We start from the raw sequence: 54,830 nt of genomic DNA, 5'->3' as shown, positions 1-54,830 counted from the left end.
AGCGGATCACGGCCGATCTGGCGCGGGTGGCGGGGGCGTGAGGCCCTAGCGCACCTTGTCGAACAGGTCGGCGGAGGCGCGTTCCAGGAGGGCGCCGGCGGATTCGCCGGGGCGCATTTCGGCGGCGCCGACGTCGAATTCGGCGACGAAGGGCGAGCGGTCGGGGCCGGCGTCGAAGGCGGTGCAGCCGATGACGGCGGCGATCCGTTCGGCGGCCAGGCGGGCGGCCTCGCCGCGCGTGGCGGGCAGCGCCAGGGCGAAGACCTCCTTGGCCAGACGGGCGGGCGTATCCTCGACCCGAACCAGGCGCGAGACCATGGCGCCGATCTGGGGCATGGCCCGGTCCAGCCAGCCGCCCTGGCGCGCCCAGGTGACGGGCTCGGTCTCGCGCACCCTGAGGACGCAGACGGACAGGGGACGTTTGCGAACGCGAGACGCCTCGGCGACCCGACCCAGGTGGGCGGCGAAGAGTTCGGGCGTGAACAGGCCGGTGGAGGCGTCCATCAGGTCCAGACTGCGGACCGAATCCAACGCCCTTCTGATGGTCAGGTGGCGGCGGTGGGCGCCGGCCATGGCCAGGACCCGCTCCGCCGTCTCCTGCTCCGGCGTTTCGGTCGAGGCCACGTCGGCGAAGCCCCGATTGAACAGTTCGTTCAGGCTGATTTCATCGGCGCCGCGCAGATAGAGCATCAGCGGAATATGATACAGGCGCGTGTTGCGCTTCATGCCTGCGGCGATCGACAGGGCGGGGGTGTGGTCCTTGGCGCCCCACAGTATGGCGGCGTCGAACAGGGTCTCATGCAGATAGTCGAAGGCGGTGTAGGGGGTGGGCGCCGCCACCACCTCGGCGCCCGCAGAGGTCAAGGCGTTGGACAGGGCCAGGAAGCGACGGTCCGCAACCCCCGCCGCCAGGATCCGCAGAGGCGCCGCCGCGGCGGGATCGGCGGCCAGGCTGATGCCGCGCAGGCCGAAGGTGGCGACCCGCAGGTGAAACTCTTCCTCGGCGATGGCGGCGCGGCCGAGCTGTTCGAGACGAAGGGCGGCCTGGGCCGGGTGCGGCGGAATCGACATGGCGACATCGGCGCCCTCGACCGAGTCGGGGGCTGCGCCGACCACCATGATGGGCAGGCGGCGCGGTTGGGCCGCCGCGCGCAGTCGGACCGCTGCGTCCGGCGTCAGGGAATCAAAGTCGATCACGGCGGCTTCGAGCGGCAGGTCCTGAAGCGTCGCCTCGGCCGAGCCGACGTCGCGGGCGGTGACGGTGGTCCAGCCAAGCGCGTCCAGGCCGGCGGCGAGCGGCCCGATACGGGCGTCATGAGCCGCCAGGATCAAAACGCGCGCGTCGAAAGCCAAGCCAGTCCCTCCCCATTGGTCGCTGGGGCCATAGCCGCATGCGAGGCGGACCACCATAGCGCGACGCATTTTATAAAGGACTATCGCCTTCGCAGGCCGCCCTCAAAGGCAGGTGCGTCGACAGGGCTTTTCCCCGTTCCAGAATCCTTTAAGTTTAGGGGTTTGTTGTAACGGTTGTGGGGACCGGATTGAGCGATCAGCTGACCCGATCGGTTCTGAAGGCGCCCGGATTCTGGGGCGGTCTGGCCGTGCGCGCCTTCACCCGCAGCTGGGGCCGGGACGTCATGCTCTACACGGGGGGCGTTTCCTTCTTCGCCCTTCTGGCCGTCTTCCCGGCCATCGCCATCCTGATCGGCGTCTATAAGCTGGGCCTGTCGATCAATGAGGTCAGCGCCCAGGCCGCCGCCCTGTCCGACCTGTTGCCGCGCGCGGCCCAGACCATATTTCACGACGAAATCGCCCGGCTGGCCAAGGCTTCCGCCCGGACCGTCTCGGCCCAGAGCGCCTTCGCCCTGTTCGTCGGCGCCTACGCGGCCCATCGAGGATTCAAGGCGTTGCTGGCGGGACTTAATCTCATTCACGATGAGACTGAGCCTCACGGCTTCTTCAAATTCAATCTGCTGGCCTTCTTTGTCGCCATATTCGCCTTCGCCCTGTTCACCGTCGTGTCCGGCGCCGTGGTGACGGCGCGGATTCTGGCCCATGCCGCCTCGCCGGGGGCGAGGGGGGACAATGCGGGTCTGATGCCGCTCGACGCCCTGCTGCCCGCCCTTGGCCTGGTGGTGGGGCTGACGTTGCTCTATCGCTACGCCATGAGTCACCGGACGCCGGTGGCCTGGCTGCCGTCGATCACCGGAGGGCTGGTGGCCACCCTGATGTCGGTGGTCTCATCCTGGCTCTGCGCCATCTATGTCGAACAGATCGCGCCTCTGGGAGCGACCTATGGCTCGGTCGGGGCCGTGGTGGTTTTGCTGATCTGGCTGTCCTGGAACGTCAACGCCATCTTCTACGGCGGCGCCTTCGCGACCGAGATGGAGATCGCCGCCGGGGCCGAGAGGGCGGAACAGGCGCGCAGGGCCTCCGCCGCGGCGGATGTGGTCGATCTGTCGGAACGGCGGGCCAGCCGCCGCACGCGGTCGCGGACCTAGGGTCGAAAACTCAGCCCGCTTCGACCAGAAGGCGCAGGACGCCGTCGACCTCTTCGATCGAAATCACGCGGCCCTGCTTCTGAGCCATTAGAAACGGCGCGTCGATGCGCGCCATAGGGTCGGTCGCCAGAAGGACGAAACGGGCGCCGGCCGCCGCCCCGGCCATGGCCTTTTGCAGCCTGAGGCTGGGCGCCGGGCAGCGGTGGCCTCGGGCGTCGACGACGACGGGTTCGGTCACGATGCGGCTCGCTCCGCCAACATCTCCAAGGCGACCCTGAGCGCCGCCATCCGGACCGCGTCGCGCCCCAGGTCGCCGAACCGCTCCATCCTGTGGACCAGCCCGCCCGGACCCACGGCCGCGAAATGGACCAGGCCGACCGGCTTGTCCGGGCCGCCGCCGCCCGGCCCCGCAATTCCGGTGACGGAGACGCTGACGCTCGCGTTCGACTGGGCTGCGGCGCCTTCGGCCATGGCGCGGGCCGTCGGCTCGGAGACGGCACCGTGGGCGATCAGGGTCGCCTCCGGCACGCCCAACATCTGTTGCTTGGCGGCGTTGCTGTAGGTGACGAAGCCGCGATCCAGAACCGCGGAGGAGCCGGGGACGGCCGTCAGGGCGGCGGAGACCAGGCCGCCGGTGCAGCTTTCCGCCGTGGCGATCATCAGTCCCCGCTCGGCCGCGGTTGCGACGATCTGTTGCGCCAGTCGCAGGATGTCTTGTGAGAACATGCGCTTTCCATAGGCCGCGAGTCCCGCTCTAACCAGCACCATGACCGATGTGGTTCAAGCCAAAAGCGCGGCGCGCCCGAACCCTGGGCGGCTCACGCCTCTCCTGTTCGCGCTGGCCGTCTTCACCTCGGCTTGTCTGGTCTTCGTGGTTCAGCCGATGGCGACCAAGCTGATCCTGCCCAGCCTGGGCGGATCGCCGTCGGTGTGGAACGCCGCCATGGTCTTCTTCCAGACCGCGCTGCTGGGCGGATACGGCTACGCCCACGCCCTGCAGCGCATCGGGTCGATGCGGCTTCAGGTGCTGGTTCATCTGGCGCTTCTGTTGGCCGCAGGCCTGTCTTTGCCCCTGCGGATCAGCGGCGTCCTGGGCGATCCCGATCCAAACGCGCCCACGGCCTGGCTTCTGGCGACCCTAACCTTCTCGATCGGGGCCCCCTTCGCCATTCTTTCGGCCACCGCGCCCCTGCTTCAAGCCTGGTATGCGCGGGCGCGGGCGGGCCAGGCGGACGCGAAGAACCCCTATGTCCTCTATGCCGCTTCGAACCTGGGCAGTTTTCTGGCCCTGCTGGCCTATCCGGTCCTGATCGAACCCCTGGCCAGTCTGTCGCTCCAGCGCCTGGGCTGGAGCCTGGGCTATGGTCTGTTCCTGGTGATGGTCGCCGGCCTGGGCGCCCTGGCCTGGTTCGGTCGCGGGGTCCGAACGGGGGCGGCGGCAGAGCCCGCGCCCCTGGAAGCGGGGGCGCCGATCGCCTGGCGCGAGAAGGGGCTGCTGGTCCTGCTCGCGGCGGCCCCGTCCAGTCTGATGCTGGGCGTGACGGCGCATCTGTCGACAGACGTGGCCTCGGCGCCTTTCCTGTGGGTCATCCCCCTGGCGCTTTATCTGCTGACCTTCGTCATCGCCTTTCAGAACCGACCGGTCCTGCCGCTCCCCCTGACGCTGGCGATCCAGGCGGGGGTGCTGGCGGCCGGCTGCGCCCTGGTCGCCTTTCGGACCACGGAGTGGCTGTTCGTCTTCGTCGTCAATCTGACAGCCTTCTTCTTCTGCGCCCTGATGTGCCATCAGCGGATGGCCGAGCGGCGGCCGGCGCCGGGCCGGCTGACGGAATTCTATCTGCTGCTGTCGCTGGGCGGCGTCCTGGGCGGCGTCTTCAACGCCCTGATCGCGCCCCTGATCTTCGACATGGTTTGGGAATATCCGCTGGCGCTGGTCGCCGTCGGCCTTTTGCGGCCATGGGGGGGAGGCGAGCTGCGGCGATGGGAGATCATCGCCTGTGTGATCGGTGTCCTGGCCGCCCTTGCCGGACCGCTGGGTCTGGCCCTGGTGCGCTACGCCCCCGACATTCGCGCGGTCGTCCCGGACGCCGAACTGGTGCGGATCGCCCAGGCGGTGATCGGCGTCGCCGCCCTGTTCGCCTTCCTGCTGAGGGACCGGGCGATCATGTTCACCGTCGTTCTGGGAGCCATGGTCTGGTCCGGCTACCATGTCGCTCGGGGCTATGACTGGGCCCTGACGGAGCGCAGCTTCTTCGGGGTCATGCGTGTGGCCAATACCGACGTCGTGGGTCTGGGCGGACCGGTTCATGTGCTGATGCACGGCACCACCCTGCACGGCGCCCAGGCGCAGTCGGAGCCGCGCCGTTGCTCGCCAACCCTCTATTACGCCACGGCCACGCCTCTGGGGCAGGCGGCCCTCATGGCCCAGGCGCGGCGGCCGGACGGCGCCCGGATCGGGATCGTGGGCCAGGGATCGGGGGCCATGGCGGCCTATAAGCGCCGTCAGGACCAGATGAGCTTTTTCGAGATCGACCCGATGGTGGATCGTCTGTCGCGCGATCCGCGCTGGTTCAGCTTCATCAATGGTTGCGCCGAAGGACCGATCCGGACGGTGCTGGGTGACGCCCGACTGACCATGGCGCGGGAGGCCGCCGGTTCCTATGATTTGCTGATCATCGACGCCTTCAGCTCCGACGCCGTGCCGACCCATCTGCTGACCCAGGAGGCCATCGCCGGCTATCTGCGGCTTTTGAAGCCGGACGGGGTGGTGGTGCTGCACCTGTCCAACCGCAATCTGGACATCACCCTGCCGGCCGAGGCGGCGGCTGCGGCCCTGGGGGCGCCAGCTCTGCACCAGATTTATCGGGAACGGCCGGATGCGCCGCTGATGGCGGAATCCTCGACCGAGGCCCTGGTGATCGGCAAGAGCGAAGCGGCCCTGGCGCCCTATCGCGAAGATCCGCGCTGGCGCAGGCTGTCGTCCACGGAGGTGCGGCCGTGGACGGACGACTACGTGAACCTGTTCGGAGCCCTGGTGCGGCAGATGCGGCTGGCCGCGCGCTGAAGGCGCCGGTTAGGCCGAGACCGGCATCTCCACCGTCGCTGCGGCCTGGGCGGCCAAGCCCTCGCCTCGGCCGGTGAAGCCCAACCCTTCGGATGTGGTGGCCTTCACGCTGACGCAGTCCAGCGGCAAGGCCAGCAGATCGGAGATCCGTTCGCGCATGGCCTGACGGTGCGGCTTCACCTTCGGACGTTCGCAGATCAGGGTCACGTCAACATTGACGATGCGGCCGCCGCGCGCCGCCACCAGTTCGGCGGCGTGGATCAGAAACTGGTCGGAGGCGGCGCCCTTCCACTTCGGGTCGGTGGGGGGGAAATGATCGCCGATGTCGCCGGCGGCGATGGCTCCCAGCAGGGCGTCGGTCAAGGCGTGCAGCCCCGCGTCGGCGTCCGAATGACCGATCAGGGTCTGGTCATGGGGAATCTCGATCCCGCACAGCCAGACTGATTCTCCGGGGCCCCAACGATGGACGTCGAAACCCGTCCCCATGCGGGACTGGTAACGGGTCTCTTGCGACAGCAGGGCCTCGGCCATGGTGAAATCCTCGGGATAGGTGAGTTTCATCAGCCGGGCGTCGCCGGCGACCAGGGCGATCCGACCGCCGTGACGGCGCACCACCACGGCCTCGTCGGTCGGGGTTTCGGCCGGGTTCCAGGCGGCATAGGCCGATTCCAGGAGTCCACGGCGGAACGCCTGGGGGGTCTGAGCCCGCCAGAGGTCCTCGCGGTCCACCGCCTCGGCCATCAGCCCGTCCGATCCCCGACGCAGGCTGTCGGCGACGGGCAGGACGGGCAGGGCGCCGTCGGCCTGATCCAGGGCGGCGACCACGCGGGCGATGACGGCGGCGTCCAACAGCGGCCGGGCGGCGTCGTGGACCAGCACGGGCTGGTCGTCGGGACAGGTGAGGGCCGCCAACCCCGCGCGAACGGACTCCGCCCGCGTCGTCCCGCCGACCACGGCGCGCCACCCCGTCAGCCCGTCCAGCACCTCGGCGGCGCGATCCTGAGCGTCCGACGCTACGACCACGACCAACTCCTGGGCGCCGGCGTCCACAAGCGCTTGGGCGGACCAGCGCAGAACCGGCTTTCCGCCCAGGGTCCGCCACTGTTTTTCGCCGCCGGCCCGCGTTCCGGAACCGGCCGCGACAATGATGGCTGAGAAGATCATGCCGTCTTCTAGAGCGCGACGTTGAGCCGGGAAACCGTCAATCCGCGCTGTCGCGCTTGACGAAAGGGCGCGCAATGCGGCGAAAGGCGGGAATGTCCAAATCCTTGACCATCGGCGACGTCACCGTGCCCGGCCGCGTGCTGATGGCGCCGATGACCGGCGTCACCGATCTGCCGTTCCGCATCCTGGCCTCCAAACTGGGCGCGGCCTATGTGGCGACCGAGATGGTGGCGGCCAAGGAGCTGGCGCGGGCTCGGCCCGACGTGGTGCGGCGCGCCGCCGTCGGCGCGGGCCTGCCGCTGACCGTGATCCAGCTGGTGGGGCGCGATCCGGGGCAGATGGCCGAGGGGGCGCGCATGGCCGAACAGGCCGGGGCGGACATCGTGGATCTGAACTTCGGCTGTCCGGCCAAGGAGGTGACGGGCTCGGCCGCCGGATCGGCCCTTATGCGGACGCCTGACCTGGCCTGTCGCATCATGGAGGCCGTGGTGGGGGCCACCGGTCGTCCGGTCACGGTCAAGATGCGGCTGGGCTGGGACGACGACAGCCGAAACGCTGCGGATTTGGCGACGCGGGCCGAGGCGCTCGGGGTCAAGGCGGTGACGGTCCATGGACGAACCCGCCAGCAGTTCTATACCGGAAGGGCGGATTGGGACGCCGTGGGCGCCGTAAAGGCGGCCGTTCGCATTCCCGTCATCGTCAACGGCGACATCGTTACGCCTGAAGACGCGCGCACGGCCCTTGAGCGGTCCGGCGCCGACGGTCTGATGCTGGGACGAGGCGTCTACGGCCGGCCCTGGCTGGCGGCCCATTTGGAACAGGCTCTGAGCGGCGCGACGGCGCCCCAGGAGCCGGGGCCGGAGGCGCGGCTGGCGATCGTGAGCGACCATCTGAGGGCCTCGATCGACTTCTACGGCCTGCCGCTGGGGCTGAAGATGTTCCGCAAACATCTGGGCTGGTACATCGAACAGGCGCCTTGGCCGGCTGATCCGCAACACCGTCGCGAGGCCAAGGCAAGAATTTGCCGCCTGGACGATCCGGCGGCCGTCGAGCAGGAGATGACGACTCTATGGCGGCGAAATTTACCAGGCGATCTCAATTCGGCTGTTGAAACGCCGCCACAGTTCGCGGACACTGCTGTGGCATGACGGATACGCCCTCAGCCGTGACCTCTCGCACCGACTCGGCGTCGGGCGACGAGTCGTTCTGGGGGCGTTTCGAAACCGAGCGGGCGCGGGCGGGCTTTGGTCTGGCCTACGCCTTGGCCGTCATCATCACGGCGGCGGCGGTATGGCTGGTCGCGGTGGCGCCCGGCGCCAGCGCCGGCGCGGCGCGAGGATCGGCCAGCCAGATCGTGCTGTTCGTCCTGATCGCCAATCTGATCCTAATTTCGGGTCTGGCCTTCATCGTCGGACGTCGCGTCCTGGCTCTGGCCCGCAGCACCAGCGAAGCGGGTTCACGCCTGCACCTGCGGTTCGTGGCCCTGTTCTCGACGGTGGCGGTGATCCCGGCGGTTCTCATCGCCCTGGTCTTCGGCGTTCTCGTGACGCGGGGGGTCGATCAATGGTTCAGCCAGAACGTCCAGTCCTCGGTCGAGAACGGCGCCGTCGTCGGCCGCGCCTATATTCAGGATGTCGCCACAGCCGTCGATGCGGATCTCGTCACGATCGCGGATCAACTGACCAGCGCCCGCAGCCTGTTCGACGACCGGATCCAGTTCAACGACGCCTTGGCCCAGATCGGAGACATCTTCGGCTATCCTGCGATCTATATTCTTGACGGTGATCGGGAGGTGCTGGCGCGAGCGGAAGGACCGGGGGCGCCGCCCTATCTGGCTCCCCCGCGCTCCTATCTGGAAGACGCCGTCCAGGGCGGCAAGCCGCCGACGGACGTGACCCAGCACCCCGACACCGTGCGGTCTCTGATCGCCCTGCCGGCCTATGGCGACGCCTATCTTTATCTGGTGCGGCCGCTGCAGGACGGTCTGGTGGCGCGAATGAACGCCTCGAGCCAGTCGATTCAGGCCTATCGCGAAGCCCAGGAGAGCCGCGCCCGGATCCAATCGGCCTTCATTCTCAGCTATCTGGAGACCGCCCTGCTGGTCCTGGTTGGAGCGGTCTGGCTGGGCATGTCGGCGGCCAGCAGCATTTCGGCACCGATCGGGCGGCTGGTGAAGGCGGCCGGTCAGGTGGCGGCGGGCGACTTCAGCGCCCGGGTGGACAGCGACGGGGCGCCAGGTGAAATCGCCACCCTGTCGGAGGCCTTCAACCGCATGACGGGCGATCTTCAGGCCCAGCAGTCGGCGCTGAAGGCGGCCAGCGAAGACGCCCAGGATCGCAGCCGTTTCATCGAGACGGTGCTGTCCGGCGTCAGCGCCGGGGTGATCGGTCTGGATCGGCGCGGACGAATCTCGGCCATCAACGACAGCGCCCTGCAACTGCTGCACATCGAAGAGGCCGAGGTTCTCGGCCGTGAACTGGCGACCCTGTCGCCCGAGCTCAGCGATCTGGTCGGACGGGTCGAGGCCCATATAGAAGAGGACATAGATCTGAGCCGCGAAGGCGAGACCCTGCGTCTGCGCGTGCGCATCGAGGGCGGTCAGGGCGGCGAGATGGTGCTGACCTTCGACGACATCACCCGGCTGGTCACGGCCCAGCGCAACGCCGCCTGGCGCGACGTGGCGCGGCGTATCGCCCATGAGATCAAGAATCCCCTGACCCCGATCCAACTGTCGGCCGAAAGGCTGAGGCGGAAATACAGGGACAAGGTGGACGAGGTGGAGATCTTCGACCGCTGCACCGACACCATCATCCGCCAGGTGGGGGACATCGGCCGGATGGTGGACGAATTCTCGTCCTTCGCCCGCATGCCCGCGCCGCGTTTCGGGGCGGCCAACCCCGCCGAAATGCTGCGAGAGGCGGTGTTCGCCCAGCGGGTGGCGGCGGCCGACATCGGCGTGGACCTGATCGAACCCCTGCCCAAGGCGAGCCTGCGGTGCGACGCCCGGATGGTGGGACAGGCGCTGGTCAACATCCTGAAGAACGCGGGCGAATCCGTGGCGGCGCGGCGTGCCGCCGAAGGCGCAGCGCCCGGACCCGATGCGGCGGCCATCATCGCCTCCCTGATCATCGAGAACGAGACGGCCGTCTTTGTGGTGGAGGACGACGGCGTCGGCCTTCCCGCCAAGGACCGCGATCGCCTGATCGAACCCTATGTGACCACGCGCGAAAAGGGCACGGGCCTGGGCCTGGCCATCGTCAAACGCATCTGCGAGGACCACGGCGGCGAGCTTAAGCTGGCGGACGCCGAGACCCTGCGCGGCGCGCGCGTGTGCCTGATCTTCCCCCTGAAACCCCACGGCAAGACCGGCGATGCGACGGAGCGCAAGCTCCAGAGCGTCGTCGCCGAATAAGCGAGGCAAGATGCGACCTACCGGTTCCGACATTCTGGTCGTCGACGACGAGGCGGACATCCGCGATCTGGTTTCGGGCCTGCTCGAGGATGAGGGCCACGCCGTGCGCGTGGCCGCCAACTCCGACGAGGCCCTGGCGGCGATTCGCGCACGGAAGCCGTCGCTGGCGATCCTCGACATCTGGATGCAGGGCGGCGGTCTGGACGGGCTGGAACTGCTGGAGGTGGTCAAGGAGATCGACCCCGACCTGCCGGTGGTGATGATCTCGGGCCACGGCAATATCGAGACGGCGGTGACCGCGCTGAAGCGCGGCGCCTATGACTTCATCGAAAAGCCGTTCAAGTCGGATCGGCTGGTGGTGGTGGTCGAGCGGGCGATCGAAGCAGCGACGCTGAGACGCGAGAATCGCCGTCTGCGCGCGCAGACGATGACGCCGTCCGGCCTGATCGGCCGCTCCCAGGCGGCCCAGGCCCTGCGCAGCACCATCGCCAAGGTGGCCCAGGCCAACAGCCGGGTGCTGATTTCCGGCCCGGCCGGGTCGGGCAAGGAGCTTGTGGCGCGTCAGATCCACGAAGCCAGTCCGCGCGCGCGCGCCGAGTTCGTCGCCATCTCGGCCGCCGGAATGACGCCCGAGCGATTGGATGTCGAACTGTTCGGGGAAGAGGGACAGGACGGCCGGCCGCGCAAGATCGGGGTGTTCGAGCGGGCGCACAACGGCACCCTCTATCTGGACGAGATCAGCGACATGCCGCGTGAGAGCCAGAGCCGCATCCTGCGGGTTCTGGTGGATCAGCGCTTTCGTCGGGTCGGCGGCGAACAGGACGTGCAGGTCGATGTGCGCGTCGTCACATCCACTTCGCGAGACCTGAAGACGGAGATTGCCGAAGGCCGGTTCCGTGAAGACCTGTTCCACCGCCTGAACGTCGTGCCGATCCGGGTGCCGGCCCTGTCGGAGCGGCGCGAAGACATCGCCGAACTGGTCGATTATTTCGTCGAAACCATCAGCGCTTCGCAGGGCCTGCCTCGGCGTGTGGTCGGGGAGGACGCGGTGGCGGTGCTGCAGGTCCATCCCTGGCCGGGCAACATCCGCCAGCTGCGCAACAATATCGAACGGCTGCTGATCCTGGCGACAGGCGATCCGAACGAGCCGATCACCGCCGACATGCTGCCGCAGGAGGTCGCCACCTCGAACAGCCCGTCTTCCAGCCTGGGGGCGGAGCGCACCATCGCCCTGCCGCTGCGCGAGGCGCGCGAGGTGTTCGAGCGCGAGTATCTGGCCGCCCAGATCATGCGCTTCGGCGGCAACATCTCCCGCACCGCCGCCTTCATCGGCATGGAGCGGTCGGCTCTGCATAGAAAGCTGAAGTCGCTGGGTGTCTCTCCCGCGCGAGGCGGAGATGAGGACGAGGCCGACTGATGTCCCGCGTCGCCTATGTGAATGGAACCTATCAGCCGCACGGCGAAGCCGTGGTCCATGTGGAGGATCGGGGCTTTCAGTTCGCCGACGGGGTCTATGAGGTCTGGTCCGTGTTCGACGGTCGGCTGGCGGATTTCGACGGCCATATGACGCGGCTGCATCGCAGCCTCAATGAACTGCGCATCGACATTCCCATGTCGGTCGCCGCCCTGACGCGGGTGCTGCGCGAGACGATCCGGCGCAACCGGGTGAAGAACGGAATCGTCTATCTGCAGGTCACGCGCGGCACGGCGCGGCGCGACCATCCCTTCCCCGCGCCGGGGACGCCGCCCAGCGTCATCGTCACCGCCAAGTCCATCTCGCCCGCACGGGGAGAAGCTCAGGCGAAAAAGGGCGTCGCCGTGTTGACCCAGCCCGACATCCGCTGGGGACGCTGCGACATCAAAACGGTGGGGCTCTTGCCGAACATCCTGGCCAAACAGGCGGCGCGGGAGGCCGGCGCCTATGAGGCCTGGTTCGTCGATGACATGGGCCTGGTGACCGAAGGCTCCTCGACCAACGCCTGGATCGTGGATGAGAACGGAAAGCTGCGGACCCGCGACACCCAGGCCAACATCCTGAAGGGCTGCACGCGCACCACCCTGATGACCCTGATCGAGGAACAGGGCCTCGAACTGGACGAGCGCCCCTTCAGCGTCGAGGACGTCAAGCGCGCGCGCGAAGCCTTCTTCACGGCCGCCGGCGCTTTCGTGACCCCCGCGATTTCGATCGACGGAACCAAGATCGGGGACGGCAAGCCGGGGCCGATTACGTTGAAGCTGCGGCGGCTCTATCTTGAACGCGCGCGTCGAGAGGCCATTTAGGGCGTTGCCGGAGCGGGGAGGCGCCGTCTAAGGTCGCTGCCGGCCCGTTCGGCCCCGACGCCGCTCCCATGGCGACGAACAACCAAGAACAGGAAAAACCTGCCATGTCGCAAGACAAACGCCAGAACCTTCAGGACACCTTCCTCAACTCGGTCCGCAAGACCAAGACGCCGCTGACCATCTTCCTGGTCAATGGGGTCAAGTTGCAGGGCATCGTGACCTGGTTCGACAACTTCTGTGTGCTGCTGCGCCGCGACGGCCAGTCCCAACTGGTGTACAAGCACGCCATCTCCACCATCATGCCGTCCGCGCCCGTGCAGCTGTACGAGCCCGACGCCGAAGACGATTGATTGACCCAAAAACTGATTGATCACGCCGCCCCGGTTCAGCGGGCGGTCGTCATCCACCCCGACGGACGGTCGGAGTCGCCGCGCCTGGCCGAAGAACGCCTCGAAGAAGCGTCCGGCCTGGCCCGCGCCCTGGACCTCGACATCCGGGGCGAAGAGATCGTGCGCGTGCGCAAGGTCGCGCCGGCGACCCTGTTCGGATCGGGCAAGGTGGACGAACTGGCCGCCCTGATGCGCGCGGCCGAGGCCGATGTGGCCGTCATCGACGACGCTCTGACGCCCGTTCAGCAGCGCAATCTGGAGAAGGCCTGGGAGGTGAAGGTCATCGACCGCACCGGCCTGATCCTGGAAATCTTCGGACGCCGCGCGCGGACTAAGGAAGGTCGGCTGCAAGTCGAACTGGCGCGGCTCGACTATGAACGGTCGCGTCTGGTGCGGACCTGGACCCACCTGGAGCGCCAGCGCGGCGGCACCGGCTCGACCGGCGGCCCCGGCGAAACCCAGATCGAGCTGGACCGGCGTCTGATCGCTGACCGGATCGTGCGGCTGAAGGCCGAGCTGGAGGAGGTGCGCCGCACGCGCGGTCTGCACCGCAAACAGCGCCAGAAGGTCCCGTTCCCGACCGTCGCCCTGGTCGGCTACACCAATGCGGGCAAGTCGACGCTTTTCAACCGATTGACGGGATCGGAGGTCTTCGCCAAGGATCTGTTGTTCGCCACCCTGGACACGACCCAGCGCACCATCCGCCTGCCGCAGGGCCGGCCGGCCATTGTAGCGGATACGGTCGGCTTCATCTCCGACCTGCCGCACGAACTGGTCGAAAGCTTCCGCGCCACCCTGGAAGAGGTGGGCGAGGCCGATCTGATCCTGCACGTCCGCGATATCGCCTCGGCCGACAGCGACGCCCAGGCCAAGGATGTGGAAGCCGTGCTGAAACAGATCGAGACTCCCGAGGGCAAGACCCGTCGGGTGCTGGAGGTCTGGAACAAGATCGACATGCTGGACGAGGAGGCGTGCGAGGCTGTGCTGGGCCAGGCCGAACGTCTGGCGAAGACGGGCGAGGCGGTCGCCGTCTCGGCCTGGACGGGCGAGGGAATCGAACGCCTGCGCCAGACCATCGCCGGCCTGATCGACGACGATCCGGAGACGCGCCTGACCCTGTCGCCCGAACAGGGCGAGGCGTTGGCCTGGCTTTATGAACATGGCCGGGTGACGAGGCGGGACGCGGATGAGGATGGCCGCACCCATGTCACAGTGAGGCTTCACCCTGCCGCCCTGGGGCGGTTCGAGCGCCTGTATCCCGACCTGACCGACTGAACCATGCATCTGATCGAGACCGTCCTGCTGCTGCTTCTGGCCGTCGTGGTGTCGGGATCGGTCGCGCGGATCACCCGCATCGCCCTGCCGCTGGTGCAGATCGGTCTGGGGGCCGTCATCGTCCTGGCGACCGGGACGACGGTCGATCTGAAGCCGGACATCTTCTTTCTGCTGTTCCTGCCGCCCCTGCTGTTTCTGGACGGTTGGCGCATCCCCAAGGAGGCCCTGTTTCGCGACCGGGCCGTGATCTTGGAGCTGGCGCTGGGGCTGGTGCTGTTCACCGTCATCGGCCTGGGCTTCATGATCTGGTTTATGATCCCCGAGATGCCCTTGCCGGTGGCCTTCGCCCTGGCGGCCATCCTGTCTCCGACCGATCCCATCGCCGTCCAGGCCATCGCCGCGCGGGCCCCGATACCCAAGCGGCTGATGCATATTCTGGAAGGCGAATCGCTGCTGAACGACGCCACGGGCCTGACCTGCATGCGGATCGCGGTCGTGGCGGCGACCACCGGCGCCTTTTCCTTGGGCGGGGCGGTGGCGACCTTCGCCTGGCTGTCTGTGGTCGGTGTGGCGACGGGCGTGCTGGTCACCATCGCCATCAGCTACGTCAAGGGGGTCGTCAGCCGGCGCTGGGGCGAGGATGTGGGGGCTCAGATTCTGGTCAGTCTGCTGATCCCCTTCGCCGCCTATCTGGTCGCCGAAGAGCTGAGGGCATCGGGCATATTGGCCGCCGTGGCGGCGGGCGTGACCATGAGCTTCACCGAGCGGGGCGGCGGCATAGGCGGCCAATCCCTGGCCATGACCCGCATCCGGCGCGGCGTGGTGTGGGACACGGTCCAGTTCGTCGCCAACGGCATCATCTTCGTGATCCTGGGCCAACAGATGCCGTCCATCATGGCGCGCGCGGCCGAGGTGGTGCGGGGCACCAGCCGGCCCGAGGTCTGGTGGCTGGCGGTCTATGTCTTCGCCATTGTCGCGGCCCTGGCGGCCTTGCGTTTCGTCTGGGTGTGGACGTCGCTGAGGCTGACCCTGTTCCGACGCCGCCATCGCGGGCCGCCGCCCAAGGTCGGACTGCGGCTGACCCTGGTCATGTCTCTGGCGGGGGTGCGGGGCGCCATCACCCTGGCGGGCATTCTGACCGTGCCCTTCTTCCTGGCGGACGGCTCGCCGATGCCGTCGCGCAATCTGGCGATCTTCCTGGCGGCGGGGGTGATCATCGTCTCCCTGCTGCTCGCCACCTTCGCCCTGCCGCGTCTGATGAAGGGGGTGGAGCTGCCGCCCGAACCGTCACAGGAGCGGGAAGAGGACAGGGGGCGCGTCGCCGCCGCCTCGGCCGCCCTGCGCGCCCTGGAGGATGCGTCCCACGCCATGGCCGAGGGCAAGGCCAATCCCGACCTCTATTCCGACGTCGCCAGTCGGATCATGGAAATCTATCGCCAGCGCATCGAGACCCATACCCGCACGGAAGAGGATGATGCGGCCGTGGCGCGCAAGATCGATCAGGTGGAGCGCAAGCTCTGGCTGGCGGCGCTCGCGGCGGAGCGGGAAGAGCTCGGCCGGATGGCGCGCTCACGCCGGCTGGATGAGGTGACGGCGCGCAAGATGATCCGCGAGGTCGATCTGCAGGAACTGCGCTACCTCTGACCTTCAGCGGTCCATGAAGGCCGCGACCGCCGCATAGCTGTCGGCGATGTGGTGTGCGCCGCGGGCGGCCAGGCGTTCGGCGTGGCCGTCGCGGACATGGCCCCCGGCGGTCAGCCCCACCACCGTCATGCCCGCGGCGACGCCTGCGGTCACGCCCGCCTCGCTGTCCTCGATGACCAGGACGCGCGCCGGATCGACCCCCATGCTTTCGGCGGCGTGCAGGAAGATGTCGGGGTGGGGCTTGCCGCGCTCGACCACCAGGCCGGTGAAGACGGCGCCGTCGAAATGATCGGTCAGGCCGAACAGGTCCAGGCCGACGCCGATCCAGTCAGGGCCGCTGGACGAGGCGATGCAGCGGGCCTCGGACCGGGCGGCGACGAAGTCGATCAGGCCGGGCACGGGCTTCAAGTGGAGCGGGGCGCGGGCCCGGCAGGCAGCGAACCAGGTGGTGTGGAAATCCTCGGGGCAGGGCCGGCCCAGGGCCGCCTCGACCACCGGCCGGTTGTCGCGCCAGCGCCGGCCCGTATAGGTCGCCAGCACCTGGTCCAGACTGGTGGGCAGGCCGATGGCGGTCAGCTGTTCGGCCATGACGGTGCTGTTCAGCACCTCGCTGTCGGCGACCACGCCGTCATAGTCGAAGATGATCAGGTCGTAGGGCATGCGGCGGCTCAGGAGGACGGGCCGGCCTTTTCGGCCGCCTTTGCGGCGTCCCAGAGGCGGTCCATCTCCTCCAGCGTCGATTGGTCGGGGGTGCGGCCGTCCCTGGCCAGTTCGGCCTCGATGAAGCCGAAGCGGCGCACGAACTTGGCGTTGGCGGCGCGGAGCGCATCCTCGGGCTCGACGTCCAGCTTGCGGGCCAGGTTGGCGACGACGAACAGCAGGTCGCCCAGCTCCTCGCGCGCCTTGGCCTGGTCGCCGGCGGCGATCTCGACGCGCAGCTCCTCGACCTCTTCCGCCAGCTTGTCGAACACCTCGTCGGTCGAGGGCCAGTCGAAGCCGACGCGGCCGGCGCGCTTGGTCAGTTTGGCGGCGCGGGTCAGGGCGGGCAGGCCGACGGGGACGTCGTCGAGGACGCCGGGCTTCTTGCGATCCTTGCGTTCAGCGGCCTTGATGACCTCCCAGGCGACGGTCTGTTCCTTCGAGGTGCGCTGGGCCTCGTCTCCGAAGACGTGGGGGTGGCGGCGTTCCAGCTTGTCGGCGATGGCGGTGACCACGTCGTCGAAGGCGAACACGCCCTGCTCCTCGGCCATGCGGGCGTGGAAGACGACCTGGAACAAGAGGTCGCCCAGTTCGCCCTTCAGTTCGACCAGATCGTTGCGCTCGATGGCGTCGGCGACCTCATAGGCCTCCTCGATCGTATAGGGGGCGATGGTGGCGAAGGTCTGCTCCACGTCCCAGGGGCAGCCGCCGTCCGGGTCGCGCAGCCGCTCCATGATGGACAGAAGCCGGTCGATGGGCCTCATGCCTGCGCCTCCGCGTCGCGCGCGTCCAGGGCCTTGCGGATCTCGTTATGGCGCGCGGCGGTCAGCGGATAGTTCTTCAGCACCCAGGCGGTCAGGGCCAGAAGCAGGCCGGGGACGGCGATGAACAGGATCTGAAGCGTCAGCAGGGAGGCGTCGCTGTTACCCTCCGGCCCAGGCACGGCGCGGAAGCCGACCCACTGGAGGATCAGATAGGGGACCAGGGCGACCACATGGCCGATCTTGGTGGTGGCCGAGAGGATGGACAGCATCAGGCCGGTGCGGTCGACGCCGGTCTCGAACCGCTCCTGATCGCCGGCGTCGGCCATCATGGCGCGGGTCAGGAACAGGCCGGCGGCGTAGGGCAGGCCGGCGATGAACATGACCACGGCGGTCAGGGCGAAATTGCCGCCGGGGACCAGGGTGGCGCCGATATAGAGGACGGCCGAGACGAGGCTGGCGATCGCCAGGCCCCGGTCCTTGCCGACACGGGTCGCCAGCCAGGCCCAGAAGGGAGCGCCGCACAGGCCGGCGACGAAATAGAACAGCATGAAGAGCCCGGCCTCGGTGTGGTCGTAGCCGCGGATCTGGCCGAAGAAGAAGAACAGCAGCGAACCGGTGATGCCCGGCGCCACGCCCAGCAGCAGATCGGCGATCAGCAGCTTGCGCACCACGGGCGTCTTCAGCAGGGCCAGATAGGCGCCGAGGCTGCCGTGCGGTTGGTCTCCGGCGGTGACGGGCTCGGGCACGGCGACCATGGCCAGGCCGATGGTGACGGGCAGGGCGATGATGATGCCCCAGCCCATGATCCGCACCCCGTCGGCATAGGTCCCGATGCCGGTCTGGACCACCACGGTCGGGAGAACCAGGATCAGCACCACCCCGATGATGTTGAACACCTGCCACCAGCCGTAGACGCGGCTGCGCTGGTCATACTGGGGCGCAAGGACGGCGGCCCAGCCCAGCTGGCCCAGGGTGCCGATGGAGAAGCCCAGGTAGAGGAACAGCAGCCAGCCGAACAGATAGACCGCCGGGGCGCCCGGCTGGACCAGGACGAACATCATCAGGGCCGCCAGCATCAGCATGGGGGTGGCCAGGGCCATCCAGGGGCGGTAGCGACCGAAACGGGTCCGGGTCTTGTCCATGCCCCAGCCGAGGAAGGGGTCGAAGACGATGTCGATCAGCCGCACGGCCATGAAGACGGTCGCGACCACCCCCAGCTCCAGCCCCACATAGGTGGCGTAGAATTCCGGCAGGGTGACGGGCAGGGCCACGCCGAAGGCCGCCAGCGGCAGGCAGGGGCCGGAGAAGGCGGCGAGCACGGCGTTGGAGCGACGGGGCGCGGCGGCGGCGGTCATGCGACGGGTCCGGGACAGCCCGGATGAGTCGGGCCGACGCAGGATTGCAGGTTTGGACGCGGGAGCGGAGTCGGATTCGGGCGGACGGCCGTCTGCGCGCTTGCTCCTGAGGGCCGCTTGAGGCTTGCTGGGGGCATGTGGCGAAGCTGTCTCGCGTTCCTGACTCTCTGGCTGGTCTTGGCCTTCGCCGGCGTAGCGCGCGCGGCGGGGCCCTGCCACACCAACGCCGACGTCTGGGGCGAGGAGGCCCTGGCCAATGCGGCCTCGGCCTATGGACTGGAGTGGGCGCCGTTCGGGGCGACAGAATTTGGGTGGATGGCCTATGCGCCCCTGATCCAGCAGGAGCTGCACACCCAGTGCGGCCCCGGTACGCCGGTCTTCGCCTCACAACTGGCGGGATTCCAGCAGACCCACGGCCTGGCGCCGACAGGCCTGTTCGACGCCGGGACCTTCCAGGTGTTGCGCGGGCTGTGGCAGGAGCGGCGGCCTTTCGTGATGGCGCGGATCCGTGGCGAATGCCCTGATCCACCGCCGATCAACCAACTGGGCTATCTGGTCGCGTCAGAAGAGCACGCCGACCGGCTGACCCGGCTGTTGCGGCGTGACGTGCTGGACGCCTATCGCCGGATGGTCGCCGCCGCACGGGCAGAGGTTCCCGAGATCGCCGCCGATCCCGAACTGCTGCAGATCTTCTCAGGCTTCCGGGACCCCGAGGCGGACGCCGCCCGCTGCGCCCAGCAGGGCAATTGCGACGGCCTGCGCCGCGCCGTCTGTTCGCCCCACCGGACGGGCGCGGCGGTCGATCTGTACGTCGGCCAGGCGCCGGGCCGGGGCGTCGACTCGACGGCGGCGGCCAGTCGCGAATATATGGCGCGCGGGGCGACCTATCGCTGGCTGGTCGCCAACGCCGGGCGGTTCGGCTTCGTTCCCTATGTCTATGAACCCTGGCACTGGGAATATGTGCGGCCCTGGGATCCTTCGTTCGCGCCCTGAGCCGATCGGACGAGCCTCCGGCTTTCATTTCAGTTTTTGACTGAAACCATCGTGAATTTTGAGAGGGGGCTTGCATGGCGTCAAGCGAAACGCCAAGTTAGCAACGGTCGTTGTTGCGAATGGCGGCCGTGATATTCAACGGAGTCCTCCCTTGCCCAAGATTCTCGTCCTCTACCACTCGACCTACGGCCATCTGGAAATCATGGCCGAAGCCGTCGCCGAAGGCGCGCGTCAGGTCGAAGGCGCCGTGGTCGACATCAAGCGCGTGCCGGAGACCGTGCCGGAAGAGCTGGCCAAGGCTTCGCACTACAAGCTGGATCAGAAGGCGCCGATCGCCAAGATCGACGATCTGAAGGACTATGACGCCATCATCATCGGCGCCGGCACCCGCTTCGGCTCGGCCGCCTCGCAGATGCGCGCCTTCCTGGACCAGGCCGGAGGCCTGTGGTTCACCGGCGCCCTGATCGGCAAGATCGGCGGCGCCTTCACCGCCACCGCGACCCAGCACGGCGGTCAGGAGACCACCTTCCAGGGTCTGCACAACTTCTTCATGCACCACGGCATGCCGGTGGTCGGTCTGCCGTATTCGTTCCAGGCCCAGATGACCCTGGACGCGGTGCACGGCGGCTCGCCCTATGGGGCGACGACGATCACGGGCGGCGACGGCTCGCGCATGCCCAGCGAGATCGAGCTGGACGGCGCCCGGTTTCAGGGCAAGCACATCGCCGAACTGGCCAAGAAGCTGCACGGCTGATCCGATGCGCCAGCCCGCGCTCTTCTTCGGTCATGGTTCGCCGATGAACGCCCTGGGCGGTCCCTACGGGGCCGCCTGGCGCGACCTGGGCGAGGCCGTGGGCAAGCCCGAGGGGATGGTGATGATCTCCGCCCACTGGGAGACGCGCGGGCTGGGCGTCACGGCGCAGGAGAAGCCCGAGACCATCCATGATTTCGGTGGTTTCCCGCGCGAACTTCACGAGATGCAGTATCCCGCGCCCGGCTCGCCAGCCCTGGCGGCCCGAGTCGCGGACCTGACCGGGGCGGTGCAGACGACGCAGTGGGGCCTGGATCACGGGACCTGGTCGGTGCTTTGCCATGTCTGGCCAGAGGCCGATGTGCCGGTGGTCCAGTTGTCGCTGAACCGCGAGCTGACGCCGCGCCAGCATTACGAGCTGGGCAGGACCCTGAGACCGCTGCGGGACGAGGGAATCGTGATCGCCGGCTCGGGCGACTTCGTCCACAATCTGCGGACCTGGAAGCGGGAGGCGGGGGCCGAGCCCTACGCCTGGGCGACCGGGTTCAATGAGGCGGTGAAGGCGGCGTTCGAGCGCGGCGACCATGAGGCCCTGATCGACTGGGTCGGTCTGGCCGAGGACGCCCAGCTGAGCGTGCCGACCGACGAGCACTTCCTGCCCGTGCTCTATGTGGCCGCCCAGCAGGCGGTCGGGGAGGCGGTGAGCTTCTTCAACGACCGGATCGACGGCGGTTCGATCTCGATGACGGGGGTGCGGATCGGGTGAGCCCGATCACGCCGCCTTGTCGCCCTCAACCATCTTCTGGATCGTCACATAGTCGGTCTTGCCGGTGCCCAGGACCGGGACCTCGGCGACCTTGACGATCTTCTTGGGGACGATCAGCTCGGGCGCGCCGTTGGCGCGGGCCCATTCCGCCAGGGGCGCGACCTCGGCCCCGGCGTGGTCGGTGACCAGGACCAGTTTTTCGCCCTTGCGGGTGTCTGGAATGGAGACCACGGCGTGACGCTGGTCCGGCCAGACCGCACCGGCTATGCCCTCTACCGCCGTCAGGGACACCATTTCGCCGCCGATCTTGGCGAAGCGTTTGGCGCGCCCCTTGATGGTGACATAGCCCTCGGCGTCGACATCGACGATGTCGCCGGTGTCCAGCCAGTCGTCGCCCACCGCATCCCAGGCCAGCGGCTCGGCGGCCGTGACATAGCCGCTCATGATGTTGGGTCCCTTCAGGAACAGCCGGCCGCCCTCGTCGATTCCCTCAACCGGCTCCAGCTTCCAGTCCATGCCGGGCAGGATCTGGCCGACGGTGCCGGGGGCGTTGCGCTCGGGATGGTTGACCGCCACCACAGGCGAGGCCTCGGTCGCGCCGTAGCCTTCCAGCAGTTCGACGCCGCCGAACTTGGTGTTGAATAGGTTGCGGGTCTCCTCGCGCACCTTTTCGGCGCCGGCGACGGCGAATTTGAGGGTGGCGAAGTCGCCGGGCTCGGCGACCCGGGCGTACTGGCTGAGGAAGGTATCGGTCGCGAAAAGAATGGACGCCTTCACCTGGGGCAGCAGGTCGGTGATCTGTTTGGCGTGAAGCGGCGAAGGGTACTGGAAGGCCTTCAGACCCTGGAGCAGGGGCAGGACGACGCCGCCGGTCAGGCCGAAACAGTGGAAGGTCGGCAGGGGATTGAACATCACCCATTCCGGCAGAAGGTCGATATGGGCCGCGACCTGTCGGGCGTTGGCGACCAGGTTCTTCTGGCTCAGAACCACGCCCTTTGGCGTGCCGAAACTGCCGGAGGTGAACAGGACCACGCCCGGCGCGTCCGGATCGGTCTTGACCCGGAACCGCTTGGGTGCGGCGCCGGCCGCGAGGCCGTACAGCTTGTCCTGAAGCCCGATGGTCTTGCGTATGTCGTCCAGCCAGACGATCTCAGCCCCCGTCTCGAGCTCCGCGATCAGATCGTCCAGCTTGGCCTGGTCGATGAAGCGTCTGGCGGTCAGGACCTTCTTGACCCCGGCGGCCTTGATGGCGGCCTTCAGATTGGCCTCGCCGGCGGTGAAGTTCAGCATGACCGGCACGCGGCCGTGGGCGTGCAGGCCGAAGAAGGTGACGACCACGCCCATGGACGAGGGCAGCAGGATGGCGACCCGCTCGCCCAGCTCGGTCATCTTCGCGATCTTGCGGCCCAGAACGAAGGCGGCGCGGATCAAGCCCGTGTAGGTGAGGGGGTGGCGATCCTGGTCTTCGAGGATCTCCTTGTCCCCAAACCGGGCGCGCGCCTCGATCAGGGCGTCGATCAGCGAGGTCTCGTACAGCGAAGGGTCCAGATCCTGGCGCAAACGCGTCTCCTGCGGAGGGCGCGACAGGCCCTCTCTGTTGTCGGGCGTCCGTCAATAATGACGCAACGGCGTCTTGAAAAGATGCGTAACGTCGCGTGAGTTCCCGAGCGGACCAACGGGCGCGCCATCATCTGTAACCGCCTGTGGCTTGCCATTGGGCGCGGGAAGGCCGAAATACCGGCCATGGTGACCCTGATCGACACCCTTCAGCGTAAGCCGTCGGAGCTGCGCCACCCGGAAAAGCAGAACCGCCCGGAGACGGTCGTTCTGAAAAAGCCCGACTGGCTGCGGGTCAAGGCGCCTGGATCGGGTCAGTACAACGCCACCAAGGACATCGTCCGCTCCAAGGGGCTGCACACGGTCTGTGAAGAGGCGGCTTGCCCAAATATCGGAGAGTGCTGGAGCCAGAAGCACGCCACCCTGATGATCATGGGCGACACCTGCACGCGGGCGTGCGCCTTCTGCAACGTCAAGACGGGCCTACCCCAGCCGCTGGACCCGGAGGAGCCGGGCAAGGTCGGGCTGGCGGTGTCGCAGATGGGGCTGAACCATGTGGTGATCACCTCGGTCGACCGCGACGACGTGGCCGACGGCGGGGCGGCTCACTTCGCCGAGGTGGTGCGCCAGATCCGCCTCCAGGCGCCGAACACCACAATCGAGATCCTGACGCCCGACTTCCTGCGCAAGGACGGGGCGGCGGCGGTGATGATCGACGCCAAGCCCGACGTCTTCAACCACAATCTCGAGACCGTTCCGCGCCTGTATCTGAAGATCCGGCCCGGCGCCCGCTACTTCCACAGCCTGCGCCTGTTGCAGATGGTCAAGGAGCGCGACCCGAACCAGTTCACCAAGTCCGGCATCATGGTCGGCCTGGGCGAGACCAAGGAAGAGGTCATGCAGGTGATGGACGACATGCGGTCCGCCGGCGTCGACTTCATCACCATCGGCCAGTACCTGCAGCCGACGCGCAAACACGCCGCCATCGACCGGTTCGTGACCCCTGAAGAGTTCAAGGCCTATGAGGCGATCGCCCGGGCCAAAGGCTTCCTGATGGTGTCGTCGTCGCCGCTGACGCGTTCGTCGCACCACGCCGGCGACGACTTCGCCCGGCTGAAGGCTGCGCGCGAGGCGCAGCTGCGCCGCTAAATTCCGTATGGCCGTCCACCGCGTAACGCGCATTCTTCCCTATGCGCCCGAACAGCTTGCCGATCTGGTCGCCGATGTGCGGACCTATCCCGACTTCGTCCCCTGGGTCACCTCGATGCGGGTCTGGAACGCGCGGGCCGAAGGCGAGGGCGTGACCGTGCTGGACGCCGAGGCGGGGGTGGGTTTCTCCTTCCTGAAGGAGCGGTTCTCCACCTGGGTCCGGCATGATCGTAATGCGCCGAAGGTGGAGGTCGGCCTGTTGCGCGGGCCGTTCAAGCATCTGAAGAACCGGTGGGAGTTCTTCCCGCATCCCGAGGGGACGCGGCTGGAGTTCGTGATCGACTTCGCCTTCAAGTCCCGCATGCTGGACCTGATGCTGTCGGCCAATTTCGACCGGGCGGTGGAAAAGCTGATCGGCTGTTTCGAGGCCGAGGCGGTGCGGAGGTACGGCAGGCGATGAGTTTCGATTTCGACGCGACCGTCGTGGGCGCCGGGGCCGTGGGCCTGGCGTGCGGTCGGGCGTTGTCGAAACGGGGCCTGACGGTGCTGGTGCTGGAGAAGGAAGGCCATGTCGGCCAGGGCGTCTCGTCGCGCAATTCCGAGGTGATCCACGGCGGCCTCTATTATCCGACCGCTTCGCTGAAGGCCCGCTTCTGCGTCGAGGGGCGGCGGGCGCTTTACGACTTCTTGGCCACTCACAAGATCGATCACTGGAAGTGCGGCAAGCTGGTCGTGGCGACCGAAGAGGCCGAGGTCGAGCGGATCGAGGCCATCTTCGAACAGGCGACGGCGAACGGGGTCGAGGGGCTGGAGCACCTGACCGGCGCCCAGGCGCGGGCGCTGGAGCCGGAACTGAACGCCCACGCCGCCATCCTGTCGCCCGAGAGCGGCCTGTTCGACAGCCACGGCTATATGCTGGCCCTGCAGGGCGAGATCGAGGATGCGGGCGGATCGGTGGTGGTCTCGGCCCCGTTCGAGGGCGCAGAGCCCCTGCCGGGCGGCGGCTTCACGATCCGCGTGGGCGGGGAGGGGGCGATGGCGGTCTCCTGCCGTCTGCTGGTGACGGCGCCCGGTCTCTCGGCCCAGGCCGTAGCGGCGGCGATCGAGGGCTATCCGGCAGAGGACATCCCCGCCGGCCATTTCGGCAAGGGCGTCTATTTCCGGCTGGTCGGCAAGGCGCCGTTCGACCGGCTGATCTATCCGCCGCCGATTCCCGGCGCCCTGGGCACCCATTATCGCAAGGACCTAGGCGGTCAGGCGGTGTTCGGCCCGGACCTGGCCTATGTCGAGAGCGAGGACTATTCGGTCGATCCGGCCAAGGCGGAAGAGTTCGCCGGCTATATCCGTCGCTTCTGGCCGGGGCTGCCTGATGGAGCTTTGACCCCGGACTACGCGGGCATTCGGCCCAAGCTGCACGGGCCTGGCGAGCCGCAGCCGGACTTCCAACTGCACGGGGTCGAGCGCCACGGCATGGAGGGGCTGATGGCTCTGTTCGGCATCGAAAGCCCAGGTCTGACCAGCTCCCTGGCCATCGGCGAGGCCGTGGCCGCCGCCCTGACGGAGGCCGCATGACAGAAAGAGAAAAGATGCTGGCCGGCCTGCCCTATGATCCGGGCGATCCGGACCTGCGCGACGGCCGCGCCCGCGCCGTGGCCCTGACCGTCGCCATCAACGCCGAACCGGATCGAGACCGGCGCCGCGCCCTGGTCAACCAACTGGTCCGGGCGTCGGACAGCGCGGCGATCATCATGCCGGGCTTCTACTGCGACTACGGGGTCAACATCCATTTCGGCTCGAACGCCTTCGTCAACGCCAACAGCGTGTTTCTGGACTGCGCGGAGATTCGAATCGGCGACAACTTCCAGGCCGGTCCCGGCGTGCAGTTGCTGACGCCGGAACATCCGCTGGACGCCGTCGAACGGCGGGGTAGGGAATCCGCCCGGCCGATCGTCATCGGCGACGATGTCTGGATCGGCGGCGGGGCGATCATCCTGGCCGGCGTCTCCATCGGCGATCGGGCGGTGATCGGCGCCGGCAGCGTCGTCACCCGAGACGTTCCGGCGGACGTCGTGGTGGTCGGCAATCCGGCCAAGATCGTCCGCCGCCTGACGCCCGCTTAAACGCCTTGAAATCGTCGCGCGGTTCATGCATAAGCCGCGCCTCGCGTGGCGGTCCGGTGGGCCGCCGCTATTGTTTTCGCGCCAGACAGGCTTCGGCTCTGGGCGGCGCCCGACTTAGAAGATTGAGACGGACATGGCCGTTCCGAAGCGCAAAGTATCCCCCTCGCGTCGCAACATGCGCCGCGCCCACGACGCCCTGACCTCGAACGTCTATGTCGAGGACAAGGACACCGGCGAGCTGAAGCGCCCGCACCACATCGACCTGAAGACCGGCACCTATCGCGGCCGTCAGGTTCTGACGCCGAAGGAAGACTAGTCTTTTCCTCCCGGCCCGGTCGCCGACCGGACAAAGAGATTTACGGCGCGCGGTGATCCGCGCGCCGTTTTCGTGCGTTCATGGCGGCGAAGCTTGTTCGGGAGACTTCGTCGATGATCCGTTTCGCCGCCGTCAGCGCTGTCGCTTTTTTGACTCTCTCCGCCTGTGAACGTCGAGAGGAACCAGCGCCGAAGCCCGCCGCGCCGGCCTCGACGCCTCAGGCCGCTCCAGCGCCCGCGGATCCTAACGCCCTGACCAGCGAGGGCCTGGGCCCCGCGCGGATCGGCATGACACGCGCCCAGCTGGTTCAGGTCTGGGGCGAGGATTCGCAGCCCAATGCGGTCGGCGGCCCCGATCCCGAGACCTGCGACGAGTTCCATCCCACGAAGGCGCCCGCGGATGTGAGGGTCATGATTCAGAACGGCGTCCTGACCCGGATCACCGCCGCCCGTGAGGCGACGGTCAAGACCGACCGCGGCTTCGGCCTCGGCGACGACGGCATGGCGATCAAACAGGCCTATGGCGGCGCCGTCTTCGCCCAGCCGCACAAATATGAGCCGGCTCCTGCGGAGGATCTGTTCGTCTGGTCGCGCGGCGGCTCCACCGCCTATGTCGTCGATCCTGCGGCGCGCGGCCTTCGCTATGAGGTCGGCGCCGACGGCAAGGTGAAAGCGATCCATGCGGGCGATCCGTCGATACAGCTGGTCGAGGGCTGTTCCTGACGGCAATGGGCGCGGCAGCCATTGGCGATTCGCAGGGAGACGGCTAAACCCCTCGGACCTGTTTTTCGCCTGAGCCAAAGAGCCGAGCCATGACCGACATCGCCGACATCGTCGCCCGCCAGATTCTCGACAGCCGGGGCAATCCGACGGTGGAAGTGGATGTGATCCTGGATGACGGCTCTTTCGGCCGCGCCGCCGTGCCCTCGGGCGCCTCGACCGGCGCCCACGAGGCCGTCGAACTGCGCGACGGCGACAAGGATATGTGGGGCGGCAAGGGCGTGCAGAAGGCGGTCGACGCCGTCAACGGCGAGATCTTTGACGCCCTGTCCGGCATGGACGCCGAGGATCAGCGTCGGATCGACGAGGCGATGATCGAGCTGGACGGCACGCCGAACAAGGGCCGTCTGGGCGCCAACGCCATCCTGGGCGTGTCACTCGCCGCCGCCAAGGCCAGCGCCATCTCGGCCGGCTTGCCGCTGCATCGCTACATCGGCGGCGTCTCTGCCCGCGTCCTGCCCACGCCGATGATGAACATCATCAACGGCGGCGCCCACGCCGACAATCCGATCGACATCCAGGAATTCATGATCCTGCCGACCGGCGCCGAGACCTTCACCGACGCCCTGCGCATGGGTACGGAGATCTTCCACGCCCTGAAGAAGCAGCTGAAGGACGCGGGTCACAACACCAATGTCGGGGACGAGGGCGGCTTCGCGCCGAACCTGGCCTCGGCCGAGGAGGCTCTGAGCTTCATCACCAAGGCGGGTCAGGCCGCCGGCTATCTGGCCGGTGAAGACTTCCACCTGGGTCTGGACGTCGCCTCGACCGAGTTCTTCAAGGACGGCAAGTACGTCATGGCCGGCGAGGGCAAGACCGTCGACGCCGAGGGCATGGCCGCCTATCTGGTCGATCTTTGCGAGCGGTTCCCGATCGTCTCGATCGAGGACGGCATGGCCGAGGACGATTTCGACGGCTGGCGCCTGCTGACCGAACGTCTCGGTGACCGGGTCCAGCTGGTCGGCGACGATCTGTTCGTGACCAATCCGGCGCGTCTGGCCGCCGGCATCGGCGAGGGTCTGGCCAACTCCATCCTGATCAAGGTCAACCAGATCGGCACCCTGTCGGAGACCCTGGACGCCGTCGATATGGCGCACCGCGCCGGCTACACCGCCGTGATGAGCCATCGCTCGGGCGAGACCGAGGATTCGACCATCGCCGACCTGGCCGTGGCCACCAACTGCGGACAGATCAAGACCGGTTCGCTGGCCCGCTCGGACCGGGTGGCCAAGTACAATCAGCTGCTGCGCCTGGAGGAGATGCTGGGCGACCAGGCCGTCTATTTCGGCGACGGCATGCTGCTGCGCTAGACCTGTGAATTGTCGGCGAAGAATCAGCGTTCTTCGCCGACCTTCTTAAGGTCAAGCTACTTTTCGTTAGGCATTTTCGGGCACAGTTAATGAACTGTGTCTCTCGCGCTCAGAAGGAGCGTCTGTCTTGCCCGAACGGATGAAGCCGTACCGCCTGTCCATCGTCCTTTTGCTCCTGCTCGCCTATCTTGGGGTGCAGGCCCTGACGGGCGAGCGCGGCCTGCTGAGCGGATCGTCGCGGGACGCCCTGCTGGGGCAGCGCGAGGCGCAGCTCGCCCATCTGACGGAACAACGGCGCGATCTGGAAACCCGCGTGCGCTATCTGCGCAGCGACAGCCTGTCCAAGGATCTGCTGGAGGAGCGGGCGCGCGCCGTTCTCGGGTTTTCGGACCCGCGCGACTATGTGATTGCTGTTCAGGCGCAATCCGTTCAGGGGTGAAAATCCTCCCCACTTGAACTATTGTTACAGCTTGGCCCGCCCCCCTTTGCGTTTCGGGAACGAAGGCTGCTAAAGCCCCCTTCCGTAACGATAAGAAGGCGTCGCTCCCCGGCGCCTAGCCGGGAGATGCCGGATGGCGAAAGCCCCAGCCAAAGCCGCTCAGACCACTGCGCCTGACAAACTGCCGAACACGCCTTCGGCCTCCAAGGAGGACCTCCTCCGCTATTACCGTGAGATGGTGCTCATCCGCCGCTTCGAGGAGCGGGCGGGCCAGCTTTACGGCATGGGTCTGATCGGGGGGTTCTGCCACCTGTACATCGGCCAGGAAGCCGTGGCCGTGGGCGTTCAGGAGAGCGTCAAACAGGGCCATGACAAGATCATCACCGGCTACCGCGATCACGGCCATATGCTGGCTGCGGGCATGGATCCGAAGGAAGTCATGGCCGAGCTGACCGGCCGCATCGGCGGTTCGTCGAAGGGCAAGGGCGGCTCGATGCACATGTTCGACGTGCCGACCGGCTTCTACGGCGGTCACGGCATCGTCGGCGCCCAGGTGGCCCTAGGCACGGGCCTGGCCTTTGCAGGCAAGTACCGCGGCGACGATTCTGTGGCCTTCGTCTATTTCGGCGACGGCGCCTCGAACCAGGGTCAGGTCTACGAAAGCTTCAACATGGCCCAGCTGTGGAAGCTGCCGGCCATCTACATCATCGAGAACAATCAGTACGCCATGGGTACGAGCATCGAACGCTCGTCATCCACGACCCAGCTCAGCCAGCGCGGCGCCAGCTTCGGCATTCCCGGCGAACAGGTCGACGGCATGGATGTGATCGCGGTGCGCGATGCGGTCAAGAAGGCGGTGGATCGCGCCCGCGCCGGCGAGGGCCCCTACATCCTTGAGGTCAAGACCTACCGCTATCGCGGCCACTCCATGTCCGATCCGGCCAAGTACCGGACCAAGGAAGAGGTGGACGAGGTCAAGAAGACCCGCGATCCCATCGATCACGTCAAGACCCTGCTGGCCGCCGCCAATGCGACCGAGGACGAGCTGAAGGCCATCGACAACGAGATCAAGGCCATCGTCGCAGAGGCCGTTCAATTCGCCCAAGAAAGCCCGGAACCCGATCCGTCCGAGCTCTATACCGACGTCTACGTGGAGGCCTGATCCGTGACCGACATCCTCATGCCGGCGCTGTCCCCCACGATGGAAGAGGGCACGCTGACCAAATGGCACATCAAGGCGGGCGACACCGTGTCGGCCGGCCAGGTGATCGCCGAGATCGAAACCGACAAGGCCACGATGGAAGTCGAGGCCGTGGATGAAGGCGAAGTGCTGGAGATCCTGGTCGCCGAAGGCTCGGAGAATGTGAAGGTCAATACGCCGATCGCGCGTCTGGCCGGCGAAGACGGCGCGGCGGCGCCCGCCCCGAAGGCGGAGTCCGACAAGGCCCAGGCCGATGCGCCCAAGGCGACCGCCGAGGGCAAGACCGGCGATCCCGAAAAGGCCCCGACCCAGACCTCGACCCCCAAGGTCGAGCTGCGCGATCCGGAAATCCCGGCCGACGCCAAGCTGGTGAAGACCACCATCCGCGACGCCCTGCGCGACGCCATGGCCGAGGAGATGCGTCGCGACGACAAGGTCTTCCTGATCGGTGAGGAAGTCGCCCAGTATCAGGGCGCCTACAAGGTCAGCCGCGAGCTGCTGCAGGAGTTCGGCGACCAGCGCGTGGTCGACACCCCGATTACCGAGCACGGCTTCGCGGGCCTAGGCGTCGGCGCCGCCATGGCGGGCCTGAAGCCGATCGTCGAGTTCATGACCTTCAACTTCGCCATGCAGGCGATCGACCACATCATCAACTCGGCCGCCAAGACGCTTTATATGTCGGGCGGTCAGATCAAGGCGCCGATCGTCTTCCGCGGCCCGAACGGCGCGGCCAGCCGCGTGGCGGCCCAGCACAGCCAGGACTATTCGGCCTGGTATGCCCAGGTGCCGGGCCTGAAGGTCATCGCCCCCTATGATGCGGCCGACGCCAAGGGCCTGCTGAAGGCGGCCATCCGCGACCCGAACCCGATCGTCTTCCTCGAACACGAGATGATGTACGGGCTGGAGTTCGACGTGCCGGAGGTCGAGGACTACGTCCTGCCGATCGGCAAGGCCAAGGTACGCCGCGAAGGCCGCGACGTCACCATCACCTGCCACAGCCGCATGGTCGGCTTCGCCCTGCAGGCCGCCGAGAAGCTGGCCGAGGAAGGCATCGAGTGCGAGGTGGTCGATCTGCGCACCCTGCGTCCGCTGGACACCGACACCATTGTCCAGAGCGTCAAGAAGACCAGCCGCCTGGTCTCGGCCGAAGAGGGCTGGGGTCCGATGGGCGTGGGCGCCGAGGTGGTGGCCCGCGTCATCCAACACGCCTTCGACTATCTGGACGCCCCGCCGTTGCGGGTGCACCAGGAGGACGTGCCTCTGCCCTACGCCGCCAATCTGGAAGCCCTGTCGCTGCCGGGCGTGGACAAGATCATCGCAGCCGTGAAGCAGGTGATGGCATGACCGATATCCTGATGCCGGCCCTGTCTCCGACCATGGAAGAGGGCGTCCTGGCCAAGTGGCATGTGAAGGTCGGCGACGTCGTCTCCGCCGGGGACGTGATCGCCGAGATCGAAACCGACAAGGCCACGATGGAAGTCGAGGCCGTGGACGAGGGCGAGATCACCGACATCCTGGTCGCTGAAGGCACGGAAGGGGTGAAGGTCAATACGCCCATCGCCCGACTGAAGGATGAGGGCGGCTCGGCGTCCCCAAAGGCCGACAAGCCCGCCGGCCCGTCGACGAGCGACAAGCCGGCTCAGGCCGGCCATGAAAGCGGACAGGCCGTGGCCACGCCCGAAGGCGTGAAGTCCGCCGAGGCCGTTCTGCCGCCTAAGAGCGCGCCGGCGCCGAAGTCCGAAAGCGGCCAGCGCATCTTCGCCTCACCCCTGGCGCGCCGGATCGCGGCTCAGAACGGCGTCGATCTGAAGTCGGTCAAGGGCACCGGTCCGCATGGGCGCATCGTTCGCCGCGATGTGGAAGCCGCCGGCAAGGGATCTGTCCAGCCCGCCGCTGCCGCTGCGACGCCCGCCGCCGCTGAGCCCCGCAAGGCCCTGTCCCTGGCCCAGATGGGTATCCCGGACGGCAGCTACGACCTGATCCCGCTGGACGGGATGAAGAAGGCCGTGGCGCGGCGGATGGTGGAGAGCGTGCAGAACGTGCCGCACTTCCCCTTGTTCATCGACTGCGAGATCGACCAGCTGATGGCCGTCCGCGCCAAGGTGAACAAGATGCTGGAGCCGCAGGGGATCAAGGTCTCGGTCAACGACTTCGTCATCAAGGCCGCCGCCCTTGCCCTGAAGATGGTGCCGGAGGCGAACGCCTCCTACACCCCCGAAGGCATCGCCATGCACCACAACGCCGACATCTCCATGGCGGTGGCGATCGACGGCGGCCTGATCACCCCGATCATCAGGAAGGCCGAGACCAAGGGTCTGGCGCAGATCGCGACCGAGTCCAAGGACCTGGCCAAGCGCGCCCGCGACCGCAAGCTGAAGCCGGAAGAGTTCCAGGGCGGCACCTTCTCGGTGTCCAACCTGGGCATGTTCGGCATCAAACAGTTCACCTCGATCGTCAACGAGCCCCAGGGCTGTATCATGAGCGTGGGCGCGGGCGAGCAGCGGGCCGTGGTCAAGAACGGCCAGGTGGTTCCGGCCACGGTCATGACCGTGACCCTGACCTGCGATCACCGCGTGGTGGACGGCGCGACCGGCGCCCGCTTCCTGCAGGCGTTCAAGCCGCTGATCGAAGATCCCGTCGCGATGCTGGCGTAGGGGGAGGAGATAGTCATGACCTCGGTCTATGACTTCTCCGCCCGCGCCATCGACGGCGCCGAGGTGTCGCTGGACCGTTTCCGTGGTCAGGCGCTGCTGATCGTCAATACCGCGTCCAAGTGCGGCTTCACCGGCCAATACGAGGGTCTGGAGACGCTGCACCGGGATTTCGCCGACGCGCCGTTCGAGGTTCTGGGCTTTCCCTGCAACCAGTTCGGCAATCAGGAGCCGGGCAAGGCGGCGGAAATCGCCGCCTTCTGCGCCACCAGTTTCGACGTGAGCTTCCCCCTGTTCGACAAGGTGGAGGTCAATGGGCCGAACCGGCATCCGCTCTATGCCTGGCTGACCAAGCAGAAACGGGGCTTCCTCGGCTCCCAATCCATCAAGTGGAACTTCACCAAGTTCCTGACCGACCGCGAGGGCAGGGTGGTCGCCCGCTACGCCCCGCAGACTGAACCCGAGGCCATCAAGGCCGACATCGAGAAGTTGATCTGATCATGGCTGCTGAATTCGATCTCGTCGTCATCGGCTCGGGCCCCGGCGGTTACGTCGCGGCCATCCGCGCCAGCCAGCTGGGCCAGAAGGTCGCCATCGTCGAGCGCGAGAACCTGGGCGGCATCTGCCTGAATTGGGGCTGTATACCGACCAAGGCCCTGCTGAAGTCGGGCGAGAAGTTCGAGAGCCTGAGCCATCTGAAGGACTACGGCCTGTCGGCGTCCGGCGCGTCGTTCGACTTCGACGCCATCATCCAGCGCTCGCGCGGCGTCGCGGCGACGATGAACAAGGGCGTCGCCTTCCTGATGAAGAAGAACAAGATCGAGGTGATCGAGGGTTCGGCCAAGCTGGAGAAGGGCGCTGCGGCGCCCAAGGTCGTGATCGCCCTGAAGGCCGGCGGGTCGCGCACGGTCGAGGCCAAGTCGGTGATGCTGGCGGTCGGCGCGCGGGCGCGCGCCCTGCCGCAGATCGGTCTGGAGGCCGACGGCGACAAGATCTGGGCCTATCGCGACGCCCTGGCGCCGAAGAAGCTGCCCAAGACCTTCGTGGTCATTGGCTCGGGCGCCATCGGCATCGAGTTCGCCAGCTTCTATCGCGCCCTGGGCTGCGAGGTGACGGTCGTGGAGGCGGTCGAGCGCATCATGCCGGTCGAAGACGAGGAGGTCTCCAAGGCCGCGCAGAAGTCGTTCGAGAAGCGCGGGATCAAGTTCAAAGTCGGCGCCAAGGTGACCAAGGTCTCCAAGACCGGCGCGGGCGTGAAGGTCGACATCGAGGTCGGCGGCAAGGCCGAGGCCCTAGAGGCCGAGGTCTGCATCTCGGCCGTGGGCATCACCGCCAACACCGACGGCATCGGCCTGGAGGCCCTGGGCGTCGAACTGGACCGCGGCCATATCAAGACCGACAGCCACTGCCAGACCAACGTCAAGGGCCTGTTCGCCATCGGCGACTGCGCCGGCGCGCCCTGGCTGGCGCATAAGGCCAGCCACGAAGGCATTCACGCCGCCGAATATATCGCCGGTTACAAGACTCCCAATGTCGTCTCGCCCATCGCCGGCTGCACCTACGCCCAGCCGCAGGTCGCTTCGGTCGGCGTCACCGAACAGGCCGCCCGCGCCGAGAAGCGCGAGGTCAAGATCGGCCGCTTCCCGTTCCGCGTGAACGGCAAGGCCGTCGCCGCCGGCGAGATCGACGGCTTCGTCAAGGTGATCTTCGACGCCAAGACCGGCGCCCTGATCGGCGCCCATATGATTGGTCACGAAGTGACCGAGATGATCCAGGGCTATGTCACCGCCATCACCATGGAGGCGACGGAAGAAGACATCCACGGCATCGTCTATCCGCACCCGACCATGTCGGAAGCCATGCACGAGGCGGCACTGGACGCCTATGGACGGGTGCTGCACATCTGATCCTGCCGTGACGGTCATCCTCCAGCGCGATCTGGGGGATGACGGCGAGGGGCCCAGTGCAACGGCCTTATCGACTTCTATTGGGCTCGCAGCGCGGTGACTTGCTCGGTGAGAAACTGTTTCAACAGTTTGCCCGATGCTTCACCGGAATCGGCCCGCTGACACCACGATTATAAAAATGTCCGACTCCACTCTTGGTTGGGGATCTCATATACCTGTACAGACACAGGGGCCATCGTCTTGGACTGAAAGACGCTCATTGTGATCGTAGTTCGTAAGGGTGCAGACACCCAGTCGACATATCGTGTAGATCGATTAATTTTTAAATAGGTGTTTCGTGAGAGTGGTACCTTTTTTCTTGTTTGGTGCGGCGAGATCCGGAACAAACGCTCTTACGTGGGCGCTAGAAACGTCTGATCAGATCTCTGTGCGGAACGAAGATAGCCCAGATTGTTTCGATCAGTTTGTACTTAGGGACAAAATTGACATCGATGCTGTGTTGGCGAAATCGGCGCCTAAGCCTGTTTTCTTCAAATCATTTCATGATACTCCGCGAGCGCGGTGCCTACTCGAAAGCTACCCCGGTTCTCGCGCGGTTTACCTAATTAGGCAGCCGGGTGACTGTATAGGATCGTTTGTAAACGAATTTGGCGAGGCCGGGGCGCGTGTATGGCTCCAACGATTTTCTTCGGCCGCAAAGGAGCGTGGCGGCATACTATTACGTATGTGTCGTGGTGATACTATTGCAACCGAAATTGCAATTAATAAGGCGCAGCTAATGCTTGAAGAAATTGCAATATCTGGGGCTTCGGTTGCAAACATAGGAGCATGTTATTACCTGTGGGCGCATTCGTTTGCTCATCATATTGGACTTTTTCAAGATCCGAGATTTTTGGTGCTAGATTACGACGCTATGGTTGCGGATCCGCAGGTCGCGATTGATCGAACCTGTCATCATTTTTCGATCGAGCGACTGAATATTGACCCAGATTATTGGTTCGCGGGACGCCGCTTCGGTAAAAGCGTAGAAATTTCAACGCGATTGCTTGCAAAATGTGAAGCGATCTACGATGAAGTGTCCCATGCGTTCTGATAGGTTGCTTAAGATGAGGCGCAGTTAGGCTAGCTTGTCCGGCAGAATCTGAATTCAGTCCATGAAGGCGCTCGCGATATGGTCTGTGACCTCGCGCTGAATGACGCCTATTTTACATCGGGCCGTGGTCAAGCACGCGCCGAAGATTAGAAGGATTCACACCACTACTTAAGGGGCTGCTTTTAAGTGGCCTAACCCGACCTGCAATCCTGTTGATCTACCGCCTTTTGCCCAACTCCGCGGCGATGTCCTTGGTCATGCGGCCGACCTTTCGGCTCTTCTTAGTCCTGTCCATCCCGACAAGACAGCCGGTTCAGGCCTTGGGCAGGACGCCGGTTTCGAAGAAGGCGTCCAGGCGGGCCTCCCAAGGGACGGTGTCGAGGCCCTGGGCGGCGATCCAGGCGTCGTCGAAATAGGTGGAGGCGTAGCGGTCGCCGTGGTCGCACAGGATTGACACGATCGAACCGCATTCGCCCGCCTGCGCCATCTCCTGGGCGAGTTCGACACAGGCCCACAGGTTGGTGCCGGTCGATCCGCCGCAGGGGCGGCCCAGACGCCGGCTGAGGACGCGCGCAGCGGCGATGGAGGCGACGTCGGGGACGACGATCATCCGATCCACCACGCTGGGGATGAAGGAGGGCTCGACCCGCGCCCGGCCGATGCCCTCGATCAGGGACGGTCGATCGGCGCTGCTCTGGACCGCCGCTTCGGCCCAGTGACGGTGAAAGACCGAGGCTTCCGGGTCGGCGACGCAGATCCGGGTATCGTGGCGATTGAACCGGGCGAACCGGCCGATGGTCGCCGAGGTGCCGCCGGTGCCGGCGCCGCACACGATCCAGCGCGGGACGGGGCAGGGCTCGCGTCGCATCTGGGCGAAGATGGATTCGGCGATATTGTTGTTGCCGCGCCAGTCCGTGGCCCGTTCGGCATAGGTGAACTGGTCCATGTAGTGGCCGCCCAGTTCGTCGGCGAGCCGCTGGCTCTCGGCGTAGGCGTCGCCGGGCACGTCCACGAAATGGCAGCGTCCGCCGTAGAATTCGATGGCGGCGATCTTCTCCTGGGCGGTGGAGCGCGGCACCACGGCGATGAAGGGCAGGTTCAGCATCCGGGCGAAATAGGCCTCGGACACGGCGGTCGAGCCGCTGGACGCCTCGATGATGGTCATGCCCTCGCCGATCCAGCCGTTGCTGAGGGCGTAGAGGAACAGCGACCGCGCCAGACGGTGCTTCAGGCTGCCGGTCGGGTGGCTGGATTCGTCCTTCAGATACAGGGCGATGTCCGACAGGGCCGGCATGTCCACCGGGATCAGATGGGTGTCGGCCGAGCGGTTGTAGTCCGCCTCGATCCGCCGCATGGCCCAGCTCAACCAGGCGCGATCAACGGTGGGACGGGCAGGGGCGGACATGGCGGACTCGGTCGCAGACAGGAAGGCGATGGCTTAGGCCAAAGCTTGGCCGACGGCAAAGGCGGATGATCGCCGCCACGCCGACGTCGCTCCGCTCAGTCCGCCTTCTCCACGAAACTGTCGATCACCCGTTTCTCGCCCGCCTTGTCGAAATCGACCAGCAGCTTGTTGCCCTCTATGACGCGGACGTGGCCGTAGCCGAACTTCTGGTGGAAGACGCGCTGGCCGCGCGCCCATCCTGAGCTGGACTTCGGGTCCGCCGTGGCGATCAGGCGGCCGTCGCCCTCGATCACGGCCTTGCGCGCGGGGATGCGGTTCGGCGTCTGTGCGGCGGTGAAGCTTTGGGCCCGTTTCCAGCCGGGGGAGGAATAGCCGCTGCCGAAGCTGGGCGCGTCGTCCCAGCGGCTCTTGGCCTCCTTCATGCCGGTCGAGGCACCGTAGTAGCCGGTGTCGGATTGGGGATCGACGTGGGCGATGGGCAGTTCGTCGACGAAGCGGCTGGGCAGTTGCGAGGTCCAGCGGCCATAGACCAGGCGGTTGGCGGCGAAGGAGATGCGGGCGTCCTGTTTGGCGCGGGTGACGCCGACATAGGCCAGGCGGCGTTCCTCCTCCAGGCCCTTCTCGCCCTTTTCGTCGATGCTGCGCTGGCTGGGGAAGACGCCTTCCTCCCAGCCGGGCAGAAAGACCAGCGGGAACTCCAGCCCCTTGGCGCCGTGCAGGGTCATGATCTGGACCGCCCCGTCGCCGTTCGGATCGTCGCTGGTCGCCCGCTCCAGGTCCATGACCAGGGAGACGTGCTCCAGATAGGCTTGCAGCGTCTCGAACTGCTGCATGGACTGGGTCAGCTCCTTCAGGTTCTCCAGCCGCGTCTGCCCGCTGGTGCGGTCGGCCTTCTGCATCTCGGTGTAGCCGCTCTCCTCCAGCACCGTCTCCATCACCTGCCAGTGGGGCGTGGTCTCGGCCAGGGCGCGCCAGCGGTCCAGGTCGCGCACGAAGTTGGACAGGGCGGTGCGGGTGCGGGCCTGAAGCTCGTCGGTGTTGATCAGGCCGCGCACGGCCGTCAGGGCGGACAGGTCGTGCCGGCGGGCCAGTTGCAGGATCTTCTGTACGCTGGTGTCGCCGATGCCGCGCTTGGGCACATTGACGATCCGCTCGAAGGCCAGGTCGTCGTCCTCGGACTGGATCAGCCGCAGATAAGCGTGGGCGTCGCGGATTTCGGCGCGTTCGAAGAATCGGGGGCCGCCGATGACCTGATAGGGGATGGCCAGCATGACCAGCCGCTCTTCGAAGGCCCGCATCTGGAAGGAGGCGCGGACCAGTATGGCCATGTCCTTGTACTTCAGCCCCGGCTTGCCGGCGTGGGGGCGACGCGCGGTCTCGATCTCATCGGCGATCAGCCGGGCTTCGGCCTCGCCGTCCCAGACGCCGCGCACCCGCACCTTGTCGCCGCTGTCGTCCTCGGTCCACAGGGTCTTGCCCAGCCGGTCGCGGTTGGCGGCGATCAAGCCCGAGGCGGCGCCCAGGATATGGCTGGTCGAGCGATAGTTGCGCTCCAGCTTGACGATCTTGGCGCCGGGGAAGTCGCGCTCGAAGCGCAGGATGTTGTCCACCTCGGCCCCGCGCCAGCCGTAGATCGACTGGTCGTCGTCGCCGACGCAGCAGACATTGCCGGTCGAGGCCGTCAGCAGCCGCAGCCACAGATACTGGGCGACGTTGGTGTCCTGATACTCATCCACCACAATGTATCGGAAGCGTCGCCGGTATTCCTCGGCCAGGTCCGCGTGCTTGGACAGGATGGTGATGTTGTGCAGCAGCAGGTCGCCGAAGTCGCAGGCGTTCAGCGTGCGCAGGCGGGCCTGATAGGCGGCGTAAAGACCCTGGCCCTTGCCGTTGGCGAAGTCTTCGCCGGGCGGCAGTTTGTCGGGCGTCCAGCCGCGGTTCTTCCAGTGGTCGATCAGGCCGGCCAGGGATTTGGGCGTCCAGCGTTTGGTGTCGATATTGGCGGCTTCCAGCAGCTGTTTCAGCAGCCGCTCCTGGTCGTCGATGTCCAGGATGGTGAAGCTCGACTTGAGCCCGACCAGTTCGGCGTGGCGGCGCAGGATCTGGGCGGCGATGGAGTGGAAGGTGCCCAGCCAGCGCAGGCCTTCGGCGGAGGGGCCGATCAGATGGGTGATCCGTTCGCGCATTTCGCGCGCGGCCTTGTTGGTGAAGGTGACGGCCAGAAGCTCCCACGGGCGGGCGCGGCCGGTGGCCAGGATGTGGGCCAGTCGCGTCGTCAGCACCCGCGTCTTGCCCGTGCCGGCGCCCGCCAGGACCAGGACCGGGCCTTCCGTCGTCTCGACCGCCTCGCGCTGCTCGGGGTTCAGTCCGGACAGATAGTCGCGCGCCTCTCCCTCCTGCGGCGCACGCGCGCGGGCCAGGTCTGAAATACGGGGGGCGGGAAGATCGGTCACAGGCGGCAAGCGGTCCGGGTGGTCAGAATCGAAGAAGGGAACATAAGGGGACCAGACGGCGATGTCAGGACCAGTCCGGAAATGAACTGCGGAACCGGTTCCGCCGAGGCTCTGTTCCCCTGACGATGCAACGGAAGGCGCAGAGGATGACCCGACCATCGGACCGAAGACCTGGACAGGACGGAGGCGGTTGGCGGGCTTTCGTCCTCGGCATGGTCGGCATGTTCGCCGTCATCGCCGTGTGGGTCGCCCTGGTCGAATCGACGGGTGAGCGGGAGGTCGACGAGCGGCGACCCACCGAACGGCCCGCGTCCGAGATCGTCCAGCTGGGCGAGGTACAGGCGCCGGACGGGCCTATTTCAGACTATAGGTGATGGTGGTCACGACCCGGACCTTCTTGTCGATGGAGCCGGATTCGTCGCCGCCCGCGCCGTCGCGCGGCAGGATTTCGAAGGAGCCCTGGGTCGCCTGGCGAATGGGGCCGAGCGGCGTGCCCGAGTCCTTGGCGAACTGTTCGGCGCCGGTGCGCGCCGCGGCCGTGCCTTCGGCGATCATCTCGGGCCGGACGGCGTTCAGCTTGGTGAAGATGTAGGAGGGGCCCTGGAAGTCCTGAAGCACGACGCCTTGACGGACCAGGTCGTTGAGGGCGCGGGTCGTGGCCTGGACGCGGGCGACGTCGCCGGTGCGGACGATGACGGTCTGGGCCAGGATGAAGCGGGGGCCGCCGTTCTGGACCCCGTATTCCCGAGACCGGGTGTCGGCGACCTCCAGCCGGCCCAGATCCACCGCCTCGGCCGGGTAGCCCTGCGACTTCAGGAACTGCCGCACCAGGGCCAGGTCGCCGTCGATCCGGGCCTGGACTTCGGACAGAACCTCGCCCGAGGCGGTGAAGCGCAGCGGCAGGACCGCCAGATCCGCCTTCACCTCGCGCTCCGACAGGCCGCGCACGGTCACGGTGCGGTCTCCGGCGCGGGCGTGGACCACGCCCTGGCCGATCAGAGCGCCGGCGCCGATCAGGCCCAGGGCGACCAGGCCGCCGAAGACGGCGGCGGGGATCAGGCGCGGGGTGTCCATAGGGAAGGCTCCTTGTCGGCGGCCGATTTTACATCTCCACCCCGTGTTCCGCCACCCAGCTGAGCGCCAGCAATCGACAGGCGGAGGCGAGCGGGCGCTGGCCCCGACCCGCGTCGATGTCGGCCAGCAGTTGCGCCTTCGAGAGGCTGCGGCAGGCCGCGATCCGGTCCAGCACGGCCCAGAACTCCGGCTCCAGCGCCACCGAGGTGGCGTGGCCGGCGAGCACGACCGAACGCTTCTGCAGTCCGCTCATCACCTGACGCCTTCGGGGCGCCCGGGGGAGGCGCGGCCGGTGCTGCACATGGCGGGTTTTCTCCTGAGATTGTTGTCACACAAGGGCGCAAGACGTGAACGGCGCCGGAAGGGCGGGGATGGTATCCCGGCGCCGTCAGCCGGAGTCTTGCATGAGTCGCCCCGTCACCGTCCTCGCCATCCTCATCTGCGCCCTCATCTGGGGCACGACCTGGTTCGCCATCACCCTGCAGCTGGGCGTGGTTGATCCGATCGTCTCGATCGTCTGGCGTTTCGGTCTGGCGGCTGTCGTCCTGTTCGGCTTCTGCGCCCTGACGCGGCGGCCGCTCAGGCTGAGTCGCGCCCAGCATCTGGCCGCCGTGGGACAGGGGGCCTTCGTCTTCGCGGTCAGCTACGGCTTCGTCTATGCGGCCGAGGAGCGGGTGGCCTCGGCCGTGGTGGCGGTTATTTTTGCGGCCCTGGCCTTCGTGAACCTCGTCATGTTCCGGCTGGTGGAGCGACAGAAGGCGTCCGCCGGCGCCTGGCAGGGGGCGGTGCTGGGGATTTGCGGTGTCGCGGTCCTGTCGTTTGGCCAGCTGGCGGGAACGGGGGCTTCCGCCGGATCGGCGCCGGGGCTGGGCATCGTGCTGGCCCTCGTCGCGGTGCTCGCCTCCGCCTTGGGCAACTGGTTTGCCTGGCGCGGCCAGCAGGCCGGAGCCCCTGTCATGGGCGCCACAGCCTGGGCCATGGCCTACGGCACGGCCATGTTGGCCGCTTACGGGCTTGCAACTGGAGTGGAGTGGCGGGTCGAGGCGACACCCGCCTATGTTTTATCCCTGCTGCACCTGTCCTTGTTCGGATCAGTCATGGCCTTCGGCCTGTACTTCACCCTGGCCAAACAGAGGGGGTTCGCCCTCGCCAGCTATATCTCGGCCCTGACCCCGCCGATCGCCGTCTTCATGTCCGTTCTGTTCGAGGGGGCGGAGGTCGGCGTGACCATGCTGGTCGGTCTGGCCCTTGTGCTGGTCGGCCAGGTCTTGCTGATCCGGGCGCCCAAGGCGGCTTAAGGCTCAGTCTTCCGTCGGCGTCTCACGCTTCTGACCGTTCAGGCGACGGTCCGCCCGCTCCTGCTCGGCCCGGGCGGCCTGTTTCTCGCCCTTGGAGCGTCCGTGGACGACGCGGTTCGCCGCCGCCCGGATCTTGTCTTCTGACTTTGCGCGGGCCTTGCGCGCCCGGTTCAGGTTGATGATTTCAGCCATGGTCAGTTCTGTTTTTCGGGTCTGTCGGCCTCGTGGGGTCTCAGCGGCTCGGGGACCTCCTCGGCGGGCAGGGCCTTGGCGGGAAGGAAGCCAGGCGAAGGTTCCGGCCGATCCAGGCGGGTCCAGGCCTCGGCGGACCGACCTTGCCGGCGCCCCAGTTCGAACAGGGCCGTCATGGTCTTCTGGTCGAACTCCAGGCTGGAGGCCTCGACATTATCGGGAATGGCGGACAGGGACAGGCTCATCCCGTTGCGCCGGGCGAAGGCGGCGGTGGTCGCCAGATGCGCGCGCAGCGAAGCCTTGCTCATGCTGTCGTAGCTGCGCATCAGGATTGCGGTCAGCCGACCGGGCGTGACCCCCTCGTTGCGGCCGACCTGGCCGTTGACCACGACATAGAGGGCGCCGCCGCCGGGCTCGTCCTGCGGCCGCGTCCACAGGGCCAGGGGCTCCGGGATGGCGAGGAAGGGGGTGTTGACCCCGCCGTCGGCGTGCATTTCCATCACCACGGTCTGGTCCGGCTGGAGGCCGGCGATCAGCACGGGCGGAAAGACGCCTGGGATGCTGGCGGACGCCACCAGCACCTCCTTGAACAGGGCGCGCGAATTCTCGTCGTTCTGGCTGGCCAGCAGGCCCATGTCCCAGATGACCGTCTCCTCGTTGTCCAGATTGGTGGTGGCGACCAGCAGGCGGCGGCCCTTGGCGTGTTCGCGGGCGATGGCCGCCAGCAGGTCGGGGGTGACGTTCTCGTCGACGAGATTGCGGAGCGCCGAGGCGCTGTAGAGGCTGGGGTAGAGGAAGAAGGCCAGGCTGCGCCAGCTCAACAGGCCGCTGGCCCCGCCGTCCGTATAGGCGTGGCCCAGCTGGGCGTCCCAGTCTGGGCCGGCGAAAGCGAAGGGGGCGGCCAGGGCGCCGGTGCTGACGCCGGTGACGATGTCGAAGACCGGCCGGTCGCCCCGCTCGGTCCAGCCGACCAGCACGCCTGCGCCATAGGCGCCGTTGGCCCCGCCGCCGGACAGGGCCAGGATCGACAGATCATGTTTCTGAGCCAGGCGCTGGCCCACTTCTTCGGTGAAGGCCTCGAGGCGCGCGGCGTCGTTCGTGCGGATGCGCGGATCCTGAGCCGGGATCAGGGCGCCATCGGCCAGGCGCAGCGGGCCTTCCGGCCGCTGCAGGGTGCCGCAGGCGGCGACGGACCAGGCCATCATCATCGCCAGCAGGGTCGAACAGGCGCGTTTCATATGTACCTCGACGATCCGTGAAGGAGCCGGCGGCCGAGCTCGGGCCCGTCCCAGGTTCCTTATACAGCAGTAAGCTATGCGGTTTGAAACCCGCTCGTGGCGCATCCGTTTCATGGGACCAATCTTCAAACCCGGAGAACCCTCATGGTCGACGCCTCGCTCATCAAAGAACATCTCGAAGTCGTGGGATCGGACGGCGGCCACGTCGGGCGCGTGGATCATGTGCTGGGAGACCAGATCGAACTGGCCAAGCTGGACCTCGCCGGCGGCTTCAAACATCACCTTATCCCGGTCAGCTGGGTGGAACGGGTGGATGACAAGCATGTCCATCTGAACCTGACACAGGACGAGGCCAAGGCGCGCTGGTCCGAGAAGCCGCACTAGCGGTCGGGTTTCGGTGAATTAATGAAGGCCCTGCTGTCGCCGGCGGGGCCTTCGTTCTATCTGGAGGACATTGTTCTCGGAGAGGTGCGATGATCCGTCTGATCCTGAATATCCTGTGGTTGGTCTTCGGCGGTTGGCTGTCGGGCCTGCTGTGGCTGCTGGGCGGCGCGATCCTGGCCCTGACCGTGGTGGGCCTGCCCTGGACCTTCGCCGCCTGGCGGATCGCCAGCTATTCCTTCTGGCCCTTCGGACGCGAGATCGTCTGGCAGGACGCCCATCCGGTGGCGGGCTGTCTGGGTCTGGTGCTGAACATCGTCTGGTTCGTCGTGGCGGGCTGGTACATCGCCCTGTCGCACCTGGTTATTGCGGTGGCCGAGTTCGTGTCGATCATCGGCAGTCCCTTCGCCCTGAAGGATCTGGAACTGGCCAAGCTGGCGCTGGCTCCGGTGGGACGAACGATCCGCGACAAGCCTTAGGTTTATGTGGGTGGTGCGTCGGGGCGAGTCGGTTCGGGCGGTCGGGCCGGCTTGACGCCGGTCTCCGCGACGATCCGCCAGGACCGCTGGCGTTCGACAAAGATCCGGTTGGGGATGTCGTCCAGGGGTGTGTCCGCCAGCACCGCCGAGATGTCGTCGTTCATCGCCTGGCTCCGCACATAATAGCTGTGCTCGATGAAGGGATCGGCCGATCCCGCGACCACGCGGCAATCGACCAGGGCGACCTTCTTGGGGATCAGATCCACCAGGCGAGGGCCGTCGGAGCCGAGGCGGTCCGGATTGGCCTTGGTCTTGTCCGAGACGGTCAGGCCCTTGTCGTTGGGATTATGATAGACGGTCACCTGTCGCCCGATGCGGGGCAGCAGCCGAAGCTTCGTGTCGTGCTCGAAGGCGTCGTCGTCCTCGTCCGGGGCGGCCAGAAGGATCTGGTCGAACAGACGGGTCAGTCCATCCCGATCTTTGGCGATCAGGGCCTGCAAAGCCTGGCGCAGCACATAGGCGCCCATGCTGTGGGTCAGCAGATGCACGCGCCGCTGACAGTAGTCGGCTTCGTTCAGCGCCAGGACGAAGTCCCTGAACTTCAGGAACGCCCGCGCGACCGACGGCCCTGACGCCCGCGCATCCTCCCGGTCGCTGTAGTAGGACATCCAGGGCACGGCCGACCCATCCGAAGGCCAGCTGAAGACGACGACATTCAGCGGATGCCCGCCGATGTTCAGTCCCTGAGCCAGCAGGGCCGCGCTCTGCAGGGCGCCGGTGAAACTGACGTTGAAGCCGTGGATGAAGACCAGGGTGTCGCACTTCCTGCCTTGGGCCATGGAGGCGCGCAGATCCTCCATCAACATGCCGCCGCCTGTTTTGATCACGTCGGTCTGGTTCAGGACATCGGGATAGACGTGCAGGTCCTGCAGGACCGGTCGTTGGGGATCGGACTTGAAATCGGCATAGCCGAACCGCAGGGCGGCGACGCCGTCGGGATTGAAGGTACGGCCGAAAACCTGTCGCTTGTTGGCGGGCTGATAGTTGCGGTTGGTGGTGAAGAATACCCGGACCTCGGTCATCGCCGCCTCCAAATGACGACGGCCCGAGGGCTGATCCCTCGGGCCGCGCCTTGGTTGCAAGTTTAACAGCCGGACGTCAGCCGGGCGAGATCATCTTTTCAGGTCGCACCGCCTCGTCGAACTCGGCGTCGGTCAGATAGCCGCCGCCCACGGCCTCCTCGCGCAGGGTGGTGCCGTTCTTGTGCGCGGTCTTGGCGATCTTGGCGCAGAGGTCATAGCCCAGCTTGCCGTTCAGGGCCGTGACCAGCATCAGCGAGTTGTTCAGGCCGCGGGTGATGTTGTCCTCGCGAGCCTCGATGCCGACGACGCAGTTGTCGGTGAAGCTGATCGCCGCATCGGCCAGCAGGCGGACCGACTGCAGGAAGTTGTAGGCCATGACCGGGTTGTAGACGTTCAGCTCGAAATGGCCTTGCGAGCCGGCGAAGGTCAGGGCGGCGTTGTTGCCGAACACCTGGACGCAGACCTGGGTCAGGGCTTCGCACTGGGTCGGATTGACCTTGCCGGGCATGATCGACGAGCCCGGCTCGTTCTCCGGCAGGGCCAGTTCGCCCAGGCCCGAGCGGGGGCCGGAGCCGAGGAAGCGGATGTCGTTGGCGATCTTGAACAGCGAGGCGGCGACCGTGTTGATCGCGCCGTGGCTGAAGACCATGGCGTCGTGGGCGGCCAGGGCCTCGAACTTGTTCGGGGCGGTGGTGAAGGGCAGGCCGGTGATCTGGGCGATCTGGGCGGCGACCTTCTCGGCGAAACCGACGGGGGCGTTCAGGCCGGTGCCCACGGCGGTGCCGCCCTGGGCCAGCTCCATCAGCTTGGGCAGGGTCTGTTCGATCCGCTCGATGCCGTTGGCGACCTGCTGGGCGTATCCGCCGAACTCCTGGCCCAGGGTCAGGGGGGTGGCGTCCTGGGTGTGGGTGCGGCCGATCTTGATGATGTGGGCCCAGGCCTTGGCCTTGGCGTCCAGGGCGGCGTGCAGATGCTTCAGCGCCGGGAGCAGATCGCTGACCACCTGTTCGGCGCAGGCCACATGCATGGCCGTCGGATAGGTGTCGTTCGACGACTGGCTCATATTGACGTGGTCGTTGGGGTGGACCGGCTTCTTGGAGCCCATCTCGCCGCCCAGGATTTCGATGGCGCGGTTCGAGATCACCTCATTGGCGTTCATGTTCGACTGGGTGCCCGAACCCGTCTGCCAGACGACCAGGGGGAAGTGGTCGTTCAGCTTGCCCTCGATGACCTCATTGGCGGCCTGGATGATGGCGTCGGCCAGGGCGGGGTCGAGCTTGCCCAGGTCGCGGTTGGTCTCGGCGGCGGCGCGCTTGACGATGCCCAGGGCCCGCACGACCGGCAGGGGCTGCTTCTCCCAGCCGATCTTGAAATTGCCCAGCGACCGTTGCGCCTGGGCCCCCCAGTAGCGATCGGCGGCGACCTCGATGGGGCCGAAGGTGTCGGTTTCGATGCGGACGTTGCTCATGCGCGGACAAGGCTCTCAGGCGTGGCGATTGTATGCGCGGCGGTGTAGCACGAGAGAAGAGCAGGGCAAGGCGAGGCGGCCATGGGACCAAAGCATATTCTAGCGGCGACTCTGCTGATGCTGGCGGGATGCGCCGGACTTCCCGCTGAACAGCCTCGACCGCGCGTCGCCCTGGACACGACGGCCGGGCGAATCGTTCTGGCCCTTGACGCCGAAGCGGCGCCGATCAGCACCTGCAACTTCATCAGCTACGTCGTCTTCGGCGACTATGACAACGGGTCCTTCTTCCGCACCGTGGTGCGTGAGACCAACACGTCCAACCCGAACCCGATCGACGTCATCCAGGCGGCGACGCCGCGGGGCAGCGACGACGACGCCCGGCCTCCCATTCCGCTGGAGCGGACTCGGGACACAGGACTGCGTCATCGCGCGGGGACCGTGTCCATGGCGCGTGACGGTCCCGACAGCGCGACGTCCAGCTTCTTCATTGTAACCCAGGACACGCCCAGTCTGGATTTCGGCGGCGCCCGCAATCCGGACGGCCAGGGATTCGCCGCCTTCGGCCGGGTGGTCGAGGGATTGGATGTGGCGCGCCGCATTCAGAGGATGCCCGCGAATGCGCAAGAGCAGCTGACGCCGCCGGTCGTCATCCGTTCCGCCCGTTTGCTGGACGCTGCGCCGTCCGTCTGCACCCGATGACCGTCGGCTGGATCGGAACCGGCAAGGTGCGGGCCCGTGAGGACGGCGAGGCGGTCGAGATCGTCATCGACGGCCTGACCACCCAAGCCAAATACTACAAGCCGCTGGTCTATGAATTCATGCGCAAGGAGTGGGCGTCGAGACCGTCCTGGGGCGATCACGTCGTCGAGATCCGCATGGAACATGTCGGGGACCCGCCGTGGATGGACCTCGACAACCTGGCCAAGGCCCTGCTCGACTCGATCAAGGGCTATCTGTTCCACGACGACAGCCAGGTGGCCCGTCTTCTCGTGGAGCGGCGGGAAGGCGAGCGCGAGCGGATTACGATCCGATCCTATCCTCGTAGGGCCTGAACCGCAGCGTCGGCAAAAGCAGTTGCATGTTCGCGCCGATCGCCGTTTGAGGCTCTGAGGCCGGAGAGAGCCCCTCCGCCTGTTCGCGCGCGGCGACGCAGGACGTGGCGGCGCGGGACAGGGCGATGAAATCCGGCGCGGTTTTCAGCCCGTTCAGCACGCATTCATCAAAATAGGGATACAGGGCGTCGGCGGCGCAGCCGAATGAGGAGCGATCGCGCCGGGCGGCGGTCATGACCATGCGGTTCGGTCCCTTCAGGCCGTCGACGAAAACGCCCGAGAAACAGGCGGACAGAACCACGACCGTCGGACGATCGCCGCAGGTTTGGCGCAAGACAGGAATCAGATCCTCTGGCGCCAGCGTCGCCTCCGGTCCGAAGACCAGGCCTTCGGGAGAGCCGTGGGAGGTGACGTAGAAGAGGCAGCCGCGCGTCGCCCGTTCAGCCGCCTCGGCAAACCGACGCAGGCTGTCCTGGGCCTCCACCGGCGCGGCGACGTCCGGACGCAGGCTCACGCTGACCATGGTTGCCGGATCGAAGCCGGCCTGTTGGAAGGCTTTGGACAGGTCGCGCTGGGCGTTGTCGAAGGCGGCGATGGGACGGCCGTCACTGTCACGCCAATCTGCAGCGATGACGGCGGAAGCCCAGCCATCAAACCGGTTCTGCGCCTGGGCCGAACAGCCCAGGACGACAAGGCCGAACATTACGACCGTCGCCGTCGTCCACCGAAACATCGCGTGCCCCCGTCCAGACCTTTGAAACGAGAGCTTAGCGTCCGGACTGGATCAGGGAAGAGTCTACTTCTTGCGGAACTGGTCCAGGGAAACGACCTTCGGACCGTCGGACGTCGGCGCCGGATCTTCCGGCGGCGTGGCGTCTTCCACATTCTCGACGATCTCGGGTTCTTCGAACTGCAGCAGGAACTGGACGCTGGGATCGTAGAAGCGGGTCACCGCCGTATAGGGCATGGCGAGGGTGCGAGGCACGCCGCCGAAGCGGAGCTTCACGGAAAAGCGGTCGGCCTCGACCTGAAGATCCTCGTACTGGTGTTGCAACACCACCGTCATTTCATCGGGATATTTGGTCAGCATGTCCGCCGGAATGCTGACGCCGGCGGCCCGGGTCTTGAAGGTGATGTAGAAGTGATGCGCGCCGGGCAGACCTTCGGCGGCCACATGATCGAGTGCAGACCGGATCACGCCGCGCAAAGCCTCGTGCGCCAGCCGCTCGTACTGCATCTCGTCGACCGGAGGGGTCTGATCGGTCATCGTCACCTCGCAAATTCAGCGTGACTGATAGCGGCGGCGGCGCGCGCGCGAAAGGTGCGAATAGGGTAAAGACGTCGGATGTTCGGGATAAGCGCCGGGATTCTGTTGCCAGGCTCCCGACAGGCCCCGCCCAGGGATCTGAACCCCTAGGACTTAAGGTTCGAAATCACCCGAACCGCATTACGCGGCGAGAGCGACTTCTCCAGCGAAGTTATCGTTCGCAGTTAGAAAATGGCCCGATACGGTGGGCCAGGACGAGCGAAAGCAATCCTCTTTACACGTCCGTCGATGCTAGTCGGCCCCATGACGCCTCCGCCGATAACGCGGGGAAGTGAATGGTGGAGCCGCCGGGAATCGCACCCGGGTCCGGTCCGCTTATTACAGGCGCCTTTATCGCCATAGTCCGGCCGAAGCCGGACGAGGGCAATATAGGCGTGGCCCGGCGGGTTTCCAAGTCCAGTTCGGCCAAGGGGATCAGGGGCGGGGAATGCGGCTCCAGTCGCGGCACTGGTTTCTGAACCAGGTGAGCTGGCGTTTGGCGTAGTTTCGCGTGGCCTGTTTCAAGGCGGCGACGGCCGCCTCACGGTCGAGTGCGCCGGAGACATAGGCGGCCAACTCCCGCACGCCGACCGCCTTCATGGCGGGCAGGGCGGGGGACAGGTCGCGCGCGACGAGGCGACGAACCTCATCTAGCGCGCCATTTTCGACCATCAGATCCGCCCTTCGGTCGCAGTCGGCGTATAGGACTTTCCGATCCGGTTCGATCACCAGCCCGGTCCAGGAGCCCGGCTCCAGAAGCGGGCGGGTTTCAGCCCTCCAGGCCCTCAACGGCCGGCCGGTCGCGGCGTGGACGCTCATCGCCCGCACGAGCCGTTGTCGATCCCCGGCCTCAATGGCCTGGGCGGCGGCCGGGTCGATTTCCGCCAGACGGGTGCGAAACAGAGCCTCTCCTTGCACCAAGAAGTCCGCCTCGACCTGGTCGCGGACAGCGCTCGCAACCGGCGGAATGTCCGCCAGGCCCCGGGTCAGGGCCGTGAAGTACAGGCCGGTGCCGCCGACGAGGATGGCGGGCCGATTCTCCGCCCGGAGTTCGGCCAGTATGGCCAGGGCGGCGCGACTCCATTTTCCCACGGACCAGGCCTCCGCGGCGTCGGCGACGCCGTAAAGCCGATGTTCGGCCTGGGCTTCGTCCTCCGGCGAGGGGCGGGCGGTCAGGATACGAAGGTCGGCGTAGAGTTGCTGACTGTCCGCATTGATGATGACCGCCCCGGTTTCGCGCGCCATCTTCAACGCCAGGGCGGATTTTCCCGAGGCGGTGGGGCCGGCGATCAGGGTGACTAACGGCGGCTTGGACAAATCGAGGCTCGCGGGCGGCATCCAGGGGCGATAGAACGCGCCCCTTATCGCCTGCAAGTCTTGTGGAGACCGTCTTGGTCGAACGTTCCGCCGTCATCGCCGCGCTCGACGCCGTCACGGACCCGGTTTCGGGCCAGGGCCTCCATGCTTCGGGTCTGGTTCAGGGGCTGGTCGTCGCCGAGGACCGGGCGGGCTTCGCCCTGGAGGTGGACCGTAGTCTGGTCGCGACCTACGCCCCCGTCAGGGACGCGGCCGAGGCGGCGCTGAAGGCCATCCCCGGCATGAGCCGGGTCTCGGTGATCCTGACGGCGGAGGCCAAGCCTGGGCTCGGCAAGCCCGCGCGCACCGCCGGCCTTTCGAAAGCCGCCGTGGATCAGGGACGTCCCAAGGCGCCGGTCCCCACGGACCGCCCGGCCCATGTCCGGCGCGTCCTGGCCGTCGCCAGCGGCAAGGGCGGGGTGGGCAAGTCGACCGTGGCCGTCAATCTGGCCGCGGCCCTGGCTGCACGGGGGCTGTCTGTCGGGATTCTGGACGCCGACGTCTATGGTCCCTCGCTGCCCACCATGCTGGGGATCAGCGGCCAGCCCGCCTATGAGGACGGGGCTATCGTGCCGCACCAGGCGCATGGACTGAAAGCGATGTCCGTGGGCCTGCTGACCAAGATGGACGACGCCATGATCTGGCGCGGGCCGATGGCGTCCCAGGCCATCACCCAGATGCTGACCCAGACCCGATGGGGCGCGGCCGAAGCGCCGCTGGACGTGTTGGTGGTCGATCTGCCGCCCGGCACAGGCGACGTGCAACTGACCTTGATCCAGAGGACCCCGCTGGACGGCGCCGTCATCGTCTCCACGCCGCAGGAGGTGGCTCTGGCCGACGCCCGGCGGGCGCACACCCTGTTCCAGAAGGTGAATGTGCCGACCCTGGGCCTGATTGAAAACATGAGCGGCGCCGTCTTCGGACAGGGCGGCGCCAAGACCGAGGCGGAGCGCCTGTCTGTTCCCTTCCTGGGCGATCTGCCGCTGGAGGCCGCTCTGCGAGAGGGCGGAGATGCGGGGAGGCCTGTGGTTGCGTCGGATCCCAAAGGCGCGATCGCGATGCGGTTCGCTGTGATCGCCGAGCAGGTGGCGGCTTCTTTGGGACTGTAGAAACTTCAGGGCGTGGGGTTTTCAAACGCAACTCTATTCGCCACCTTCACCCTTGCCATTTTGCGAGGAGATCCGATGAGCGTCGATGCCCTGTTTCGCCCCTTTACGATCAAGGGGCTGACCCTGCCCAACCGCATCGTCATGGCGCCGATGACGCGGTCCTTTTCCCCGAACGGCATCCCGACGTCCGATGTGGCCGGCTATTACCGCCGCCGCGCCGAGGGCGGGGTGGGGCTGATCGTGACCGAGGGCACGGTGGTGGAACGGCCCGCTGCGCGCAATGACGTCAATGTGCCCGTTTTCCACGGCGAGGCCCTGCCGCACTGGAAGACGGTGGTGGACGAGGTCCACGCCGCCGGAGGCCTGATCGCGCCGCAGATATGGCACGTGGGATCGGCGCGGGGCCAGGGCGCTGATTGGACGCCCCTGGGCAAGGTGGACAGTCCGTCAGGCCTGACTTCGCCGGGCAAGGCCAAGTATGAGCCGATGACCGAAGAGGACGTCGCCGACACTATCGCGGCCTTCGGTCGCTCTGCGCGCGCGGCGCGGGAGCTGGGCTTTGACGCCGTCGAGATTCACGGCGCCCACGGCTATCTGATCGACCAGTTCTTCTGGGGCGCGGTCAATGTGCGCGAGGACCGCTGGGGCGGGCCGAGCATCTCCGAGCGGGCGCGCTTCGGCGCCGAGGTGGTCAAGGCGGTGCGCGAGGGCGTCGGCGACGACATCCCCGTCATTCTGCGCCTGTCGCAATGGAAGCAGCAGGACTTCGCCGCCCGGATCGCCGAGACGCCGGACCAGATCGTGGAATGGCTGACGCCCTTGTCGGACGCCGGGGTCGACGTCTTCCACTGCTCGCAGCGCCGATTCTGGGAGCCGGAGTTCGAGGGGTCGGATCTGAACTTCGCCGGCTGGACGAAGAAGCTGATGGGCAAGCCGACCATCACCGTCGGCTCGGTCGGGCTGGACGGCGAATTCATCGCGGCCTTCGGGGGCGAAGGCTCCAAGCCCGCCTCGCTGGACGGCCTGACGCGCCGGCTGGAGAAGGAGGAGTTCGATCTGGTGGCGGTCGGCCGCGCGCTGCTGGCCGATCCGCACTGGGTGGAGAAGATTCGGGACGGGCGCACCGAGGAACTGCGCAATTTCGAGCGCTCGGACCTGATGACTCTGTCCTGACCCGAGGCGTCGGGCCGGCCGGCCTTCCGAGAGGTCAGGCCGGCTCGACGATCACGGCTGTGCCGTAGCACAGCACCTCGGTCACGCCCGGCATGATCTCGGTGGCGTCATAGCGGACGGCCAGAATGGCGTTGGCGCCGTGGGCCTGGGCGTGTTTGACCAGTTCGTCATAGGCTTCCTGACGCCCCGCCTCGGCCAGTTTCACATAGGCGCCGACCCGGCCGCCCAGCATGGACTGGACGCCGCCGATGGCGTCGGAAATGGCGTTGCGGGATCGCACCGTAACGCCGCGCACCAGGCCGATGTGGCGGGTGACGCGAAAACCGGGCAGGTCATTGGTGGTGGCGACGTACATGAGGGGCTCCTAACGACGATCCAAAACGCGGAAGGTGAAGGCGTGGTCGTCCTTCTCGCCCGCCGCATGGGTTTCGGAAGATACTTCAACCCAGGCTGTTTCGTCGAACGACGGAAAGACCGCATCTCCCTCGGGGGCCGCGTCGACCTCGGTGATATAGAGGCGGCGGGCGCGGGGCAGGGCGGCGGCGAACAGGGCCGTGCCGCCGATGATGCAGATTTCGTCCACGACGTCCTCCTCGGCGGTCTCGCGCGCGATCTCGATCGCTTCGTCCAGATTGGAGCAGACCACGGCGCCCTTGGCCATGCCGTCGGCGTCGTAGGACTCGTCCTTGGTCAGGACCAGGTTCAGCCGGCCGGGCAGGGGCTTCAGCGGCAGGCTCTCCCAGGTTTTGCGCCCCATCAGGCAGGGCTTTCCGATAGTGATCGCCTTGAATCTCTGCAGGTCCGAACGCAGCCGCCAGGGCAGGTCGCCGTCCCGGCCGATGACGCCGTTCCGGCCGCGGGCCACGACCAGGGCGATCCGAGCGGGCCCGGTCATGCCGCAGGCTCCAGCCACTTCAGCCATTTGCGTCGCATCGCGGTTTCAAGGTCGATCCCGGCGCCCGCGCAATAGATCAACAGCATGCCCAGAACATCGGCCGCCTCGTCGCCCAGGGCGTCGGCGTCGCCCGCGCCGCGCGCCCTACCGGACAGCCGCAGATGTTCAGCCGTCAGCTCTCCCAGCTCTTCCTGGAGCTTCAGCAAGGCCCAGTCCCGGTCGCGATCAATGCCGTGATTGGCGGCGTAGAGGTCGGAGATGCGCAGGACGTCGGCCTGCAGACTCTTGAAATTCATCAGACGGCCACTTCGGCCTTTATGTGCGGCCAGGCTTCATAGCCCTCAAGCATGAAGTCCGACAGTTCGAAGGCGAACAGATCGTCCTTCGGCGCGATCTTCATCACCGGCAGGGGCAGGGGTTCGCGCATGAGCTGGAGCTCGGCCTGGTCCAAATGGTTCAGATACAGGTGGGCGTCGCCGAAGGTGTGGACGAACTCGCCCGGCTCCAGCCCGACCACCTGGGCCAGCATCATCGTCAGCAGGGCGTAGGAGGCGATGTTGAAGGGCACGCCCAGGAAGACGTCGGCGCTGCGCTGATATAGCTGGCAGCTCAGTTTCCCATCCGCCACGAAGAACTGGAACAGGCAGTGGCAGGGCGGCAGGGCCATGTCGTCGACGTCCGCCGGGTTCCAGGCCGTGACGATATGGCGGCGGCTGTGGGGATTGGTCTTCAGGCCATGGACCAGTTTTTCGATCTGGTCGATGACGCGGCCGTCCGGCGCCGTCCAGGACCGCCACTGCTTGCCGTAGACCGGACCCAGTTCGCCCTCGGCGTCGGCCCATTCGTCCCAGATGCGGACGCCGTTCTCCTTAAGATAGGCGATGTTGGTGTCGCCGCGCAGGAACCACAGCAGTTCGACGATGATCGACCGCAGGTGCAGCTTCTTGGTGGTCAGGACGGGGAAGCCCTTGGACAGGTCGAACCGCATCTGGCGGCCGAAGACGCCCAGGGTGCCGGTGCCGGTGCGGTCGTCGCGGCGGACGCCCTTGTCCAGTATGTCGCGCAGCAGGTCCAGATACTGCCGCTCCGGATGGTCGGCGGGCGCCGTCCGGCCCTGAAGTTCTGAAGAGGCGACCTGAGCGTTCATGCCGCCAACTTGCCCCAGTCCGGGTGATTCGCCACGCGGTTCCGAACCGACGTCCACAGAAAACGGCCCGGGGGGGGGGGGGGGGGGGGGGGGGGGGGGGGGGGGGGGGGGGGGGGGGGGGGGGGGGGGGGGGGGGGGGGGGG

58 protein-coding genes and 1 other RNA gene (1 of these 59 running past the window's edge) are annotated in these 54,830 nt (G+C 66.8%); 35 read left to right on the top strand and 24 right to left on the bottom strand.

The window, feature by feature from the left end:
* Positions 1-41, top strand: the 3' portion of a protein-coding gene (gene mfd / locus AC07XS_RS00295) for a transcription-repair coupling factor (protein WP_182713088.1). It extends 3,427 nt beyond the left edge of the window; 41 of the gene's 3,468 nt are visible here — the last part of the coding sequence; its start codon lies off the left edge, out of view; its stop codon occupies positions 39-41.
* Positions 42-45: 4 nt separating this feature from the next.
* Here the strand turns inward: mfd and AC07XS_RS00290 are convergent, their stop codons facing one another.
* Positions 46-1,353 carry a diguanylate cyclase domain-containing protein gene (locus AC07XS_RS00290; RefSeq protein ID WP_182713087.1) on the bottom strand — a complete coding sequence of 436 codons (1,308 nt, stop codon included), beginning with the start codon at positions 1,351-1,353 and terminating at the stop codon, positions 46-48.
* Between the two features lie 188 nt (positions 1,354-1,541).
* Here AC07XS_RS00290 and AC07XS_RS00285 point away from each other — a divergent pair, with 188 nt between their 5' ends.
* On the top strand, positions 1,542-2,501 hold the full coding sequence (locus tag AC07XS_RS00285) for a YihY/virulence factor BrkB family protein (RefSeq protein WP_224764333.1): 960 nt from the start codon (positions 1,542-1,544) through the stop codon (positions 2,499-2,501).
* Positions 2,502-2,511: 10 nt separating this feature from the next.
* On the opposite strand, the gene AC07XS_RS00280 is transcribed toward AC07XS_RS00285, so the two are convergent.
* Together AC07XS_RS00280 and AC07XS_RS00275 are read right to left on the bottom strand one after the other, a co-directional pair.
* Positions 2,512-2,739 (bottom strand): sulfurtransferase TusA family protein, encoded by a 228-nt coding sequence (locus tag AC07XS_RS00280; RefSeq protein ID WP_054765913.1) that lies wholly within the window; start codon positions 2,737-2,739, stop codon positions 2,512-2,514.
* Positions 2,736-3,227, bottom strand: a complete 492-nt coding sequence (locus tag AC07XS_RS00275; RefSeq protein ID WP_182713086.1) for a CinA family protein — start codon at positions 3,225-3,227, stop codon at positions 2,736-2,738. The genes AC07XS_RS00280 and AC07XS_RS00275 overlap by 4 nt, the downstream gene beginning before the upstream one ends.
* 40 nt (positions 3,228-3,267) lie before the next feature.
* Here AC07XS_RS00275 and AC07XS_RS00270 point away from each other — a divergent pair, with 40 nt between their 5' ends.
* Complete coding sequence (locus tag AC07XS_RS00270; RefSeq protein ID WP_182713085.1) at positions 3,268-5,565, top strand: fused MFS/spermidine synthase; 2,298 nt, start codon at positions 3,268-3,270, stop codon at positions 5,563-5,565.
* 9 nt (positions 5,566-5,574) lie between these two features.
* Here AC07XS_RS00270 and AC07XS_RS00265 read toward each other — a convergent pair whose 3' ends face one another.
* A complete protein-coding gene (locus AC07XS_RS00265; RefSeq protein WP_182713084.1) occupies positions 5,575-6,729 on the bottom strand; it encodes a bifunctional 2-C-methyl-D-erythritol 4-phosphate cytidylyltransferase/2-C-methyl-D-erythritol 2,4-cyclodiphosphate synthase in 1,155 nt (384 codons plus the stop codon).
* A 92-nt stretch (positions 6,730-6,821) separates the two neighbouring features.
* Here AC07XS_RS00265 and dusB point away from each other — a divergent pair, with 92 nt between their 5' ends.
* The 7 genes from dusB (at position 6,822) to AC07XS_RS00230 (ending at position 15,729) form a co-directional block, all read left to right on the top strand.
* On the top strand, positions 6,822-7,877 hold the full coding sequence (dusB, locus tag AC07XS_RS00260) for a tRNA dihydrouridine synthase DusB (RefSeq protein WP_182713083.1): 1,056 nt from the start codon (positions 6,822-6,824) through the stop codon (positions 7,875-7,877).
* Complete coding sequence (locus AC07XS_RS00255; RefSeq protein ID WP_182713082.1) at positions 7,874-10,141, top strand: sensor histidine kinase; 2,268 nt, start codon at positions 7,874-7,876, stop codon at positions 10,139-10,141. The genes dusB and AC07XS_RS00255 overlap by 4 nt, the downstream gene beginning before the upstream one ends.
* Before the next feature lie 10 nt (positions 10,142-10,151).
* Entirely contained in the window at positions 10,152-11,558 is a 1,407-nt protein-coding gene (ntrX, locus tag AC07XS_RS00250; RefSeq protein ID WP_182713081.1) for a nitrogen assimilation response regulator NtrX, read from the top strand.
* Positions 11,558-12,421 (top strand): D-amino-acid transaminase, encoded by an 864-nt coding sequence (locus AC07XS_RS00245; protein ID WP_054765906.1) that lies wholly within the window; start codon positions 11,558-11,560, stop codon positions 12,419-12,421. The genes ntrX and AC07XS_RS00245 overlap by 1 nt, the downstream gene beginning before the upstream one ends.
* A gap of 104 nt (positions 12,422-12,525) precedes the next feature.
* Positions 12,526-12,771 carry an RNA chaperone Hfq gene (gene hfq, locus AC07XS_RS00240; protein WP_054766962.1) on the top strand — a complete coding sequence of 82 codons (246 nt, stop codon included), beginning with the start codon at positions 12,526-12,528 and terminating at the stop codon, positions 12,769-12,771.
* The gene (gene hflX / locus AC07XS_RS00235; RefSeq protein ID WP_182713080.1) at positions 12,772-14,085 is read left to right on the top strand and encodes a GTPase HflX; all 1,314 of its coding nucleotides are present in this window, start codon (positions 12,772-12,774) and stop codon (positions 14,083-14,085) included. It abuts the gene before it with no gap.
* Positions 14,086-14,088: 3 nt separating this feature from the next.
* Positions 14,089-15,729, top strand: a complete 1,641-nt coding sequence (locus AC07XS_RS00230) for a Na+/H+ antiporter (protein ID WP_182713079.1) — start codon at positions 14,089-14,091, stop codon at positions 15,727-15,729.
* A gap of 3 nt (positions 15,730-15,732) precedes the next feature.
* Here the strand turns inward: AC07XS_RS00230 and AC07XS_RS00225 are convergent, their stop codons facing one another.
* The 3 genes from AC07XS_RS00225 to AC07XS_RS00215 are packed head-to-tail and all read right to left on the bottom strand — an operon-like array spanning position 15,733 to position 18,547.
* A complete protein-coding gene (locus AC07XS_RS00225; protein WP_182713078.1) occupies positions 15,733-16,389 on the bottom strand; it encodes an HAD family hydrolase in 657 nt (218 codons plus the stop codon).
* Positions 16,390-16,397: 8 nt separating this feature from the next.
* Positions 16,398-17,192: a nucleoside triphosphate pyrophosphohydrolase gene (gene mazG / locus AC07XS_RS00220; protein ID WP_182713077.1), complete on the bottom strand. Its 795-nt coding sequence runs from the start codon at positions 17,190-17,192 to the stop codon at positions 16,398-16,400.
* The gene (locus AC07XS_RS00215; protein ID WP_182713076.1) at positions 17,189-18,547 is read right to left on the bottom strand and encodes an MFS transporter; all 1,359 of its coding nucleotides are present in this window, start codon (positions 18,545-18,547) and stop codon (positions 17,189-17,191) included. The genes mazG and AC07XS_RS00215 overlap by 4 nt, the downstream gene beginning before the upstream one ends.
* A gap of 135 nt (positions 18,548-18,682) precedes the next feature.
* Here AC07XS_RS00215 and AC07XS_RS00210 point away from each other — a divergent pair, with 135 nt between their 5' ends.
* The 3 genes from AC07XS_RS00210 to ygiD all read left to right on the top strand — a co-directional run bounded on the left by AC07XS_RS00210 (position 18,683) and on the right by ygiD (position 21,057).
* Positions 18,683-19,540 carry a M15 family metallopeptidase gene (locus AC07XS_RS00210; protein WP_054765901.1) on the top strand — a complete coding sequence of 286 codons (858 nt, stop codon included), beginning with the start codon at positions 18,683-18,685 and terminating at the stop codon, positions 19,538-19,540.
* Positions 19,541-19,691: 151 nt separating this feature from the next.
* The gene (gene wrbA, locus AC07XS_RS00205) at positions 19,692-20,294 is read left to right on the top strand and encodes an NAD(P)H:quinone oxidoreductase (protein ID WP_054765900.1); all 603 of its coding nucleotides are present in this window, start codon (positions 19,692-19,694) and stop codon (positions 20,292-20,294) included.
* 4 nt (positions 20,295-20,298) lie between these two features.
* Positions 20,299-21,057 (top strand): 4,5-DOPA-extradiol-dioxygenase, encoded by a 759-nt coding sequence (gene ygiD, locus AC07XS_RS00200; protein WP_182713075.1) that lies wholly within the window; start codon positions 20,299-20,301, stop codon positions 21,055-21,057.
* 6 nt (positions 21,058-21,063) lie between these two features.
* On the opposite strand, the gene AC07XS_RS00195 is transcribed toward ygiD, so the two are convergent.
* A complete protein-coding gene (locus AC07XS_RS00195) occupies positions 21,064-22,617 on the bottom strand; it encodes an AMP-binding protein (RefSeq protein ID WP_182713074.1) in 1,554 nt (517 codons plus the stop codon).
* A gap of 183 nt (positions 22,618-22,800) precedes the next feature.
* Here AC07XS_RS00195 and lipA point away from each other — a divergent pair, with 183 nt between their 5' ends.
* The 14 genes from lipA to AC07XS_RS00125 all read left to right on the top strand — a co-directional run bounded on the left by lipA (position 22,801) and on the right by AC07XS_RS00125 (position 35,579).
* Positions 22,801-23,763 carry a lipoyl synthase gene (lipA, locus tag AC07XS_RS00190; protein WP_182713073.1) on the top strand — a complete coding sequence of 321 codons (963 nt, stop codon included), beginning with the start codon at positions 22,801-22,803 and terminating at the stop codon, positions 23,761-23,763.
* 7 nt (positions 23,764-23,770) lie between these two features.
* Positions 23,771-24,223: a type II toxin-antitoxin system RatA family toxin gene (locus tag AC07XS_RS00185; RefSeq protein ID WP_182713072.1), complete on the top strand. Its 453-nt coding sequence runs from the start codon at positions 23,771-23,773 to the stop codon at positions 24,221-24,223.
* Positions 24,220-25,335 carry an NAD(P)/FAD-dependent oxidoreductase gene (locus AC07XS_RS00180; protein ID WP_182713071.1) on the top strand — a complete coding sequence of 372 codons (1,116 nt, stop codon included), beginning with the start codon at positions 24,220-24,222 and terminating at the stop codon, positions 25,333-25,335. Before AC07XS_RS00185 ends, AC07XS_RS00180 begins: the two co-directional genes overlap by 4 nt.
* Positions 25,332-25,883: a sugar O-acetyltransferase gene (locus AC07XS_RS00175; RefSeq protein ID WP_182713070.1), complete on the top strand. Its 552-nt coding sequence runs from the start codon at positions 25,332-25,334 to the stop codon at positions 25,881-25,883. The genes AC07XS_RS00180 and AC07XS_RS00175 overlap by 4 nt, the downstream gene beginning before the upstream one ends.
* A gap of 133 nt (positions 25,884-26,016) precedes the next feature.
* Positions 26,017-26,199, top strand: a complete 183-nt coding sequence (gene rpmF / locus AC07XS_RS00170) for a 50S ribosomal protein L32 (RefSeq protein ID WP_054765894.1) — start codon at positions 26,017-26,019, stop codon at positions 26,197-26,199.
* 287 nt (positions 26,200-26,486) lie between these two features.
* Positions 26,487-26,921: a hypothetical protein gene (locus tag AC07XS_RS00165; RefSeq protein WP_227975928.1), complete on the top strand. Its 435-nt coding sequence runs from the start codon at positions 26,487-26,489 to the stop codon at positions 26,919-26,921.
* Between the two features lie 89 nt (positions 26,922-27,010).
* Complete coding sequence (gene eno, locus AC07XS_RS00160; RefSeq protein WP_054765892.1) at positions 27,011-28,288, top strand: phosphopyruvate hydratase; 1,278 nt, start codon at positions 27,011-27,013, stop codon at positions 28,286-28,288.
* A 139-nt stretch (positions 28,289-28,427) separates the two neighbouring features.
* Positions 28,428-28,727 carry an FtsB family cell division protein gene (locus AC07XS_RS00155; RefSeq protein ID WP_054765891.1) on the top strand — a complete coding sequence of 100 codons (300 nt, stop codon included), beginning with the start codon at positions 28,428-28,430 and terminating at the stop codon, positions 28,725-28,727.
* 133 nt (positions 28,728-28,860) lie between these two features.
* Positions 28,861-29,889: a pyruvate dehydrogenase (acetyl-transferring) E1 component subunit alpha gene (gene pdhA, locus AC07XS_RS00150; RefSeq protein ID WP_182713069.1), complete on the top strand. Its 1,029-nt coding sequence runs from the start codon at positions 28,861-28,863 to the stop codon at positions 29,887-29,889.
* Positions 29,890-29,892: 3 nt separating this feature from the next.
* Entirely contained in the window at positions 29,893-31,272 is a 1,380-nt protein-coding gene (locus AC07XS_RS00145) for a pyruvate dehydrogenase complex E1 component subunit beta (protein WP_152950341.1), read from the top strand.
* Complete coding sequence (locus AC07XS_RS00140) at positions 31,269-32,582, top strand: pyruvate dehydrogenase complex dihydrolipoamide acetyltransferase (protein ID WP_182713068.1); 1,314 nt, start codon at positions 31,269-31,271, stop codon at positions 32,580-32,582. Before AC07XS_RS00145 ends, AC07XS_RS00140 begins: the two co-directional genes overlap by 4 nt.
* 15 nt (positions 32,583-32,597) lie before the next feature.
* On the top strand, positions 32,598-33,077 hold the full coding sequence (locus AC07XS_RS00135; protein ID WP_182713067.1) for a glutathione peroxidase: 480 nt from the start codon (positions 32,598-32,600) through the stop codon (positions 33,075-33,077).
* A gap of 2 nt (positions 33,078-33,079) precedes the next feature.
* The gene (gene lpdA, locus AC07XS_RS00130; protein WP_182713066.1) at positions 33,080-34,486 is read left to right on the top strand and encodes a dihydrolipoyl dehydrogenase; all 1,407 of its coding nucleotides are present in this window, start codon (positions 33,080-33,082) and stop codon (positions 34,484-34,486) included.
* 778 nt (positions 34,487-35,264) lie between these two features.
* Positions 35,265-35,579: a hypothetical protein gene (locus AC07XS_RS00125; RefSeq protein ID WP_182713065.1), complete on the top strand. Its 315-nt coding sequence runs from the start codon at positions 35,265-35,267 to the stop codon at positions 35,577-35,579.
* Positions 35,580-35,892: 313 nt separating this feature from the next.
* Here AC07XS_RS00125 and AC07XS_RS00120 read toward each other — a convergent pair whose 3' ends face one another.
* Both AC07XS_RS00120 and AC07XS_RS00115 read right to left on the bottom strand, forming a co-directional pair.
* A complete protein-coding gene (locus tag AC07XS_RS00120; RefSeq protein WP_182713064.1) occupies positions 35,893-36,984 on the bottom strand; it encodes a PLP-dependent cysteine synthase family protein in 1,092 nt (363 codons plus the stop codon).
* A 95-nt stretch (positions 36,985-37,079) separates the two neighbouring features.
* Positions 37,080-39,437, bottom strand: coding sequence for a UvrD-helicase domain-containing protein (locus AC07XS_RS00115; protein ID WP_182713063.1), 2,358 nt, complete (start codon positions 39,435-39,437; stop codon positions 37,080-37,082).
* Positions 39,438-39,583: 146 nt separating this feature from the next.
* On the opposite strand from AC07XS_RS00115, the gene AC07XS_RS00110 reads away from it, so the two are divergent.
* Complete coding sequence (locus AC07XS_RS00110; RefSeq protein WP_152950337.1) at positions 39,584-39,811, top strand: hypothetical protein; 228 nt, start codon at positions 39,584-39,586, stop codon at positions 39,809-39,811.
* Here AC07XS_RS00110 and AC07XS_RS00105 read toward each other — a convergent pair.
* A complete protein-coding gene (locus AC07XS_RS00105) occupies positions 39,792-40,511 on the bottom strand; it encodes an SIMPL domain-containing protein (protein WP_054765881.1) in 720 nt (239 codons plus the stop codon). The genes AC07XS_RS00110 and AC07XS_RS00105 overlap by 20 nt on opposite strands.
* 28 nt (positions 40,512-40,539) lie before the next feature.
* Positions 40,540-40,764: a ribbon-helix-helix domain-containing protein gene (locus AC07XS_RS00100; protein ID WP_182713062.1), complete on the bottom strand. Its 225-nt coding sequence runs from the start codon at positions 40,762-40,764 to the stop codon at positions 40,540-40,542.
* A 151-nt stretch (positions 40,765-40,915) separates the two neighbouring features.
* Here AC07XS_RS00100 and AC07XS_RS00095 point away from each other — a divergent pair, with 151 nt between their 5' ends.
* The gene (locus AC07XS_RS00095) at positions 40,916-41,809 is read left to right on the top strand and encodes an EamA family transporter (protein WP_182713061.1); all 894 of its coding nucleotides are present in this window, start codon (positions 40,916-40,918) and stop codon (positions 41,807-41,809) included.
* A 3-nt stretch (positions 41,810-41,812) separates the two neighbouring features.
* On the opposite strand, the gene AC07XS_RS00090 is transcribed toward AC07XS_RS00095, so the two are convergent.
* Together AC07XS_RS00090 and AC07XS_RS00085 are read right to left on the bottom strand one after the other, a co-directional pair.
* Entirely contained in the window at positions 41,813-42,001 is a 189-nt protein-coding gene (locus AC07XS_RS00090) for a DUF4169 family protein (RefSeq protein ID WP_182713060.1), read from the bottom strand.
* A gap of 2 nt (positions 42,002-42,003) precedes the next feature.
* The gene (locus tag AC07XS_RS00085) at positions 42,004-43,239 is read right to left on the bottom strand and encodes a patatin-like phospholipase family protein (protein ID WP_182713059.1); all 1,236 of its coding nucleotides are present in this window, start codon (positions 43,237-43,239) and stop codon (positions 42,004-42,006) included.
* A 144-nt stretch (positions 43,240-43,383) separates the two neighbouring features.
* Here AC07XS_RS00085 and AC07XS_RS00080 point away from each other — a divergent pair, with 144 nt between their 5' ends.
* Positions 43,384-43,623: a DUF2171 domain-containing protein gene (locus AC07XS_RS00080; protein WP_054765876.1), complete on the top strand. Its 240-nt coding sequence runs from the start codon at positions 43,384-43,386 to the stop codon at positions 43,621-43,623.
* An 89-nt stretch (positions 43,624-43,712) separates the two neighbouring features.
* Entirely contained in the window at positions 43,713-44,099 is a 387-nt protein-coding gene (locus tag AC07XS_RS00075) for a YccF domain-containing protein (protein ID WP_182713058.1), read from the top strand.
* Between the two features lie 2 nt (positions 44,100-44,101).
* On the opposite strand, the gene AC07XS_RS00070 is transcribed toward AC07XS_RS00075, so the two are convergent.
* Complete coding sequence (locus tag AC07XS_RS00070; RefSeq protein ID WP_152950334.1) at positions 44,102-45,181, bottom strand: alpha/beta hydrolase; 1,080 nt, start codon at positions 45,179-45,181, stop codon at positions 44,102-44,104.
* Between the two features lie 76 nt (positions 45,182-45,257).
* The gene (fumC, locus tag AC07XS_RS00065; protein WP_182713057.1) at positions 45,258-46,649 is read right to left on the bottom strand and encodes a class II fumarate hydratase; all 1,392 of its coding nucleotides are present in this window, start codon (positions 46,647-46,649) and stop codon (positions 45,258-45,260) included.
* An 81-nt stretch (positions 46,650-46,730) separates the two neighbouring features.
* On the opposite strand from fumC, the gene AC07XS_RS00060 reads away from it, so the two are divergent.
* Both AC07XS_RS00060 and AC07XS_RS00055 read left to right on the top strand, forming a co-directional pair.
* Positions 46,731-47,348: a peptidylprolyl isomerase gene (locus AC07XS_RS00060; protein WP_182713056.1), complete on the top strand. Its 618-nt coding sequence runs from the start codon at positions 46,731-46,733 to the stop codon at positions 47,346-47,348.
* Positions 47,345-47,701 carry a RusA family crossover junction endodeoxyribonuclease gene (locus AC07XS_RS00055; protein ID WP_182713055.1) on the top strand — a complete coding sequence of 119 codons (357 nt, stop codon included), beginning with the start codon at positions 47,345-47,347 and terminating at the stop codon, positions 47,699-47,701. The genes AC07XS_RS00060 and AC07XS_RS00055 overlap by 4 nt, the downstream gene beginning before the upstream one ends.
* On the opposite strand, the gene AC07XS_RS00050 is transcribed toward AC07XS_RS00055, so the two are convergent.
* The 4 genes from AC07XS_RS00050 to miaA form a co-directional block, all read right to left on the bottom strand.
* Complete coding sequence (locus AC07XS_RS00050; protein ID WP_182713054.1) at positions 47,670-48,434, bottom strand: C13 family peptidase; 765 nt, start codon at positions 48,432-48,434, stop codon at positions 47,670-47,672. The two genes, AC07XS_RS00055 and AC07XS_RS00050, sit on opposite strands and share 32 nt — an antisense overlap.
* Before the next feature lie 63 nt (positions 48,435-48,497).
* On the bottom strand, positions 48,498-48,968 hold the full coding sequence (locus tag AC07XS_RS00045) for an SspB family protein (RefSeq protein ID WP_182713053.1): 471 nt from the start codon (positions 48,966-48,968) through the stop codon (positions 48,498-48,500).
* Between the two features lie 90 nt (positions 48,969-49,058).
* Positions 49,059-49,426, bottom strand: a transfer-messenger RNA (tmRNA) gene (ssrA, locus tag AC07XS_RS00040).
* A gap of 16 nt (positions 49,427-49,442) precedes the next feature.
* Positions 49,443-50,324: a tRNA (adenosine(37)-N6)-dimethylallyltransferase MiaA gene (gene miaA, locus AC07XS_RS00035; protein ID WP_321207893.1), complete on the bottom strand. Its 882-nt coding sequence runs from the start codon at positions 50,322-50,324 to the stop codon at positions 49,443-49,445.
* 74 nt (positions 50,325-50,398) lie between these two features.
* Here miaA and AC07XS_RS00030 point away from each other — a divergent pair, with 74 nt between their 5' ends.
* Positions 50,399-51,472 (top strand): Mrp/NBP35 family ATP-binding protein, encoded by a 1,074-nt coding sequence (locus tag AC07XS_RS00030; RefSeq protein ID WP_152950329.1) that lies wholly within the window; start codon positions 50,399-50,401, stop codon positions 51,470-51,472.
* Positions 51,473-51,547: 75 nt separating this feature from the next.
* Positions 51,548-52,645: an NADH:flavin oxidoreductase gene (locus AC07XS_RS00025; protein WP_182713051.1), complete on the top strand. Its 1,098-nt coding sequence runs from the start codon at positions 51,548-51,550 to the stop codon at positions 52,643-52,645.
* 34 nt (positions 52,646-52,679) lie between these two features.
* On the opposite strand, the gene AC07XS_RS00020 is transcribed toward AC07XS_RS00025, so the two are convergent.
* From AC07XS_RS00020 to AC07XS_RS00005, 4 genes are read right to left on the bottom strand one after another with little or no spacing between them, the layout of a single operon-like run.
* A complete protein-coding gene (locus AC07XS_RS00020) occupies positions 52,680-53,000 on the bottom strand; it encodes a YbjQ family protein (protein ID WP_054765867.1) in 321 nt (106 codons plus the stop codon).
* A gap of 9 nt (positions 53,001-53,009) precedes the next feature.
* Positions 53,010-53,540 carry a dihydrofolate reductase gene (locus AC07XS_RS00015; protein ID WP_182713050.1) on the bottom strand — a complete coding sequence of 177 codons (531 nt, stop codon included), beginning with the start codon at positions 53,538-53,540 and terminating at the stop codon, positions 53,010-53,012.
* Positions 53,537-53,836, bottom strand: a complete 300-nt coding sequence (locus tag AC07XS_RS00010) for a nucleoside triphosphate pyrophosphohydrolase family protein (RefSeq protein WP_182713049.1) — start codon at positions 53,834-53,836, stop codon at positions 53,537-53,539. The genes AC07XS_RS00015 and AC07XS_RS00010 overlap by 4 nt, the downstream gene beginning before the upstream one ends.
* A complete protein-coding gene (locus AC07XS_RS00005) occupies positions 53,836-54,687 on the bottom strand; it encodes a thymidylate synthase (RefSeq protein ID WP_182713048.1) in 852 nt (283 codons plus the stop codon). The genes AC07XS_RS00010 and AC07XS_RS00005 overlap by 1 nt, the downstream gene beginning before the upstream one ends.
* Between the last annotated feature and the right edge of the window lie 143 nt (positions 54,688-54,830).

The organism is Brevundimonas sp. GW456-12-10-14-LB3 (assembly GCF_059424365.1).
This window is presented reverse-complemented; position numbering and strand designations above follow the sequence as displayed.

Coding starts and splice junctions, on each gene's coding strand:
- AC07XS_RS00275 (WP_182713086.1), bottom strand. CDS start 3,227: ATGTTCTCACAAGACATCCTGCGACTGGCGCAACAGATCGTCGCAACC.
- AC07XS_RS00270 (WP_182713085.1), top strand. CDS start 3,268: ATGACCGATGTGGTTCAAGCCAAAAGCGCGGCGCGCCCGAACCCTGGG.
- AC07XS_RS00265 (WP_182713084.1), bottom strand. CDS start 6,729: ATGATCTTCTCAGCCATCATTGTCGCGGCCGGTTCCGGAACGCGGGCC.
- dusB (WP_182713083.1), top strand. CDS start 6,822: ATGTCCAAATCCTTGACCATCGGCGACGTCACCGTGCCCGGCCGCGTG.
- AC07XS_RS00255 (WP_182713082.1), top strand. CDS start 7,874: ATGACGGATACGCCCTCAGCCGTGACCTCTCGCACCGACTCGGCGTCG.
- ntrX (WP_182713081.1), top strand. CDS start 10,152: ATGCGACCTACCGGTTCCGACATTCTGGTCGTCGACGACGAGGCGGAC.
- AC07XS_RS00245 (WP_054765906.1), top strand. CDS start 11,558: ATGTCCCGCGTCGCCTATGTGAATGGAACCTATCAGCCGCACGGCGAA.
- hfq (WP_054766962.1), top strand. CDS start 12,526: ATGTCGCAAGACAAACGCCAGAACCTTCAGGACACCTTCCTCAACTCG.
- AC07XS_RS00230 (WP_182713079.1), top strand. CDS start 14,089: ATGCATCTGATCGAGACCGTCCTGCTGCTGCTTCTGGCCGTCGTGGTG.
- AC07XS_RS00225 (WP_182713078.1), bottom strand. CDS start 16,389: ATGCCCTACGACCTGATCATCTTCGACTATGACGGCGTGGTCGCCGAC.
- mazG (WP_182713077.1), bottom strand. CDS start 17,192: ATGAGGCCCATCGACCGGCTTCTGTCCATCATGGAGCGGCTGCGCGAC.
- AC07XS_RS00215 (WP_182713076.1), bottom strand. CDS start 18,547: ATGACCGCCGCCGCCGCGCCCCGTCGCTCCAACGCCGTGCTCGCCGCC.
- AC07XS_RS00210 (WP_054765901.1), top strand. CDS start 18,683: ATGTGGCGAAGCTGTCTCGCGTTCCTGACTCTCTGGCTGGTCTTGGCC.
- ygiD (WP_182713075.1), top strand. CDS start 20,299: ATGCGCCAGCCCGCGCTCTTCTTCGGTCATGGTTCGCCGATGAACGCC.
- lipA (WP_182713073.1), top strand. CDS start 22,801: ATGGTGACCCTGATCGACACCCTTCAGCGTAAGCCGTCGGAGCTGCGC.
- AC07XS_RS00185 (WP_182713072.1), top strand. CDS start 23,771: ATGGCCGTCCACCGCGTAACGCGCATTCTTCCCTATGCGCCCGAACAG.
- AC07XS_RS00180 (WP_182713071.1), top strand. CDS start 24,220: ATGAGTTTCGATTTCGACGCGACCGTCGTGGGCGCCGGGGCCGTGGGC.
- AC07XS_RS00175 (WP_182713070.1), top strand. CDS start 25,332: ATGACAGAAAGAGAAAAGATGCTGGCCGGCCTGCCCTATGATCCGGGC.
- rpmF (WP_054765894.1), top strand. CDS start 26,017: ATGGCCGTTCCGAAGCGCAAAGTATCCCCCTCGCGTCGCAACATGCGC.
- AC07XS_RS00165 (WP_227975928.1), top strand. CDS start 26,487: ATGACACGCGCCCAGCTGGTTCAGGTCTGGGGCGAGGATTCGCAGCCC.
- eno (WP_054765892.1), top strand. CDS start 27,011: ATGACCGACATCGCCGACATCGTCGCCCGCCAGATTCTCGACAGCCGG.
- AC07XS_RS00155 (WP_054765891.1), top strand. CDS start 28,428: ATGAAGCCGTACCGCCTGTCCATCGTCCTTTTGCTCCTGCTCGCCTAT.
- pdhA (WP_182713069.1), top strand. CDS start 28,861: ATGGCGAAAGCCCCAGCCAAAGCCGCTCAGACCACTGCGCCTGACAAA.
- AC07XS_RS00140 (WP_182713068.1), top strand. CDS start 31,269: ATGACCGATATCCTGATGCCGGCCCTGTCTCCGACCATGGAAGAGGGC.
- AC07XS_RS00135 (WP_182713067.1), top strand. CDS start 32,598: ATGACCTCGGTCTATGACTTCTCCGCCCGCGCCATCGACGGCGCCGAG.
- lpdA (WP_182713066.1), top strand. CDS start 33,080: ATGGCTGCTGAATTCGATCTCGTCGTCATCGGCTCGGGCCCCGGCGGT.
- AC07XS_RS00125 (WP_182713065.1), top strand. CDS start 35,265: ATGCTTGAAGAAATTGCAATATCTGGGGCTTCGGTTGCAAACATAGGA.
- AC07XS_RS00120 (WP_182713064.1), bottom strand. CDS start 36,984: ATGTCCGCCCCTGCCCGTCCCACCGTTGATCGCGCCTGGTTGAGCTGG.
- AC07XS_RS00110 (WP_152950337.1), top strand. CDS start 39,584: ATGACCCGACCATCGGACCGAAGACCTGGACAGGACGGAGGCGGTTGG.
- AC07XS_RS00105 (WP_054765881.1), bottom strand. CDS start 40,511: ATGGACACCCCGCGCCTGATCCCCGCCGCCGTCTTCGGCGGCCTGGTC.
- AC07XS_RS00100 (WP_182713062.1), bottom strand. CDS start 40,764: ATGAGCGGACTGCAGAAGCGTTCGGTCGTGCTCGCCGGCCACGCCACC.
- AC07XS_RS00095 (WP_182713061.1), top strand. CDS start 40,916: ATGAGTCGCCCCGTCACCGTCCTCGCCATCCTCATCTGCGCCCTCATC.
- AC07XS_RS00090 (WP_182713060.1), bottom strand. CDS start 42,001: ATGGCTGAAATCATCAACCTGAACCGGGCGCGCAAGGCCCGCGCAAAG.
- AC07XS_RS00085 (WP_182713059.1), bottom strand. CDS start 43,239: ATGAAACGCGCCTGTTCGACCCTGCTGGCGATGATGATGGCCTGGTCC.
- AC07XS_RS00080 (WP_054765876.1), top strand. CDS start 43,384: ATGGTCGACGCCTCGCTCATCAAAGAACATCTCGAAGTCGTGGGATCG.
- AC07XS_RS00075 (WP_182713058.1), top strand. CDS start 43,713: ATGATCCGTCTGATCCTGAATATCCTGTGGTTGGTCTTCGGCGGTTGG.
- AC07XS_RS00070 (WP_152950334.1), bottom strand. CDS start 45,181: ATGACCGAGGTCCGGGTATTCTTCACCACCAACCGCAACTATCAGCCC.
- fumC (WP_182713057.1), bottom strand. CDS start 46,649: ATGAGCAACGTCCGCATCGAAACCGACACCTTCGGCCCCATCGAGGTC.
- AC07XS_RS00060 (WP_182713056.1), top strand. CDS start 46,731: ATGGGACCAAAGCATATTCTAGCGGCGACTCTGCTGATGCTGGCGGGA.
- AC07XS_RS00055 (WP_182713055.1), top strand. CDS start 47,345: ATGACCGTCGGCTGGATCGGAACCGGCAAGGTGCGGGCCCGTGAGGAC.
- AC07XS_RS00050 (WP_182713054.1), bottom strand. CDS start 48,434: ATGTTTCGGTGGACGACGGCGACGGTCGTAATGTTCGGCCTTGTCGTC.
- AC07XS_RS00045 (WP_182713053.1), bottom strand. CDS start 48,968: ATGACCGATCAGACCCCTCCGGTCGACGAGATGCAGTACGAGCGGCTG.
- AC07XS_RS00025 (WP_182713051.1), top strand. CDS start 51,548: ATGAGCGTCGATGCCCTGTTTCGCCCCTTTACGATCAAGGGGCTGACC.
- AC07XS_RS00020 (WP_054765867.1), bottom strand. CDS start 53,000: ATGTACGTCGCCACCACCAATGACCTGCCCGGTTTTCGCGTCACCCGC.
- AC07XS_RS00015 (WP_182713050.1), bottom strand. CDS start 53,540: ATGACCGGGCCCGCTCGGATCGCCCTGGTCGTGGCCCGCGGCCGGAAC.
- AC07XS_RS00010 (WP_182713049.1), bottom strand. CDS start 53,836: ATGAATTTCAAGAGTCTGCAGGCCGACGTCCTGCGCATCTCCGACCTC.
- AC07XS_RS00005 (WP_182713048.1), bottom strand. CDS start 54,687: ATGAACGCTCAGGTCGCCTCTTCAGAACTTCAGGGCCGGACGGCGCCC.